Source organism: Paenibacillus sp. D9, from assembly GCF_001188365.1.
GTDB classification, from domain to species: Bacteria; Bacillota; Bacilli; order Paenibacillales; family Paenibacillaceae; genus Paenibacillus_O; species Paenibacillus_O humicus.
In genome coordinates this window covers 439,686-496,549 of sequence record NZ_JZEJ01000001.1, presented here as the reverse complement: position 1 = coordinate 496,549, position 56,864 = coordinate 439,686, and the positions used below count along the sequence as shown (strand labels likewise).

Annotated in this window: 62 protein-coding genes (2 of these 62 cut by a window edge); 19 read left to right on the top strand and 43 right to left on the bottom strand. The window is 59.0% G+C overall.

Annotation, left to right across the window (positions count from 1 at the left end; all coding sequences use genetic code 11):
• Positions 1-1,234 carry the 5' portion of a dihydrolipoyl dehydrogenase gene (gene lpdA, locus VE23_RS02250; protein ID WP_049867195.1) on the bottom strand. The gene continues 194 nt to the left of window position 1, outside the view, so 1,234 of the gene's 1,428 nt are visible here — the first part of the coding sequence; it begins with the start codon at positions 1,232-1,234; its stop codon lies beyond the left edge, outside the window.
• Positions 1,235-1,405: 171 nt separating this feature from the next.
• Between lpdA and VE23_RS02245 the strand changes: the two genes are divergently transcribed.
• Both VE23_RS02245 and VE23_RS26910 read left to right on the top strand, forming a co-directional pair.
• A complete protein-coding gene (locus tag VE23_RS02245) occupies positions 1,406-1,690 on the top strand; it encodes a DUF2627 domain-containing protein (RefSeq protein ID WP_021880398.1) in 285 nt (94 codons plus the stop codon).
• Between the two features lie 79 nt (positions 1,691-1,769).
• Positions 1,770-2,072, top strand: a complete 303-nt coding sequence (locus VE23_RS26910) for a hypothetical protein (RefSeq protein ID WP_021880399.1) — start codon at positions 1,770-1,772, stop codon at positions 2,070-2,072.
• Positions 2,073-2,501: 429 nt separating this feature from the next.
• Here VE23_RS26910 and spo0A read toward each other — a convergent pair whose 3' ends face one another.
• The 31 genes from spo0A to VE23_RS02085 form a co-directional block, all read right to left on the bottom strand.
• Entirely contained in the window at positions 2,502-3,317 is an 816-nt protein-coding gene (spo0A, locus tag VE23_RS02235) for a sporulation transcription factor Spo0A (protein ID WP_048746286.1), read from the bottom strand.
• Positions 3,318-3,515: 198 nt separating this feature from the next.
• The gene (spoIVB, locus tag VE23_RS02230; protein ID WP_048746284.1) at positions 3,516-4,844 is read right to left on the bottom strand and encodes a SpoIVB peptidase; all 1,329 of its coding nucleotides are present in this window, start codon (positions 4,842-4,844) and stop codon (positions 3,516-3,518) included.
• Between the two features lie 120 nt (positions 4,845-4,964).
• On the bottom strand, positions 4,965-6,665 hold the full coding sequence (recN, locus tag VE23_RS02225) for a DNA repair protein RecN (protein ID WP_049867194.1): 1,701 nt from the start codon (positions 6,663-6,665) through the stop codon (positions 4,965-4,967).
• A gap of 33 nt (positions 6,666-6,698) precedes the next feature.
• Positions 6,699-7,148: a transcriptional regulator AhrC/ArgR gene (ahrC, locus tag VE23_RS02220; RefSeq protein ID WP_021882313.1), complete on the bottom strand. Its 450-nt coding sequence runs from the start codon at positions 7,146-7,148 to the stop codon at positions 6,699-6,701.
• A 3-nt stretch (positions 7,149-7,151) separates the two neighbouring features.
• The gene (locus tag VE23_RS02215; protein ID WP_232312998.1) at positions 7,152-7,625 is read right to left on the bottom strand and encodes a hypothetical protein; all 474 of its coding nucleotides are present in this window, start codon (positions 7,623-7,625) and stop codon (positions 7,152-7,154) included.
• A gap of 154 nt (positions 7,626-7,779) precedes the next feature.
• A complete protein-coding gene (locus VE23_RS02210) occupies positions 7,780-8,619 on the bottom strand; it encodes a TlyA family RNA methyltransferase (RefSeq protein WP_049867193.1) in 840 nt (279 codons plus the stop codon).
• A 95-nt stretch (positions 8,620-8,714) separates the two neighbouring features.
• Positions 8,715-10,610, bottom strand: coding sequence for a 1-deoxy-D-xylulose-5-phosphate synthase (gene dxs, locus VE23_RS02205; RefSeq protein ID WP_049867192.1), 1,896 nt, complete (start codon positions 10,608-10,610; stop codon positions 8,715-8,717).
• Between the two features lie 99 nt (positions 10,611-10,709).
• On the bottom strand, positions 10,710-11,621 hold the full coding sequence (locus tag VE23_RS02200) for a polyprenyl synthetase family protein (RefSeq protein WP_049867191.1): 912 nt from the start codon (positions 11,619-11,621) through the stop codon (positions 10,710-10,712).
• Complete coding sequence (xseB, locus tag VE23_RS02195) at positions 11,618-11,881, bottom strand: exodeoxyribonuclease VII small subunit (protein WP_048746890.1); 264 nt, start codon at positions 11,879-11,881, stop codon at positions 11,618-11,620. The genes VE23_RS02200 and xseB overlap by 4 nt, the downstream gene beginning before the upstream one ends.
• Before the next feature lie 5 nt (positions 11,882-11,886).
• Positions 11,887-13,236, bottom strand: a complete 1,350-nt coding sequence (gene xseA / locus VE23_RS02190) for an exodeoxyribonuclease VII large subunit (RefSeq protein WP_048746889.1) — start codon at positions 13,234-13,236, stop codon at positions 11,887-11,889.
• 7 nt (positions 13,237-13,243) lie between these two features.
• A complete protein-coding gene (gene folD, locus VE23_RS02185) occupies positions 13,244-14,098 on the bottom strand; it encodes a bifunctional methylenetetrahydrofolate dehydrogenase/methenyltetrahydrofolate cyclohydrolase FolD (RefSeq protein ID WP_048746886.1) in 855 nt (284 codons plus the stop codon).
• 75 nt (positions 14,099-14,173) lie between these two features.
• On the bottom strand, positions 14,174-14,620 hold the full coding sequence (gene nusB / locus VE23_RS02180) for a transcription antitermination factor NusB (protein WP_048746884.1): 447 nt from the start codon (positions 14,618-14,620) through the stop codon (positions 14,174-14,176).
• 126 nt (positions 14,621-14,746) lie between these two features.
• Positions 14,747-14,977, bottom strand: a complete 231-nt coding sequence (locus VE23_RS02175) for a DUF2273 domain-containing protein (protein WP_021880410.1) — start codon at positions 14,975-14,977, stop codon at positions 14,747-14,749.
• 13 nt (positions 14,978-14,990) lie between these two features.
• Positions 14,991-15,551, bottom strand: a complete 561-nt coding sequence (amaP, locus tag VE23_RS02170) for an alkaline shock response membrane anchor protein AmaP (RefSeq protein WP_048746882.1) — start codon at positions 15,549-15,551, stop codon at positions 14,991-14,993.
• A gap of 82 nt (positions 15,552-15,633) precedes the next feature.
• Positions 15,634-16,041 carry an Asp23/Gls24 family envelope stress response protein gene (locus tag VE23_RS02165; protein WP_021880408.1) on the bottom strand — a complete coding sequence of 136 codons (408 nt, stop codon included), beginning with the start codon at positions 16,039-16,041 and terminating at the stop codon, positions 15,634-15,636.
• A gap of 113 nt (positions 16,042-16,154) precedes the next feature.
• Positions 16,155-17,531, bottom strand: coding sequence for an acetyl-CoA carboxylase biotin carboxylase subunit (gene accC / locus VE23_RS02160; protein ID WP_048746879.1), 1,377 nt, complete (start codon positions 17,529-17,531; stop codon positions 16,155-16,157).
• Between the two features lie 31 nt (positions 17,532-17,562).
• Complete coding sequence (gene accB / locus VE23_RS02155; RefSeq protein WP_048746877.1) at positions 17,563-18,051, bottom strand: acetyl-CoA carboxylase biotin carboxyl carrier protein; 489 nt, start codon at positions 18,049-18,051, stop codon at positions 17,563-17,565.
• Between the two features lie 224 nt (positions 18,052-18,275).
• Positions 18,276-19,046: a SpoIIIAH-like family protein gene (locus tag VE23_RS02150; protein WP_049867190.1), complete on the bottom strand. Its 771-nt coding sequence runs from the start codon at positions 19,044-19,046 to the stop codon at positions 18,276-18,278.
• Between the two features lie 145 nt (positions 19,047-19,191).
• The gene (spoIIIAG, locus tag VE23_RS02145; protein ID WP_307721785.1) at positions 19,192-19,848 is read right to left on the bottom strand and encodes a stage III sporulation protein AG; all 657 of its coding nucleotides are present in this window, start codon (positions 19,846-19,848) and stop codon (positions 19,192-19,194) included.
• A 34-nt stretch (positions 19,849-19,882) separates the two neighbouring features.
• Positions 19,883-20,668, bottom strand: a complete 786-nt coding sequence (spoIIIAF, locus tag VE23_RS02140; RefSeq protein WP_049867189.1) for a stage III sporulation protein AF — start codon at positions 20,666-20,668, stop codon at positions 19,883-19,885.
• Positions 20,669-20,701: 33 nt separating this feature from the next.
• The gene (gene spoIIIAE, locus VE23_RS02135) at positions 20,702-21,949 is read right to left on the bottom strand and encodes a stage III sporulation protein AE (RefSeq protein WP_049867188.1); all 1,248 of its coding nucleotides are present in this window, start codon (positions 21,947-21,949) and stop codon (positions 20,702-20,704) included.
• A gap of 7 nt (positions 21,950-21,956) precedes the next feature.
• Positions 21,957-22,352, bottom strand: coding sequence for a stage III sporulation protein AD (gene spoIIIAD, locus VE23_RS02130; RefSeq protein ID WP_049867187.1), 396 nt, complete (start codon positions 22,350-22,352; stop codon positions 21,957-21,959).
• A gap of 32 nt (positions 22,353-22,384) precedes the next feature.
• Complete coding sequence (gene spoIIIAC, locus VE23_RS02125) at positions 22,385-22,588, bottom strand: stage III sporulation protein AC (RefSeq protein ID WP_048748439.1); 204 nt, start codon at positions 22,586-22,588, stop codon at positions 22,385-22,387.
• 13 nt (positions 22,589-22,601) lie between these two features.
• Positions 22,602-23,120, bottom strand: coding sequence for a stage III sporulation protein SpoIIIAB (spoIIIAB, locus tag VE23_RS02120; protein ID WP_048748440.1), 519 nt, complete (start codon positions 23,118-23,120; stop codon positions 22,602-22,604).
• Positions 23,117-24,124: a stage III sporulation protein AA gene (gene spoIIIAA / locus VE23_RS02115; RefSeq protein ID WP_049867186.1), complete on the bottom strand. Its 1,008-nt coding sequence runs from the start codon at positions 24,122-24,124 to the stop codon at positions 23,117-23,119. Before spoIIIAA ends, spoIIIAB begins: the two co-directional genes overlap by 4 nt.
• Before the next feature lie 99 nt (positions 24,125-24,223).
• On the bottom strand, positions 24,224-24,490 hold the full coding sequence (locus VE23_RS02110) for a YqhV family protein (protein WP_021878237.1): 267 nt from the start codon (positions 24,488-24,490) through the stop codon (positions 24,224-24,226).
• A gap of 559 nt (positions 24,491-25,049) precedes the next feature.
• Positions 25,050-26,303 carry an aspartate kinase gene (locus VE23_RS02105; RefSeq protein WP_049867185.1) on the bottom strand — a complete coding sequence of 418 codons (1,254 nt, stop codon included), beginning with the start codon at positions 26,301-26,303 and terminating at the stop codon, positions 25,050-25,052.
• Positions 26,304-26,427: 124 nt separating this feature from the next.
• A complete protein-coding gene (gene efp, locus VE23_RS02100) occupies positions 26,428-26,985 on the bottom strand; it encodes an elongation factor P (RefSeq protein WP_048748441.1) in 558 nt (185 codons plus the stop codon).
• A gap of 109 nt (positions 26,986-27,094) precedes the next feature.
• Positions 27,095-28,168 (bottom strand): M24 family metallopeptidase, encoded by a 1,074-nt coding sequence (locus VE23_RS02095; protein ID WP_049867184.1) that lies wholly within the window; start codon positions 28,166-28,168, stop codon positions 27,095-27,097.
• 34 nt (positions 28,169-28,202) lie between these two features.
• Entirely contained in the window at positions 28,203-28,658 is a 456-nt protein-coding gene (gene aroQ, locus VE23_RS02090; RefSeq protein WP_048748443.1) for a type II 3-dehydroquinate dehydratase, read from the bottom strand.
• Between the two features lie 74 nt (positions 28,659-28,732).
• Positions 28,733-29,272 carry a YqhR family membrane protein gene (locus VE23_RS02085; protein ID WP_048748444.1) on the bottom strand — a complete coding sequence of 180 codons (540 nt, stop codon included), beginning with the start codon at positions 29,270-29,272 and terminating at the stop codon, positions 28,733-28,735.
• Positions 29,273-29,489: 217 nt separating this feature from the next.
• Here VE23_RS02085 and VE23_RS02080 point away from each other — a divergent pair, with 217 nt between their 5' ends.
• Together VE23_RS02080 and VE23_RS02075 are read left to right on the top strand one after the other, a co-directional pair.
• Positions 29,490-30,443, top strand: coding sequence for a DUF1385 domain-containing protein (locus VE23_RS02080; RefSeq protein ID WP_021878231.1), 954 nt, complete (start codon positions 29,490-29,492; stop codon positions 30,441-30,443).
• A gap of 54 nt (positions 30,444-30,497) precedes the next feature.
• A complete protein-coding gene (locus VE23_RS02075; RefSeq protein WP_021878230.1) occupies positions 30,498-30,815 on the top strand; it encodes a hypothetical protein in 318 nt (105 codons plus the stop codon).
• A gap of 78 nt (positions 30,816-30,893) precedes the next feature.
• Here VE23_RS02075 and mntR read toward each other — a convergent pair whose 3' ends face one another.
• Entirely contained in the window at positions 30,894-31,316 is a 423-nt protein-coding gene (mntR, locus tag VE23_RS02070) for a transcriptional regulator MntR (RefSeq protein ID WP_048748466.1), read from the bottom strand.
• A 180-nt stretch (positions 31,317-31,496) separates the two neighbouring features.
• Between mntR and splB the strand changes: the two genes are divergently transcribed.
• Positions 31,497-32,555, top strand: a complete 1,059-nt coding sequence (gene splB, locus VE23_RS02065; protein ID WP_021878228.1) for a spore photoproduct lyase — start codon at positions 31,497-31,499, stop codon at positions 32,553-32,555.
• Positions 32,556-32,562: 7 nt separating this feature from the next.
• On the opposite strand, the gene VE23_RS02060 is transcribed toward splB, so the two are convergent.
• From VE23_RS02060 to yidD, 3 genes are all read right to left on the bottom strand, one after another.
• A complete protein-coding gene (locus VE23_RS02060; RefSeq protein WP_049867183.1) occupies positions 32,563-33,273 on the bottom strand; it encodes a cytochrome c biogenesis CcdA family protein in 711 nt (236 codons plus the stop codon).
• Between the two features lie 71 nt (positions 33,274-33,344).
• Positions 33,345-35,345 carry a methionine--tRNA ligase gene (gene metG / locus VE23_RS02055; protein WP_049867182.1) on the bottom strand — a complete coding sequence of 667 codons (2,001 nt, stop codon included), beginning with the start codon at positions 35,343-35,345 and terminating at the stop codon, positions 33,345-33,347.
• 382 nt (positions 35,346-35,727) lie between these two features.
• Complete coding sequence (gene yidD / locus VE23_RS02050) at positions 35,728-35,937, bottom strand: membrane protein insertion efficiency factor YidD (RefSeq protein ID WP_048748473.1); 210 nt, start codon at positions 35,935-35,937, stop codon at positions 35,728-35,730.
• A gap of 242 nt (positions 35,938-36,179) precedes the next feature.
• Between yidD and VE23_RS02045 the strand changes: the two genes are divergently transcribed.
• From VE23_RS02045 to VE23_RS02000, 10 genes are all read left to right on the top strand, one after another.
• Positions 36,180-37,172, top strand: a complete 993-nt coding sequence (locus VE23_RS02045) for a Gfo/Idh/MocA family protein (protein ID WP_048748464.1) — start codon at positions 36,180-36,182, stop codon at positions 37,170-37,172.
• A complete protein-coding gene (locus VE23_RS02040) occupies positions 37,169-38,116 on the top strand; it encodes a helix-turn-helix transcriptional regulator (protein WP_021878223.1) in 948 nt (315 codons plus the stop codon). Before VE23_RS02045 ends, VE23_RS02040 begins: the two co-directional genes overlap by 4 nt.
• A 57-nt stretch (positions 38,117-38,173) precedes the next feature.
• Positions 38,174-39,301 (top strand): Gfo/Idh/MocA family protein, encoded by a 1,128-nt coding sequence (locus VE23_RS02035; protein WP_048748463.1) that lies wholly within the window; start codon positions 38,174-38,176, stop codon positions 39,299-39,301.
• A 166-nt stretch (positions 39,302-39,467) separates the two neighbouring features.
• Entirely contained in the window at positions 39,468-40,307 is an 840-nt protein-coding gene (locus VE23_RS02030) for a helix-turn-helix domain-containing protein (protein ID WP_049867181.1), read from the top strand.
• A gap of 526 nt (positions 40,308-40,833) precedes the next feature.
• The gene (locus VE23_RS02025) at positions 40,834-42,798 is read left to right on the top strand and encodes an ABC transporter substrate-binding protein (RefSeq protein ID WP_021878219.1); all 1,965 of its coding nucleotides are present in this window, start codon (positions 40,834-40,836) and stop codon (positions 42,796-42,798) included.
• A 24-nt stretch (positions 42,799-42,822) separates the two neighbouring features.
• On the top strand, positions 42,823-43,824 hold the full coding sequence (locus tag VE23_RS02020) for an ABC transporter permease (protein ID WP_048748461.1): 1,002 nt from the start codon (positions 42,823-42,825) through the stop codon (positions 43,822-43,824).
• A gap of 3 nt (positions 43,825-43,827) precedes the next feature.
• Positions 43,828-44,685 (top strand): ABC transporter permease, encoded by an 858-nt coding sequence (locus tag VE23_RS02015; RefSeq protein WP_048748460.1) that lies wholly within the window; start codon positions 43,828-43,830, stop codon positions 44,683-44,685.
• 25 nt (positions 44,686-44,710) lie between these two features.
• The gene (locus tag VE23_RS02010) at positions 44,711-45,712 is read left to right on the top strand and encodes an ABC transporter ATP-binding protein (protein ID WP_049867180.1); all 1,002 of its coding nucleotides are present in this window, start codon (positions 44,711-44,713) and stop codon (positions 45,710-45,712) included.
• A complete protein-coding gene (locus tag VE23_RS02005) occupies positions 45,709-46,821 on the top strand; it encodes an ABC transporter ATP-binding protein (RefSeq protein ID WP_084781227.1) in 1,113 nt (370 codons plus the stop codon). The genes VE23_RS02010 and VE23_RS02005 overlap by 4 nt, the downstream gene beginning before the upstream one ends.
• Positions 46,821-47,048: a hypothetical protein gene (locus VE23_RS02000; RefSeq protein ID WP_049867179.1), complete on the top strand. Its 228-nt coding sequence runs from the start codon at positions 46,821-46,823 to the stop codon at positions 47,046-47,048. Before VE23_RS02005 ends, VE23_RS02000 begins: the two co-directional genes overlap by 1 nt.
• Positions 47,049-47,259: 211 nt before the next feature.
• Here the strand turns inward: VE23_RS02000 and fosB are convergent, their stop codons facing one another.
• The 7 genes from fosB to VE23_RS01965 form a co-directional block, all read right to left on the bottom strand.
• Entirely contained in the window at positions 47,260-47,685 is a 426-nt protein-coding gene (gene fosB / locus VE23_RS01995) for a metallothiol transferase FosB (protein WP_069202543.1), read from the bottom strand.
• 149 nt (positions 47,686-47,834) lie between these two features.
• On the bottom strand, positions 47,835-48,251 hold the full coding sequence (locus tag VE23_RS01990) for a GNAT family N-acetyltransferase (protein WP_048748458.1): 417 nt from the start codon (positions 48,249-48,251) through the stop codon (positions 47,835-47,837).
• A 115-nt stretch (positions 48,252-48,366) separates the two neighbouring features.
• Positions 48,367-50,316: a stalk domain-containing protein gene (locus VE23_RS01985; protein ID WP_049867177.1), complete on the bottom strand. Its 1,950-nt coding sequence runs from the start codon at positions 50,314-50,316 to the stop codon at positions 48,367-48,369.
• A 144-nt stretch (positions 50,317-50,460) separates the two neighbouring features.
• On the bottom strand, positions 50,461-50,688 hold the full coding sequence (locus VE23_RS01980; RefSeq protein WP_076356618.1) for a hypothetical protein: 228 nt from the start codon (positions 50,686-50,688) through the stop codon (positions 50,461-50,463).
• 211 nt (positions 50,689-50,899) lie between these two features.
• Positions 50,900-52,720, bottom strand: coding sequence for a ribosomal protection-like ABC-F family protein (abc-f, locus tag VE23_RS01975; RefSeq protein WP_049867176.1), 1,821 nt, complete (start codon positions 52,718-52,720; stop codon positions 50,900-50,902).
• A 394-nt stretch (positions 52,721-53,114) separates the two neighbouring features.
• A complete protein-coding gene (locus VE23_RS01970; protein WP_021878207.1) occupies positions 53,115-53,315 on the bottom strand; it encodes a hypothetical protein in 201 nt (66 codons plus the stop codon).
• An 85-nt stretch (positions 53,316-53,400) separates the two neighbouring features.
• Positions 53,401-53,892, bottom strand: coding sequence for an Hsp20/alpha crystallin family protein (locus VE23_RS01965; RefSeq protein ID WP_021878206.1), 492 nt, complete (start codon positions 53,890-53,892; stop codon positions 53,401-53,403).
• A 181-nt stretch (positions 53,893-54,073) separates the two neighbouring features.
• Between VE23_RS01965 and VE23_RS01960 the strand changes: the two genes are divergently transcribed.
• The 4 genes in view from VE23_RS01960 to VE23_RS27720 are tightly spaced (at most 21 nt apart) and all read left to right on the top strand, a layout consistent with a single transcriptional unit that may run on beyond the window.
• Positions 54,074-54,313, top strand: a complete 240-nt coding sequence (locus VE23_RS01960) for a spore germination protein (RefSeq protein ID WP_021878205.1) — start codon at positions 54,074-54,076, stop codon at positions 54,311-54,313.
• Positions 54,310-54,522 (top strand): spore germination protein GerPB, encoded by a 213-nt coding sequence (locus tag VE23_RS01955; RefSeq protein WP_048748455.1) that lies wholly within the window; start codon positions 54,310-54,312, stop codon positions 54,520-54,522. Before VE23_RS01960 ends, VE23_RS01955 begins: the two co-directional genes overlap by 4 nt.
• A 21-nt stretch (positions 54,523-54,543) precedes the next feature.
• Positions 54,544-56,550, top strand: a complete 2,007-nt coding sequence (gerPC, locus tag VE23_RS01950; protein ID WP_049867175.1) for a spore germination protein GerPC — start codon at positions 54,544-54,546, stop codon at positions 56,548-56,550.
• Positions 56,551-56,555: 5 nt separating this feature from the next.
• Positions 56,556-56,864, top strand: partial view of a hypothetical protein gene (locus VE23_RS27720; protein ID WP_069202423.1) — the 5' portion only. It continues 45 nt past the right edge of the window; 309 of the gene's 354 nt are visible here — the first part of the coding sequence; it begins with the start codon at positions 56,556-56,558; its stop codon lies beyond the right edge, outside the window.

Here is a 56,864-nt window from a genome sequence, read left to right as displayed (position 1 = left end):
AATCCGCGACGACCTTGACAAAGCCCTGCGTATCTCCCTGCACGATCGCTTTGGCGACCGCTGCGAATGGAAGGCGGGCGGTCTTGGGCTCATGCCCCAATGCTCGAGCCTGCTCCTCCGTATATCCGATCGAGGCTGTTTCCGGATGGCTGTATACGCAGCGAGGAATCCGATGCGCAGCCGGCGGAGCCGTCTTTTCGCCGAGAATATGCTCCACAGCAGCGATTCCTTCGTGAGCGGCGGCATGAGCCAGCTGCACCCCTCCGGTTACGTCTCCTATGGCGTAAATATGAGGCTCCGATGTTTGCAGGCTGCCGTTCACTTTGACCCAGCCGCCGCTGACCTGGATATCGGTATTCTCAAGGCCGATGCCCTCGACGTTGGCTACTCGGCCGACCGACACCAGAAGCTTCTCGGCTTCGAGCTTGACGGTCGCGGAGCCGATCCGCGCATCGACGGCAATTCCCGCCGAATGCCGATCCAGCGTCTCAGGCATGACGACGGCGTCGGTATGGATGACGGCGCCTCTAGACTTTAACGCTTTGGCTAAAGCTCCCGAGACGTCGGCATCTTCTCCGGGCAAAATGCGGGAGGCTGTCTCGACTAGCGTCACCTTGACGCCGAAATCAGTCAGCATCGAAGCCCATTCCACCCCGATCACGCCTCCTCCGACAATAATCATCGAGGCTGGCAGCGACTCCAGACGAAGCGCATCGTCGCTGTTCAAGACATTCCCGCCGTCCGGCTCCAGACCCGGCAATACCCGCGGACGCGAGCCCGTCGCGATGATCAGCTGTTTGGACACGACGGATTCCGTCTCCCCGTCCGCCAATTCGACGGCCAACGTGCCGCTTTTGGGCGAGAAGATGGACGGGCCGACAATACGCCCGCTGCCATGTACGATCTGGATGCCGTGTTTCTTCATCAGCTGCTGGAGTCCGCGGTACAACTGGTCCACGGCGGCTTCCTTGCGGCTCTTAACGGCTCCGAAATCTAAGCTTATGCCGCTCTTGTCCACCTTGACTCCATATGTATCCGCATGCAGGAGCGACTGGTACACCTCCGCGCTTCGAAGCAGGGCTTTGCTTGGAATGCAGCCTCGATGCAAGCATGTGCCGCCGACTCGGTCCCTCTCCACGATCGCTACGGATTTCCCTTCCTGCGCCGCTCGAATTGCAGCCGTGTATCCGCCTGGTCCCCCGCCAAGCACGGCAATATCTACTTGAATCGTCATCGTATCGTTCCCCTTCAATCAAAGTGCAATGACTCCATTGTACCTTTTTTAAAACGCGAATAACACTGCATGGACAAGCATGCGGTTTAACGGTATCATTAAAAAAGGCTTATTTTAGGCAACTTTGTCAGGAATATAGCCGAGTTTGGGCCTGATTAAGGAGAGAACACCATGAGAATGGTCATATCCAGGTTTATTGCTATTCTTATTCTTGTCATTCCCGGAATCATAGCCTGTTACGGTTTTCTGAAGATGAAAAGCTCCACGTTCGAATATTTTGCCGATCTCGGCAATGATTCCATCATTCCGCATTTCAAATGGCTGCCCTTCATCGGCGGGTTCATCATGTTTGCTCTCGGAATCGGTTTCATCGGGGGCTGGATCTTCTTCCGCGACCGCAAGCATAATTATGTCGCTCCGAGATTCAAGAAGAAGCGGCCAAGACCCAACGTTTGACCCGCAAGGCGATGGCACAAGCAATTCCTTTTCCTGACTCGTACTATACAAGTATCCAGCCAGGAAAGGAGTTGCAAGCATGTCCTGTCATCCGAATCGTCCATATTGCCCTGAAGAGACCGTTGTCGATCCTACTCAAACGGTATACCGCGATGTCTATCATCCGCAGCTCGTCAGAGTCGTCCACAACATCGATATCGTTACTCGTCATCACTGCGTGCCCGTCCGTTGCGACGTCTACCGCTACAATTGCCGCGATGAACATGTAGGCTCTGCCAACAACGAGAATCATGAACATCACGAGAATTGCGGCTGCAATCGATCCAGCATCTCCCGGGCCAAAGTCAAGAAATCCTCCAAGCCCCGTTCCAAAAAGAAATAGTTCCCGCCGAAAATGACTGCACGCGGAACCGCGTCTTCATTCGTGCCGGTAAAAGAAGACCGTTGCGGCTTAATGCCCAACGGCCTTCTTTGTTTTATCAAGGTATGATGAGCTCTGGTGCTGCATGATGAGCTTTGAGCTTTAATCTTACCAATGAATGATGAGCTTTGGTTTTTTTAAGGGATGAAGAGCTTTGGGTTTTCAAGAGATGAAGAGCTTTTAGGTGTTGCCAAGAGTATGATGAACTTTTATTTCAAGAAAATTACGGAAACCTTTGATGCACGAGCCAAAAGATTTCATGAAAAGCCATTCCATTCTTCCCTGCGCTCGCTTGCTGAACAACTTCTTTTAAAGCTCAGCTGTCCATGCACAAGCTGCCTAGCAGCAAGGAGAGTTTATGCCATCCGGTCTCATCCTGCAGCGGATGGCTTAGCTGACCTTATGCTCGATCCGCAGCTTGTCCGCCACCATCGCGATGAACTCGGAGTTCGTCGGCTTCGACTTGCTGATGTTGATTGTGTAGCCGAACAAGTGGCTGATGCTGTCGATGTTGCCGCGTGTCCAGGCGACTTCGATCGCATGGCGAATAGCGCGCTCGACGCGGGAAGGAGTCGTTTTGAACTTTTCCGCAATGGCAGGATACAGCGTTTTGGTGATGGCGCCGAGAATTTCGATGTTGTTGTACACCATCGTGATGGCCTCGCGCAAATACTGATATCCTTTAATATGTGCAGGAACGCCGATTTCATGAATGATGCTGGTGATATTGGCGTCCAGATTTTTCCCTTTTGCAATCGGCACTACGTTGGACTTGATGACCGAAGATGCGGAGAACGAAGAGCCGGATGATGCCATGACCGCCGAATTGCCTACAAGCTGACGAACGCGGTTGGCCAGCATCTCCATGTCAAACGGTTTGAGGATATAATAGGATGCTCCCAGCTGTACGGCCTTTTGCGTGATGTTCTCTTGGCCGAAAGCTGTCAGCATGATAATTTTAGGCATCGGTTGAATTCCGGCCTCGCGCAGACGTTCCAATACGCCGAGACCATCAAGATGAGGCATGATGATGTCGAGAATAAGCACATCCGGAATACGTTCCATTTCGCTGAGCAAACGCAATACTTCTTCGCCATTGTAAGCGATGCCGGACACTTCCATATCATCCTGCTCCGATATGTACTCCGAAAGCAGGTTCGTAAATTCCCTATTGTCATCCGCTAACAAAACTTCAATTTTAGCCAAGATTGGTCCTCCTCCAAATTGAACTGAGATGGTCGGCTGCTCATTTTGCTCTTATAACGTTTCGACAGTTTCGATAGAATTCCTTCTGTCGAATATTATTTTTCTTTATTTTTCCTAACGATAAATGTATAATAATTATTTTACTACATTTAGCGACCCCGTTCCTTATCATTCGACAAAAACAGAGACCTCAAGGCATCAAGCTGCCTTAAGGTCTCTGTTCGAGGTTTGAAGAAGAACACCTGCGTCTTGAAGCATCCACTCGATAAAACATCCGTATCCGGAAGAAGGATCATTTACGAATACATGCGTCACCGCTCCGATCAGCTTGCCGTTCTGCATGATCGGACTTCCCGACATGCCTTGAACGATGCCGCCCGTCAAATCCAGTAGCCTTTTGTCTGTAACCTTGATGACCATGCCCTTAGTCGCCGGACTTTTCTGCCTGCTCACATGCGAAATCTCGACCTTGAACCGCTCGACCTTCTGTCCGCTCAGCACGGTCAGAATTTCGGCCGGCCCTTCGGCCACTTCTTCCGAAAAAGCGACTGGAACCGCTTCGGATTGATAGCTATGGCCCGGCATTTCTTTCATCTTGCCGAAGATGCCGAAAGGTGTATTGCGCTCAATGTTGCCAAGAATCTGGCTTTCGTTCACGAAATGGGCTCTTTTCTCCCCCGGTTCGCCGCTCAAGCTTTTGTTGATGGAAGTCACATTGGACTGTAGGATCTGGCCGTCCCCGACTTCAATGGCCGTGCCGGTATCCAGATCGGTAATGACATGTCCCAGAGCGCCATATACGCCTTGATCCGGCGCGTAGAACGTCAGCGTCCCTACGCCTGCAGCGGAATCGCGGATATAAAGCCCGATTCGCCAGGAGCGGTCATCCGCGTCGTAAGCCGGCTTAAGCTCGATGTCCATCATTTTTCCAGCCCTTTTGACTTTCAGTTTCATCGGTTCCTTGCTGACTCCGGCTGTCTCGGTAAATTCCGCGACCTGCTTGACTTCACGTACGCGCTTGCCGTTGATTTCCATGATCAAATCGCCCAAACGAATGCCTGCAAGCTCTCCAGGAGAAACTTTGGATTGCGGACTTTCCTTAACGAGATGATGGCCGACAACAAGAATGCCTGAGGATTTTACTTTGACCCCGATCGTCTGTCCTCCTGGAATGACCTTCAGATCGGGAACGACATCGACATGAACCGTCTTGAAGGGAATAGCGCCGAACAGCTTCAACGACATCGTGGCTTTGCCGGTTTCTTTGGAAGCGGCAATGGATATAGGCCGATTCAAATCAAGCGATTGCCTTCCTTCGGACTTTCCGTTCACATGAATGAGGTTGGAGTCCACGGTCATGTCCGCACGAACGGGCATGTTGTAATCCAGTCGTTTCATCTGCCCGGAGAATAATCGCAGCTCATTCGGGAATGAGGCATAATTCAGGAACGGACTGGAGATGCCGATCATGCAAACGAAGAATACAAGAACTAACCCGAACCACCGCTTCCGCTGGTTGGCGCTCAATGATCTCACGCTCCCTGTAGTTCCATCGCTTGACGAGAAAGGTAATCGCCAATTGCGTACCTATAAGGTACCCCGCCCCCCCTGATTTATGTCCGATAAAACATTCCCTGAATACCTTGATCAGGCCCCTTTTTGACGATCTGCCAGCACCAGCATTTCCTGTGCATGATGACGGGTTTTGTCCGTCACCTCTACGCCTCCGAGCATGCGGGCGAGCTCTTCGATTCGCTCGCGGTCGCTCAGCTCCTTGACGGATGTGACCGTCCGATCGCGCACGACATCCTTGCTGATCTCATAATGGTAATCCGCCATGCAGGCGACTTGCGGCAGATGGGTGATCGAGAACACCTGGCATTTGCCGGATAATTGCGACATCTTTTCCGCTATTGCTTGCGCTGCCCTGCCGCTTACGCCGGTATCCACCTCATCGAAGATAAGTACGGGCACTTGATCGATCTCCGCGAAGATGCTTTTGAGCGCCAGCATGATTCTGGACATCTCGCCTCCGGAAGCGATTTTGCTGAGCGGCTTGAGCGGCTCTCCCGGGTTGGGAGCCAACAGGAAATCGGCTTCGTCGATGCCGTTGAGGCCGAGACGGTAGCCGTCGCCCTGCGGCTGTCTTTGCAGGGAAGCGCGGAAAACGGTTCGGCTCATGCCGAGATCCTTCAATTGAAGCTCGACCGATGCCGACAGCAGTTCAGCGGCGGCCAAGCGCTGCTGCGAGAGGCTTTCTCCAAGCGCCGACGCTTCCGCATGCGCGCTTTGGAGCGACGCCTCAAGCTGCCGGATATGCTCATCCCTGTTCTCGATCAGATCCGCTTCATGTTTAATTTTCTTGTAATAAGCCAGAATATCGGCAACGGTGTCGCCGTACTTGCGCCGTAGGCCGCCGATGACCGTAAGCCTGTCCTCGATGACGTCAAGCCGCTCCGGATCGCTCTGGACGGAATCGCGATAGCCTCGAAGCTGATGCGCAGCGTCTTCGGCTTGGTAGAACGCTCCCTTCAGCTGTTCCAGCAGCGGCTCCAGCACAGCCGAATCGTAAGCCTTGATGTCTTCAAGCTTGGCGATCGCCGAGCTGATGCCCTCAAGCGACCCGCCATCGAACAGCAGTCCGTATGCAGCCGATGCATGGGACATCAGCTTTTCCGAGTGCGAAAGCTTCTCCTTCTCTTCCTGCAGCTGATCCCATTCATCCTTCTTGAGCCCGGCGGAACGGATCTCCTGGAGCTGGAACTTGTAGAGGTCGAGCATCTGCATGTTGTGGCGGCTTGTATCCTGGGCGTTCTTGAGCGCCTGCCGGACTTCGCCGTAGCGGGAGAAGGCGGCCTGGTACTCGCGCTTCAAGCCGGCCACCTTCTCGCCTGCGAACAGGTCGAGCCATTCGAGATGATGCTCGCTCTTCAAAAGGGATTGATGCTCATGCTGGCCATGAACGTTGACCAGGCACTCTCCGACCTCGCGCAGCATCGTCAGATTCGCTATGCTGCCGTTGATCCGGCAAGAGCTCTTTCCTTGAGCGGAGAGCTCTCTGCGGATGATGAGCAGGTCCTCCGAGCTGCCCTGGAGCCCAAGCCGCTCGATCGCCCTCCATACCGGATGGCCGGCCGGAAGATCGAATGTCGCCTCCATCTCCGCCTTGTCGCATCCGTAACGGACCATATCCGACGATCCTCTGCCGCCGATCAAAAGAATGAGCGCATCGATCAAAATGGACTTCCCGGCCCCCGTCTCGCCGGTCAATACATGGAAACCATCATGGAAACCGACCGTGACTTCTTCAATAACGGCTAAATTGCGGATGGACAATTCGCGAAGCATAAAGACACACTCCTCGTTCCGTAAATGTTGGTATTAGTTCATCATGCCGAGCAGCAGATCGACGATCTTGCTGCCGCCTTCTTTCTTGCGGCATATGATCAAAATCGTATCGTCGCCGGAAATCGTTCCCATGATCTCCGGCCATTCCATGCCGTCCAGCAGGGAAGCGATTCCGTTGGCTGTTCCGGGCAAGCACTTCATGACGACCAGATTGTCAGCCTGATCCACCCCGAGGAAGTTGTCCAGCATGGAACGCTTGAGCTTGTTGACGGGTACGAAGCGCTGCTCCTGCGGCAATGAATACTTGTACCTGCCGTCCTCGGCAGGCACCTTGATGAGCTGCAGCTCCTTGATATCCCTCGACACGGTTGCCTGGGTCACCTGCAGCCCGGTCGCACGCAGGGCTTCCACCAGCTCGTCCTGGGTTTCGATGACGCTCCTGCCGATGATCTCCCTGATCTTGACATGACGAAGACCTTTCATCCCTTATGCCTCCCTTGTTCTTGGCCTCTTGGTATCTTCTAAATCGAACTTGACCGTTCTTATCGAGCGCTCCGCCGGATCCACGACCAGAATGCCTTCCAGCTCCGGCATCAGCAGGCTGAAAACCAGCAGCCGATCGCGCAGGCCGCTGCCCGTCCAATCCATAGGCTGGCGCTCGCGGCTGATCTTAACCGCGTACATAAGTCCATCACATTCCGCCACATAATCGATGTAGAGGCGGCTGTACAATTCCTGACCGTCCAATTCCACGGCGATAGGAACCTTGTGCTTGCCGGACAACACTTCATATCCCCGTGATTCCAGAAAGAGCACATGGGCATCGTCAGGTTCAAGCAGTTCTCCTCTTCCCAGCACAAGCCGCTTCATTCCTCGCGGCTGATGGAGCCAATTGTAGAAGGCGCGGTACCCCCAATAGACGATTAGCAGAGCTGCCGCAACCATGACGAACAGATCCACGATCTTCCCTCCTCCCGCAAGCGGCGGTGAGGGATGAATTCGATTTTTCTGCTGCATTTCCTTCATGGAGAGTGAGAATTATCCCCGAACATTTGTTTGTTGTTTCCAGAATACCAGAACATGCGTTTGTCTGTAAAGTGGGGCTGGAAGAAATTTATTTGCCCGTGCCGAATCTCTCCCCGGCTTCCCGGACGACTTGGCCGATCTGCTCGCCCGACCATCCGGCCGCTCCTGCAGCGTTTTTTTCCTCTCCGCCTAGCCGCTTCCAGCGCGCCAGAAACTCAATGTTGCCCTCGCCGCCGGTTATCGGCGAATACGTCAGGCCGACGAGAGCGAAGCCGGATGCGTCCGCAGCCTCAAGCACCGAATGCAGCACTTCCCTGTGCACGGCAGGCTCCCGGACGATGCCGGCTTTGCCGACCTTCTCGCGGCCGGCTTCGAACTGAGGCTTTATCAGCGCCACGACATCCGCTCCGGCAGCCAGCAGCTGCGACAGGGGAGGCAGGATGAGCTTAAGCGAAATGAAGGATACATCGATGGAAGCGAAATCCGGCCTGGCTCCCTGGATGTCCTCGGGAGTCATGAAACGGAAATTGACCCTTTCCATCACGGTCACTCTCGAGTCCTGGCGAAGCGACCAATCGAGCTGATTGTACCCGACGTCGATCGCATAGACGTGCCCGGCTCCATGCTGAAGCGCGCAGTCCGTGAACCCTCCTGTCGAAGCCCCGATATCGAGCATCGTGCGGCCGGCGAGATCAAGCCCGAATTCACGGATCGCCTTCTCCAGCTTCAGACCTCCGCGGCTGACGTAAGGATGGACGCTTCCCTTGACTTTGATATCGGATTCGCGGTCCACCTTCATCCCGCTCTTGTCCACGGGTTCGTTGTCCACCAGCACAAGGCCGGCCATCAGAGCCGCCTTCGCCTTTTCCCTGCTCGGGAAAAATCCCAGCTCCACGAGCAGCACATCGATTCGTTCTTTGGAAGACATCGCTTTCTCCTCTGCTTGTTATGATTATGGGCTCGCATTCGTTTCCCTGACCAAAAAAATGGCCTGCAGCGTGAGAACGCCGCAGGCCATTGCCGTCATAGCTGGTTCGTCGCCCGCTTGCGCTTCGGCTGCAGTCCCAAGACCTCGGCCGCCAGACGCTCCGGCGTCAACCCTACTTCCGCGCGCTGCTCCTCAATGGAAGCATGCTCAATGAATTCATCCGGTATGCCGATCAGCCGGACCTGGACGCCCGTGCGCCCGCTCAAGGCATAATGCTCCAGCACGGCGCTTCCAAGCCCTCCCTGGAGCGAGCCTTCCTCCATGACGAGAAGCGGAATGCCCTCATCCGCCAAGGAATCAAGCATGGCGTGATCCAGAGGCTTGATGAAGCGGGCATTGACCACGCGAAGGGAAAGACCTTCCCGCTTCAGAAGCTCGGCGGCTTTTTCCGCTGCCTGGACCATCGGTCCGACCGCGATGACCGCCGCCGACTCGCCTGCGCGGACCGTCTCCCAGGTGCCGATCGGAATCGGCGTCATGAAGGGATCCATCTCGACTCCCGTTCCGTTCACCCTCGGATAGCGGATCGCGATCGGGCCTTCGTTGTAATCGACGGCCGTTTTCATCATGTTGCGAAGCTCGTTCTCATCCTTGGGCATCATCAGCACCATGTTCGGAATATGGCGCAGGTAGGCGATATCGTACACGCCGTGATGCGTCTCGCCGTCTGGACCGACAAAGCCCGCCCTGTCGATGGCGAAAATGACATTCGCGTTCTGCCTGCAAATATCATGGACGACTTGGTCGTAGGCGCGCTGCAGGAAGGTGGAGTACACGGCATACACCGGCTTCATCCCTTCCATGGCCATCGCCGCCGACATCGTCGCCGCATGCTGCTCCGCAATGCCGACGTCGATCATCCTGCCGGGGAAGCGCGTCGCGAACTTCATCAGCCCGGATCCTGCCGGCATCGCCGGAGTGACCGCCACGATGCGCTCGTCGCGCTCGGCCAGCTCGATGAGCGCATCGCCGAACACCTCGGTATACATCGGCGGTCCGACCGCCTTGAGCATTTGGCCGGATTCGATCTTGTACGGAGAAGCCCCGTGCCATTTGAACGAATCGTTCTCGGCCGGCGTATAGCCTTTGCCCTTGACGGTAACGACATGCACGAGAACCGGTCCCTGCACGTTGCCCGCCTGCTGCAGCACATCCAGCAGCTGGCCCATGTCGTGGCCGTCGACCGGACCGAGATAATGGAATCCGAACTGCTCGAACAGGATGCCGCTCATCAGCAAATATTTGACGCTGTCCTTGAACCGCTCCGCCGTCTTCGCCAGCTTGCCGCCGATCGCGGGGACTTTCTGGAGAAGGGATTGCAGCTCTTCCTTCGCCTTCTGGTAATGCCGGTCCGTGCGGATCCGGCCGAGATACTGATGCATCGCTCCGACATTCGGGGCGATCGACATCTCGTTGTCATTCAGGATGACGATCAGGTTTTTCTTTTCGTGGCCGATATGGTTCATCGCTTCGAGCGCCATGCCGCCGGTAAGGGCGCCGTCGCCGATGACCGCGACGACCTTGTTGCTGCCGCCTTGCAGATCCCGCGCCAGCGCCATGCCCATTGCGGCCGAGAGGGAGGTGCTGCTGTGGCCTGCCTCCCATACGTCATGCTCGCTTTCGCTGCGCTTGATGAAGCCGCACAGCCCGCCCTGCTGGCGCAGGCTGTCGAAGCGGTCCATGCGGCCGGTCAGGATCTTGTGGACGTAAGACTGGTGTCCGACGTCGAACAGGAACTTGTCTTCCGGACTGTTGAACAAATAGTGGAGCGCAAGAGTCAATTCGACGACGCCAAGGTTGGGGGCCAGATGCCCGCCGGTCGCCGACAGCTTGCGGATAAGGAATTCGCGGATTTCGGCCGCGAGCTGATCCAGCTCCGGCAAGGCCAGCTTCTTGAGATCTTGAGGTCCGTTGAGGTTGTCGAGCAGCACGATAAGGTTCCTCGCTTTCCTGAGCGGGTATCGATCGCCGCTCCGTCAATACACATTATTCACCATTATATCATACAAAACGACACGAACCCAGCAAGGTCAGCGGTCCCGCTTCAACAGGTAGTCCGCCATTTCCAGCAGCCTTGCCGGCTTCGCCAGCCCGGCGCGGCCAAGAGCCTCCTTGGCGTCGCTTGTCAGCTGCTCCATCAAGCGGCGGCTTTCATCCATGCCGATCAGGAAAGGATACGTGACCTTGCCTGCGGCCGTGTCGCTGTTTGTTTTCTTACCCATTTTTTGCTCGTCGCCGATCAGGTCGAGAATATCGTCCTGGATCTGGAACGCGAGCCCGATGTTTCGACCGAACAGGCCCAGATGCTTCAAAGCCTCTTCGCCGGCGCCCCCGAGGCGCGCTCCGGCGAGAATGGAAAATACGATCAAATCGCTGGTTTTGTGCTCATGGATATATTCAAGCTCCTTAAGCGTCGTTACCCCTTGCTCGCCCTTCATATCGGCCGCCTGCCCGCCAACCATTCCTGCTGCGCCGGAGAGCCGCGCCAGATCGGCGGTTATGTCCAGCAGTACGCCCGGATCCGCTCCCTTGCTTCTGGCCTCTGCCGTCAAATAGAAAGCATGCGTGAGGAGGGCGTCGCCGGCCAGAATCGCCATGGCTTCGCCGTAGACCCGATGGTTGGTCGGCTTGCCGCGCCGAAAGTCGTCGTTGTCCATGGCCGGAAGATCGTCATGGATGAGCGAATACGTATGGATAAGCTCTACCGCGCATGCTACGGACAGCGCAGCCTCCTGGTCGCGCGCATCTCCGCGGGCCGCCTCCGAGGCAGCCAGCACGAGCACGGGACGAATCCGCTTGCCTCCGGCAGAGAGGGAGTAAGACATGGATTCGCGAAGCGTGCCCGGCACATCCCATGAAGGAGGCAGGCTGGCCGCAAGCGCTTCTTCCACCCGCAAGGCCGATGCCGACAAATACTCCTTGAACGTCGTCGTATCGATCACAGGACATCCTCCCGATCGTTCTGGGCAGCCGAGAAAGGCTGGGTCTGGAATTCGGACCCCGACTCCAGCAGCGTTTCAATCCGTTTCTCCACTTGCTCCAGCTTGCCTCCGCACAATTGGGACAGCTTCATCCCTTCCTGGAACAGGTCGATCGCCGTTTCCAGCGGAACGTCCCCGCCTTCTAGACGATCGACGATCGATTCCAGCTTCTCCATCGCTTCCTCGAAGCTCATGGCCGGTTCCTGATTTTCAGCCTTCATGCGGCTCACTCCTCCTCTATCGCCCATACATGGCACTGTGCTTTTCCGTCCTGAAGCTTCACCCGGACCATATCGCCCGGCGACAGCTCCTTGACGGAACGGATGATGCGGTTCTCGCTCTCGTCGAACACAAGGCCGTAACCCCGGGCCATGACCTTGAGCGGGCTGAGCGAGTCGAGCTGCCTGACGGCAGCTGCGGCCTGGCCGCGCTTGTCCTTGACGGCCATGCGCACCGCCTTCTCCAGCCTCGCCTTCGTCCGGCCCAGCTGCTTGGCGGCAGCGGCCGCCCTTCCGCTGGGATCATGCGCCTGCAGAACTTTGCGCAGCCGGAGCAGCCTGTCCCCGGCTTTGTCGGGCTGGCGGCGGATCTTCTCCTCCAGACGCTCCCTCAGCCGGTCGAGCCGCTGCGCCTGGTCGAGCAGATATCGGCGCGGATGGACGAAGTAGGGCGATCTCCTTGCCCGAAGCAGCCGCTCCTTGCGGCTGCCGACCGCGCTTCGGGCCGCTGCGGCGAGGCGCTGGTTCAGCCTTCCCAAATACTCCCCAATCTCCGCCATATTGGGCGCAGCCAGCTCTGCGGCGGCCGTCGGCGTAGCTGCGCGCTTGTCGGCTACGAAATCCGCAATGGTGAAATCGGTCTCATGTCCGACCGCTGAAATGACCGGGATGGCGGAGGCCGAAATCGCACGGGCTACGGACTCCTCGTTGAACGCCCATAATTCCTCGAGCGAGCCGCCGCCGCGGCCGACGATGAGGACATCCGCCTGTCCATGGCGATTGAAGGCCTCGATGCCCTTCACGATGGACGGGGCAGCGGCTTTCCCCTGCACAAGCGCCGGATAGACAAGAATCGCCGCGGCAGGATATCTGCGCCGCAGCGTAATGATCACGTCCCGGATCGCCGCTCCTGTAGGAGAAGTAACGACTCCGACGACAGCCGGATACCGGGGAAGCGCCCGCTTCCGTTCTTCGCGGAACAGGCCCTCCTCCTCCAGCCTTGCCTTCAGCTGCTCGAAGGCCAAGTACAGGCTTCCAAGTCCGTCCGGCTGCATGGAGGTTGCATAGAATTGATAATTGCCGTCTCGTTCGTACACGGAAATGTTGCCGCGGGCGATGACTTTGGCTCCCTCTTTGGGAATGAAGGGGAGCCGCTGGTTATGGCTGGCGAACATGATGCATTTGAGCCGGCTGTCCTTGTCCTTGAGCGTAAAATACATATGCCCGCTGGAGTGGTGGGTGAAGTTGGAAATTTCGCCGCGCAGCCAAACATCGCCAAGCAGCCTGTCGCCTTCCAGCTTCATCCGGATATACCGGTTCAGTTCTTTGATGGAATAAATCCGCGGTGTATCGGCCATCGGCTGGTCACACTCCCGCCGCTCGCCGAGCAGCCTTCAGCGTGTTGTGCATCAGCATGGCGATCGTCATCGGTCCTACGCCGCCAGGCACGGGAGTGACCGCCCCGGCCGCCGGAAGGCAAGCCTCGTAATCGACATCGCCAGCAAGCTTGCCGTTGTCGAGCCGGTTGACGCCGACGTCGATGACGACGGCTCCAGGCTTGATGCAGCCGGGCCCGATCGCCTTGGGCTTGCCGATGGCCACGACGAGAATATCCGCGGTGGACGCGATCGCCTCCAGATTCTCCGTTCGGGAATGGCAGACGGTCACGGTCGCATTCTCGCGGAGCAGCAGCATGGCGACCGGCTTGCCGACGATATTGCTGCGTCCGATTACGACGGCATGCTTGCCTGCGATCTCATGGCCGCTGCGCTTGATCAGCTCGATGATGCCTGCAGGCGTGCAGGGCAGCAGGCTTTCGTCGCCGATGACGAGATTGCCCGTGCTTTGCGGGCTGAAGCCGTCCACATCCTTCTCGACGCTGATCGCGTCGATGACCGCTTTCTCCGCTATATGCGGAGGAAGCGGCAGCTGGACCAGAATGCCATGGATCAACTCGTTCCGGTTGAGCTGGCCGACCAGCTCCAGAAGCTCTTCCTGGGTCGTCTGCCCAGGCAAGCGATGGACCTCGGAGTGGAAGCCCATTTCCGCGCAAGTCTTTTCCTTGCTGCCCACATACACGGCCGAAGCAGGATCGTCTCCGACGAGAATTACCGCCAGTCCCGGCACGATGCCGGAAGCCCTCAGCTTCTCCGCCTCCAGCTTCACTTCCGAACGAACTTCTCCCGCTATGCGCTTTCCGTCAATGACTTTTGCACTCACGCGCCGATCTCTCCCCTCGGTTGTTTGGCTCGTCAAGCCGTCATGCCTAGGCGGCCCGACCGTTCGCAAGCTTCCTTACTCGGTCTTCAGCTTGTCCAGCTCCGCAATCAGCCGTCCCAGCACGCCGTTGACGAACTTGCCGGACTCGTCCGTCCCGAAATGCTTGGACAGCTCGATCGCTTCGTTGACCGCCGCCTTGGGCGGAACGTCCGTCCGGAAAACGAGCTCGTAGCAGGCAAGCCTGAGCACCTGAAGATCGACGCGGGAAAGCCTCTCCACCTGCCAGCCGGTCAAATACTGCTGAAGCATGCCGTCGATGGCCGCCTTGCGCTCGATGACGCCTTGGATGAGCTCCTTCGCAAAACCGCCGGTCTCGCCTTCCTCCATCTTGTCCGCGCCGATTTCGTTTTCCTGGCGTGCCTCTTCAAGAAGCATGACGACGGCTTCCTCCGCCGTCACTTCGTTCATTTCCATCTGGTACAACCCTTGTACCGCTATTTGACGCGCTAACCTTCGTTTCATAATGCCTCCTGAGCAAGAAATGACTTTGTATGGAATCCCCCAAAAATACCTATGATCTCCTCCCTGCTCCGAAAAGCCCCGCTTGGAAGAGGCTTGCTGTCCGGAGTACGGAGGAGACCACAGTAATCAGCGATATCGCTGGAAACGTTCTCCCAGCCATTCGGCCAGGCGTCTCCACGGAAACAGCGGTTCCCCGCCGGTATCCTTGCGGTAGCCGGCTGTATATCCGGCCCACAGCAGCAGGGCGACGAACAGCATGTCCCAAAAACCGGATATCAAAAAGATAATGCCCAGGAACAGCGACGCGGCGACGCCGACAGCCCGTCCTCCGTATCGTTCCCACCATTCTCTCCACATGGTTGCCTGCCTCCTATTCTACGCGGCTCTTGAAAGAAGGAGACGAGATGACATTGGCGACGAAAACGGAGACGGCCGCAACCGGAATGCCCGTGATTTCCTCCACATGATCCTTGACCGCCCGCTGAATCTCCTCCGTCAGATGAGGTATCGACGTCTCGCCGTCCACGACCGCGCGCACCGCGATATCCAGGCCGGATTCCGCCGTCGTGATTCGGGCTTTGAGATCCTTGACGCCGCGCTGCCTTCCGGCTGCCTTGAGCACGAGATTCTCTACGGTCTCGATCGAGATCCGGATGTCGCCGAAGTCGTTGCGTTGATCGATGGACGAAGAGCTGCTTCCCTTGACGCGGATGGAGACGAAGAACAGCCGGAGGCCGATGAGCAGCAGGACGACGGATACGATGATGACAGCGATGTTCACGGACGTCCCGATCTTCATCCAATCGGCCAGAAAGCTCGAGGCGGAGTCCTTGCCGACTCCTCCAGTGCCGGTTGCGATCGCGAGCACGCACAAAATCAAGACGGCCAGGGAAAATAAAAACAGAAGAAGACGATCAACAATTCGGCTCAACCAGATGCTCCTCCTCATAAAGCGGAATAAACCCCCTTGCGCCGAGCGGCAGCCCAATCACAAGGGGGTGACGGTTCCTTATTTATTTGACTCTTAGGGCAGAGTCCTCTTCAACAGGGCTTTCGCCGGATTTGAAGTAGACGTCATGAATATGTACGTTTACTTCAACGACGATAAGTCCCGTCATCATCTCGATCGACTTTTTGACATTGCGCTGGATTTCGGCTGCGATCTCGGGAATCGGATTGCCGTATTCCACGATGATGGACACGTCGACAGCCGCTTCCTTGTGCCCGACCTCGACCTTGACGCCCTTGGACAAGTTCTTGCGTCCGAGCAGTTCGGCGATGCCGCCCGCAAGTCCGCCGCTCATGCCGGCCACGCCTTCGACCTCGATCGTCGCAAGGCCTGCGATGACCTCAATGACTTCCGGCGCGATCTGGATCGTGCCGATGTCCGTTTTCTCGTAATCCGCTGCCATGATGCTCATGTGCCTTGACGCACCTCCCGCTTGATGATAGGTGTCCTCCGGTCCGCAACCGGAGGCTCATCCGATTCATATTCCTATACTATAGCATTCCACGGGTTTTATGACAAACGGATTCAGGCATCCGCAGCTTCGTCGCCGTAGGGCTTGTTCACGTCGTAATCCTCGAGGAACTTGATGTCGAAGCTGCCGCCAAGGAAAATCGGATGCTCGAGAAGCTTCAGATGGAACGGAATCGTCGTTTTGATGCCTTCGATCGCGAATTCGGACAGCGCGCGCTTCATCCGGCTGACCGCTTCCTGGCGGGTCGGCGCCCAGACAATCAGCTTGGCGATCATGGAATCGTAATGCGGCGAGATCGTGTAGCCGGGATAGGCGGAGCTGTCGACGCGGACGCCGATGCCGCCAGGCGGCAGGTAAAAGCCGATCTTGCCGGGCGAAGGCATGAAGCCGCGCTCGGAATCCTCGGCGTTGATCCGGCATTCGATCGCCCAGCCGTCGATGCGGAGATCCTCTTGGCGGATCGACAGCGGATTGCCTTCCGACACGGAGATCATTTCCTTGATCAGGTCGACGCCCGTGATCATCTCGGTTACAGGATGCTCGACCTGAATCCTCGTGTTCATCTCCATGAAGTAGAACTGTCCGTCGGGACCGAGCAGGAATTCAAGCGTGCCGGCGCCGCAATACTCGACGGCGAGAGCCGCGCGCACGGCCGCCTGTCCCATCCGTTCCCGGAGCTCCGGGCTTAGAACCGGACAAGGCGCTTCCTCGACGAGCTTCTGGCGGCGGCGCTGCACGGAGCAGTCCCGCTCGAACAGATGGACGGCATTGCCGTGACGGTCGGCCATGATCTGGATTTCCACATGCTTCATGCCGGTGAGGTACTTCTCCAGGTAGACACCTGCGTTGCCGAAAGCCTTCTGGGCTTCCTGCTGGGCGGTCGTGATCTGCTGGATCAGCGTGTCCTCGTCCTCGGCGATCCGGATGCCCTTGCCTCCGCCCCCTGCCGTCGCCTTGATGATGACGGGGTATCCGATTCCTCTGGCGACGCGGATGGCGTCGTCCAGATCCTCGATCAGGCCGTCCGAACCGGGAATGATCGGCACGCGGGCATCCTTCATCGTCTGCTTCGCCATCGCCTTGTCGCCCATTCTCGTAATGGCGGAAGGCGAAGGGCCGATGAACGTGATGTTGCAGGATTCGCAGATCTCCGCGAAGTCCGCGTTCTCGGCAAGGAAGCCGTAGCCCGGATGGATGGCGTCGCACTCGGTCAGGGTCGCCACGCTCATGATGTTGGTCAGATTCAAGTAGCTGTCCTTGGACAGCGTCGGCCCGATGCAGTACGCTTCGTCGGCCAGGCGGACATGCAGCGATTCGCGGTCCGCCTCGGAATATACAGCCACGGTGGCGATGCCGAGTTCCCGGCACGCCCTGATGATCCGCACGGCGATCTCGCCGCGGTTGGCAATGAGGATCTTCTGGAATTTCAAAGCGATCTGTCTCCTTCCTCGGAACCTGTCATTACTCCGGACGGACGCGGAACAGCGGCTGGCCGTATTCCACCAGCTGGCCGTTCTCGACGAGAACCTCGACGATTTCGCCGCGCACTTCGGCTTCCAGCTCGTTCATCAGCTTCATCGCCTCCAGAATGCAGACGACGCTCTTGTCGCTGACCTTGCTGCCGACGGTCACATATGGAGGGTTGTCCGGGGAAGAGGAGGTGTAGAAAGTGCCTACCATCGGAGACACGATATTGTGGAGCTTCTCTCCTTCATTCGCAGAGCCCGCGGATGCGTCCGGCGCAGCCTGAACGGCTGCGGCAGCAGGCTGCGGCGTCATTTGCGGCTGGGTATATGTAGGAATTTGGGGCGCGCTTTGATAAACGACCGTTTCCGCTTTGCCGGGCTTGCGGATCAGCAGGCGGGTTCCTTCGTTCTCGATTTCAAGTTCCTGCACGGAAGTTTGGTCGATCAGTTTGATCAGTTCTTTGATTTCGCTAAGCTTGAACATGTAATTCACTCCTTAGGGCGGGTACGGGGATCGGAATAACCCCTGGCTCTAATTGCTTGCCGGACGGAACTGCGGGGCTGAGCCCTCCATGCGGCCATGACGTACTGTATTATAGCACAAGCCCTATTCGAACACGAGAGGTCAATCGCCGGGCATCGATGCTTCCCTGCCGCAAACAAAAAGAAGGCTTCCCGGAACGATCCGGAAAGCCTTCTTTCGCTCCGTCATGGGAGATACTTCACAAGCACGCTGCCCGCGCTGACATTCAGCGAAGTGCTAACTTTCGCAATGATGGAAGCAGCCTCGCTTCTTTGCAGCTTTTCGCTTTGGACTACGACCGTCACCGCTCCGTCGTTCTCGTCGATGACGACGTTTTTGAAGCTCGCTCCGAGATCCTTGCGAAGGCTCTCGATCTTGTCCTGGCGGCTCTCGAACTTGTCGAGCTCGGCCAGCGCCTTGGCGGAGCCGTCTGCCGTCTGGTTCGGATCGTTTACTTTTTTCATGATGCCGTCATACAGCTTGCTCACTTTATCCTGGCTTTTTTCGCTCAGCTCGGTGAACTGGCCGGCAGCCGATCCCGCTTCGAACTGCTGGAGCACCGCCTGGTCCTCGGGGCTGATGCCCGTTGCCGCAGAGGTTTCCTTCGCTCCGTCCTTCGCATCGGAGGCTTTCGTTTGTCCATCCGTTTTTTGACCTGCCGCATCCGTGCCTGCCTTGCTGCCGGAATCCTTGACGCCGTCCGCAGCCGCGCCTGCATCCGTTTTACCCGCAGGATCGGCGGCCTGAGCTTCATCTCCGGGAGTGACGACCATATCCTGCACTTCAACGCCTGCGGCGCCGGATACTTCCGTCGCGCCGGAAGACGCGCCTTGCGTTTGCGCCGTGTCCTTGAGCGCGCTCTGTCCCGAATTGTCGGTAAACAGATAGTAAGCGGAGAGAATGACCATCAGGCTGAGCATGGATACGAGCCATACCGTTTGACGTTTCGAATTCATTGTCTTTGACCTCCTTAAAATGGTTGACCATTGGGGCTGGATTCGGCTTCGGTTTCGGATTCTTTTGCTACGGCTTCTTTTGGCTTCGGCTTCGGCTCTACTCTTATTCCTTGCTTTGATTTTTGCGCCCGCCGTCCAGGATGGATCAGCCCGTCTTGCGCGGAACGATTGAAATTGCCGAGAGGGGAACATCCATCCCCTTCTCCACCGCCTCGGTCATGATCCGCCTCACGGCAGCATTTTCCGCCCCGTTGGCGACGACCAGCACTCCGCGGATTTTCGGCTTGATGATTTTGGTCACGACCGGCTTCTGCTCCCCGGACACTTCATACATGACGATCTTGCCGCTGCTCGTCACCTGAGTCATGTGGCGCTTGCCGCCGTTCTTGTCGCTCTCATCCGTCACCGACTGGGAGTTGTTCGGATCTACGCCCCACACCATCTCTTCCGTCGAATCGATCGTGACGAGCACTTTCACGGTTCCGACGCCGACAATCTGCTCCAAGATCTCCTTCAGCCTGTTCTCCAGAGGCTGCTCGATGCTCGAGAAGTCTGTTCCGTCAGGCGACGTCTTGCCGATGAAGGCGCTCTGATCGCCGCCGGAGCCGGGAGCGGGCGGATCGGCTCCCTGATGGGTGCCGGTCGTGCCGACTTGGCGGAAATCCAGCAGACTGCCGGCAATCATAAGCGCCGCTCCTATGCATCCCAGAAGCAGAAGCCATCTCAGCGCCTTGACGCGGCCCGGCCCTGCGGGACCGCCGCCGGCGAGCTGCTCCAGCTTTTCCAGCCATTTGCCCACCATTGCCCCTCCTCTCCGCCATGCACGGTTCCTCTCTTCATTCCTTCTCCAGCCATACTTGGATCTGGCGGTCTTGCAGCCCCCAACCGGCCGCGACCAGTCTCCTGACCTCGGCAGCGGCCTGCGCCGGAGCCGCGGACGGGCTGTCGTTTCCAGCCTCTGTTCCTTCCCCGGAATGCATCGTACTGCCATCTTCAGCGCCCGGCTCTTCTACAGGAGCCATCGCCGCTTCCGAGGAGGCGCCGCCGGAGGCGGCATCCCCCGCCTGAACGCGGAGGGGGTCCATCCTGATGTCCACCGGAGAGACTTCTCCCGCTCCAGCGGCCATGCCGCTATCCGCCGAAGACGGGGCTGAACTCCCGCCCGCCGCTGCCAGCGTGACGACAACGCCGGATACCGTTCCGTTGCCGCTGCCATCCCACGATACCGAAGCAGCCACCGAAGCTACGCCGAACCCGGTCTGCCGCTCGACAGCCGCCTTCACCTCGGATTCGAGCTTCGTCCGCGCCAGCTCGGCTGCCTGCTGTCTGGAACGGCCCGAAGTCTCCTCGGCCTTCCGCAGAATATCGTCCAGCGAAGGCATCTTGACATTCGAGTCCCGCACTTCGCGGTCCCAGTCCTTGATGGTCTCGCTGAGCTTCCCCTGGATGTCTCCCTGAGCCAGCTTCAGCAGAGGCGTCAGAATGACGAGCAGGACGATCAGGCCGGTTACAAGCCTCGCGTAACGCTGCATGGACTTGTTCGGAAGCAGCAGGTCCACGATGGCGGCGAGCAGAATGACGGAAATGACATCCTTGAGCCAGGAGCTGAACCAGCCCAGCATCGGCTTCGACTCCTTTCATCCGCGCTGCCTGCCTCAACGCATCATGATCATCGCATTGCCTGCCGTGAGAATGATGGTGACAGCCAGGAAGAACATCAGGCTTACCGCCGCAAGAGCTCCGAACACGAACAGCATCGTCTTGCCGATGGTCAGCAGGCAGGTCGTAATCGGGCTGGAGCCGAGCGGCTGCAGGACAGCCCCGCTGACATTGTAGATGGCGGCCAGCGCCAGAATCTTGATCGCCGGGAAAGCGCAGAGGAAGAGGAGGATGATGACTCCCGCGAGACCGACCGCATTTTTGGCCATCATGGATGCCGAAATGACGGTATCGGCCGCATCCGAAAACGTCCTTCCTACGACCGGGACGAAGCTGCCGCTGATGAATTTGGCCGTCCGCAGCGTCATTCCGTCCGTCACGCTTCCTGCCGCCCCCTGGACCGAGATGACTCCCAGAAAGATGGTCAGCATGACCCCGAGTATTCCCGCGCCCGTCGTCCTCAGCAGATTGGCGAGCTGCGTCACTTTGAAGCGGTCGCTCAAAGAGCTGGCGATATGGAGGACAGCCGAGAAGAAGAAGAGCGGGAAAACGATCGTGTAGATCAGCGTTCCGACCGTGTTGACCATGAAAATGATGACCGGATGAAGAAGAGTGACGGTCGCGACGCTTCCCGTACTGGCAATCAGCGTCAGCAGCAGCGGAATCATCGCCATCATGAACTGGATCATGGACTCGATCGCGTCCCGGGCATATCCGATCGCGACGTGGAAGCTGTTCACCGCAAGCACGATCAGCACCATATAGGCGACCGAGTAGGCGACCTGGCTGACCATGTTCCGCTCGAACGCCGATTGAAGCGTCTGCAGGATGCTGCTGAATATCGCCAGCAGCACAATGGAGACGAGCAGCTTGCCGTTGTAGAGCACCTCATGCAGCAGCATCTTCATCAAGCCGCTCAGCACGGTGCCGAGCTTGAGGCCTTCGCCGCCGGGCGTGATCATCTCGACGAAGCTCGGCATCGATCCGTCCGGAAAATAACCGCCGTACTCCGTGACCAGCTTGTTCCAGTACGCTTCAACCGTATCCGTCCCGTAAGCTTGCGCCTGCTCCTTGGCCAGCTTGTCGTTGAGGTCCGCGGCCGCTTGCGAGCCGTCGTCCTGGCGGGCTGCCTGCAAGGACGGCTCCGCCGGACCGCTTGCCGCCCAAGCCCCCGTTCCCGGCATGGCCAGCCAGATGACGAGACTGATTCCGATTGCCTGAAGCCAGCGCATCAGCAGCCGCATCGCCCCTTCACCCCCCCGCCGGCAGCAGGCCGACCACGGTCTCCACAATGACGTTGATGATCGGGACGGCCATGACGAGAATCAGCACCTTGCCGGCGAACTCCACCTTCGAGGCCACGCTCTCGGCTCCGGCATCCCGGATGATCTGAGAGGCGAATTCGGCGATATACGCGATTCCGATCATTTTGAGGATCGTCTTCAAGTACACCGAAGGGATGCCGGAGCGTTCGGCCAGCTGCTGCATCGTGCCGATGACGGCATCGATCTTGCCCAGCATCATGAGGAAGATGAATACCCCTGTGAACATGGCGAGCAAAAAAGCGAACAGCGGCCTCTGCTCTTTGAGCACCAGCATGAGAATCGCGGCGAGCAGCCCGATTCCCGCGATTTGCACAATCTCCATAATCCATTCTCCTGACCCGCGGAATGCCGCCGCTACTGGAACAGGAAGATCGTCTTGATTTCCTGGAACAGCTCGTTGAGCATCCGGACGACCATAAACAGTACGACGACGAATCCGATCAATGTCACCCAGTGCGCCATGTCTTCCTTCCCCATCTGCTTAAGCACCGTGTGGATCATGGCCACGATGATGCCGATGCCGGCGATCTGGAAGATGGCGCTGATATCCATGGTCATGTACTCGGCACCCCTAAACCATCAAAATGACGACCAGTGCGGCAATGAGAATGCCTAGCGAGCGGGACAGCTTCTCGTAACGCGCCTGGTCATCCCGGGCACCGTCTTCTTCCGCCTGCATCTGCTGCTGCGCGAGCCGGAGATGCTTCAGCTGATCTTCGCGGTCGCTCATTCCCAGCGTGGAGCCGAGCCGCCTCAGCGTCGCCAGCTCCGTCTTCCGCATCGCGGTGCCCGGCCAGCAGCCGGCCAGCGTTTCTTCCCAGCAGGCTTCGAAAGCGGGGGCATCCGGACTTTCCAGCCTGTCCGAAGTCAGGCGGAAGATGGAAGCGGCCGGTTCCGCCATATGGGCGCCTGTGCGGCGCATCGCTTCCGGAAGCGGCGTGTAGCCGTAGCCGATCTCGGTCTCGAGGCGCTGCAGGCCGTGGATGAGCTCGCGCAGCTGCCTCGGACGCTTGGCGAAGCGGGCCGCCTGCAGAAATCCGATCATCGTGCCGGCAAGCAGGATAAGCACGGCACCGGCTGCCTTGATCATGTTCCCGCCTCCCCCGCAGCACGCGCCGCTGTCGGCTCTCTCGCCGTCGGCGCAGCGTGCTGGAGCGCGACGACCCGAGCTTCGAAGCCGCTCCTGCTCCTCCCGAGAATGACGCAGCGGCTGAACGCCCCGTCATGCAGCAGCTCCCTCAGAATGGGCCTGCCCCTCGCTTCTTCGAGGCTGGAGGCATGGGCGGTCGCCACGATCGCGACTCCGGAATGGGCCGCCTCCCGGACGGCTGCCGCATCCTCCGGCCTGCCGATCTCGTCGGCCATGATGACTTCGGGAGACATGGAGCGGAGCATCATCATCATCCCTTCCGCTTTCGGACAAGCATCCATCACGTCTGTCCTCGGACCGACATCGAAGGAAGGCACCCCTTTGACGGAAGCGGCGATTTCCGACCGCTCGTCCACGATGGCCACCCTTCTCCCCGGCCATCCGGCCATGGCGGTATCGGGCCAGGCGCCCGAGCTGACGATGCGGGCGAGATCCCTCAGCATCGTCGTCTTGCCCATTCTCGGCGGACCGATCAGCAGCGTGGAATGGATGCTCCGTCTCGCCGCATCCGCCAGCTGCTGCGCCAGCTTGTCTGCCGCGCCGACCGCTTCGCGGGCGATCCGAATGTTGAAGCCGCCGATATCCCGGATCGCCTTGACGTCGCCCCGCTCCAGGACGGTCCGGCCGGCCAATCCTACCCGGTGGCCTCCGGTCACGGTGATGTAGCCCTTCCTGAGCTCTTCCTCCATCGCGTACAGCGAATGCCCGGTCAGCCTGCCGAGCAGCTTGCGGCATAGCTCGCCGGAAGGCCTGAACGCCTGCTGCGGGTTGCTGCTCCATCCGCCGTCCTCCGTCAAAAATCCCGATTTGTCGAGGCTGACGATTTCCAGCGGCCGTTCCTCACGGATTCGAATCTCTTCCAGACCCGCATGCACGGAATCAGGCAGCCGGCGAAGCCGCTCATACAGCTCCGGCGGCAATAGATGCGCAATCAGCTTCAACATTGGCGTTCACTCCTTCCTCCGCATGTCCTATACCCTATTTGTATGCTTGTCAGGACGCATTATGCCGCTTGCTATCAAGAAGGTTCATAGACTTGCAGACTATTTCTTGAAGATCCCGATCAGCAGGCAGCCGATTCCGACCGCGATCCAGGCCAGCTTGGCAGGCGATAGCCTGTCCGACAGTCCGATCAATCCGACCGCCGTCGTCGTCAGCAGAACGACCGGCCCGACGAATGCAAGCGAGGAATTGATGACGAGCGCTTTATCGATCTGATTGAGGCGCAGCATAAGAAGAGCCGCCATAATCTCGATGGAACCCGACAGCAGGCGCAGCGAAGCCATCGTCGCGACAACTTTATTCATCATTCCGACCCCTTCTTTCCATCATCGTATAACCAAGCCTATGCCGGCTTGTCTTCAAATATGGCAAGCCCTATGCTTTGTTGAACATATAGCAGCGCTCGGAGGAGAAAGAAGGCGGCAGCCGTTTCGGAGCCAGCGATTGGAGAGGCTGTATGCGCAGGGAGAATACGGCAAGGGCTGCTTGGAGGCGATTGCGGCGTAGAGCGGAGGACGGATTCTATCCATGATTCCGCGATAGGAAAGAAAGGCGCGGTCTGCGAGGAAGATCTCGAAGCGATAGGGAAGGAAAGAACGGAATCGTTTGGGGAGGGAAAAAGGGGGCATTCAAAGCGTTTGGGAAGGGAAAATTCTAAGCGTTTAGCAAGGAAATTTCCTATTCTATCGATCGGGTTTTCAACAGGGCGGTTCAAGGAAACGGCCATCCGATAGAATCGCAGAGCCGGCAGGCCGCTCCGATCGGGAGACGGATCGGGGCTTGCGCTTCGAATGCCCGATAAATCCAAAGGTTGAACGCAAAAAACTCCCTCAAGCGGCCGCTTGAGGGAGTTCGGGTTGGCGATGGCTATCGGCGCTCGGAAGGGCCGCCGACAAAAACCTGATCGGCCGTATCGAGGCCGTAAGCCGTATGAAGAGCTCGGACAACATCCTGCAGCGGACCCGACTCGATGACGCAGGACGTTTTGATCTCGGAGGTGCTGACCATCTTGATGCTGACGCCGAGCTCGGCCATCACGCGGAACATCTTGGCCGCAACGCCCGGATTGCTGACCATGCCCGCGCCTACGATGGAAACCTTCACGAGCTCGTCCTCGGAAGTCGTCTCGCGGTAAGGAACGGCGGAACGGTTGCCCTCGATGATGGCAAGAGCCTTGTCGCGGTCGCCGCTGCCGATCGTGAAGCTGAAGTCGGCTTTGCCGCCCATGACTCCGCTCTGCACGATGATATCGACATTGATGCCGCCGTCGGCAAGCGCTCCGAACACGCCTGCAAGCACGCCCGGCACATCCTCGACGCCAAGAATGCTGATGCGGACGACATCCTTGTCGAATGCGATGCCGCTCACTACGATTCCTTGTTCCATGACCGCTTCCTCCTTGACCGTCGTTCCTTCATTGTGGTTGAAGCTGGATCTGACGACCAGCTTCACGTTGTACTGCTTCGCATACTCGACTGCCCTCGGATGCAGCACCGCAGCTCCGAGGTTCGCAAGCTCAAGCATCTCGTCGTAGGAAATCTCGTCCAGCTTGCGCGCGTTCTTGACGACGCGAGGGTCGGTCGAGTAGATGCCGTCCACATCCGTGAAAATCTCGCATACATCGGCCTGCACCGCGGCCGCCAGCGCGACAGCCGTCGTGTCGGAGCCGCCGCGGCCGAGCGTCGTGATCTCCCCGTCCTCCGTCATGCCCTGGAAGCCGGCGACGATGACGATCTGCCCGTCATGGAGCGCCTCGTGGATCTTATCCGGCCGGATATCCGTAATCCGCGCCTTGGCATGGACGCTTTCCGTGCGGATTCCCGCCTGCCATCCCGTCATGGAGACAGCCTGCCGGCCAAGCCCGTGTATCGTCATCGACAGCAGGGCGACCGATATCTGTTCCCCCGTCGTGAGCAGCATATCCATCTCGCGAGCTGGCGGGTTCGGATTCAGCTCCCTGGATTTGTCGATCAAATCATCCGTCGTATCCCCCATCGCGGATACGACGACGACGACCTTATGCCCCGCATCCCTGTTCTCCACAATCCGCCGCGCGACTCTCTGCATCCTTTCCGTCGTGCCGACCGAACTGCCGCCGAACTTCATCACGATCAACGACACCGCTGTTCACTCCCAACCATTAGCTGATTATACAAGTACCGATTATATCACATTCACGCTTTAAAGAGATAGAAGATAAACAAAAAAAAGGCCGCCCGCCGGCGGCCTTGACAGTGGAATGGAACTACGCGCGGGAAATGTAGCGGCCCTCGCGGGTATCGATCAGCAGCTGGTCGCCTTCGTTGATGAAGAGCGGTACCTGAACCGTGAAGCCGGTTTCGAGCGTTGCGTTCTTCGTAGCGCCTTGAGCCGTGTTGCCTTTCACGCCCGGCTCGGTTTCGGTTACCTTCAGATCCACGCTGTTCGGGATCGAGATGCCGATGATTTCGCCTTTGTAGCTGGAAATGTTGACGTTCATGTTTTCTTTCAGGAAGTTGATTTCCCATTCCAGCTGCTTTTTGTCGAGATTGAACTGGTCGAACGACTCGTTGTCCATGAACGTGTACTCCGTGCCGGAGTTGTACAGGTATTGGACTTCGCGGTTCTCGACATGTGCGCGGCCAAGCGACTCGCCTGCACGGAAGGTTTTCTCCACGATGTTGCCGTTGCGGAGGTTCTTCAGCTTGGAGCGGACGAACGCAGCGCCCTTGCCCGGCTTGACATGCTGGAACTCGATGACGCTGAAAATGTCGGTATCCACTTCGATGGTAAGGCCTGTCTTGAAATCGTTCACTGAAATCACGGGTGATTCCTCCTGTAAATGGGTGATGCGGAAACGACGTTTCCGCTTGGACGCTGCGATGAGGAGACTTAGTGTCCAAAAGCCGAAGCATGACGCTTCGGCTGTCGGGCTAGCTAAGGATAATAAGTTCCTTCGGCGAAGCTGTCAATATTTGAATCCCGTTCTCGGTGATGACGATGTCGTCCTCGATGCGGACGCCTCCAAACCCGGGAATGTAGATGCCGGGTTCCACCGTTACCACCATGCCGGGGGTCAAAACGTTGTCGCTGCGCTTGGACAGGTTCGGCTTCTCATGCACTTCCATGCCGAGGCCATGTCCAAGGCTGTGGCCGAACTGGTCGCCGTAGCCATGCTTGGCGATGACGTCGCGGGCCAGCGCGTCGGCCTCGATGCCGGTCATTCCCGGGCGGATGTTCGCCAGGGCGTGCAGCTGGGCTTCCAGCACGATCTCGTAAATTTCGCGGTGCTTGGCCGAAGGCTCGCCTACGGCGACCGTGCGGGTCAGGTCCGAGCAGTAGCCGTTGTACAAGGCGCCGAAGTCGAGCTTCACGAATTCGTTGCTGCCGATGACGCGTCCGCTCGCGACTCCGTGCGGGAGCGCCGAGCGCTCGCCGGAGGCGACGATCGTGTCGAAGCTGGACGATGTCGCGCCGCGGCTTCTCATGAAGACTTCCATTTCAAGCGCGACATCGGATTCCTTCATGCCGGGCTTGATCAGCCCTTTGATATAATCGAAGGTCGCATCGGCCAGATCCGCCGCTTCCTGCATGATCGCCAGCTCCGAGGCGTCCTTGACGGCCCTCAGGCTTTCGATGATGCCGGCTGCGGGCACGAGCTCGATAGAGCCGAGAACCTGTCCCCAGCGGACATAGTTGGAGTAGACCGTATGCTCCTGCTCGAAGCCCAGACGCGTTATGCCCTCCGCAGCGAGCAGCTCGCGGACGGACTCCATATAATCGGCTGCATGCTCGACGATCTCGAACCCTTGCACCTGCTCCGCCGCCTGCTCCGTGTAGCGGAAGTCGGTCAGAAACCAGCTCTTCGAAGACGTGAGCAGCACCCAGCCCGAAGATCCTGTAAACCCGCTTATGTATCGCCGATTGTACGGGCTGCCGACAAGCAGCGCTTCCAATCCCTGTTCTTCCAGCTTGCCCCGCAGCTTCTCCACTCGTTGCTTCGTCATCGCGGCTACCTCCTCTAATCCAATCAAACTGCCTTTAGCTGCCTTGGCCGGACGGCTTGTCCAAATGATTCAGCAAGGCATGCAGCCCAAGCACGTAGCTGTAGGCGCCGAAGCCGGCGATCTGCCCGACGGCGGATGCCGCCGTCACCGACTGGTGCCGGAAGGCTTCCCTCTTGTGGATATTGGACAAATGCAGCTCGATCGACGGCACCGGCACCGAGCCCAGCGCGTCGCGGATCGCATAGCTGTAATGGGTGAAGGCTCCAGGGTTGATCAGAATGCCGTCCACGCTGCCGTAAGCCTCATGGATCCGGTCAATCAATCCGCCCTCATGGTTGGACTGGAAGAAATCCAGCTCCGCGCCGAGCCGGGAAGCCTCCTCGACCATCATATCCTTGATTCCATCCAGCGTCGTCGTTCCGTATACGCCCGGTTCCCGGATTCCCAGCATGTTGAGGTTAGGACCGTTAAGTACGAGAATCTTGCGCATGACCGCACCTCCAAAAGCCAAAAGGCTACTTGCCATTCTACCATAAATGACATGCCCTTGGAAGTGCGTGTCCGTCAGCTTCCTCCCTTCGGCTTGCGCTTCGGCTCGCGCGAGGCTTCGTCCGTGAATTCGAACGCGATCGTGTACCCGATGAACAGCCCCCACACCGCATACAGGCTGAGCTCCGTGAAAATGCTGTTCCAGCCGAGAACCGTGACCGGCTTCACCATTCCGAGAAGCGGACCGAAGGCCAGGAACAGCAGCGTCCACCACAGCAGCCCGTACACAAAGCCCGCCCATGGACCCGGAAAGCGTCCGAGCAGAAGCTTGTACAAATAGGCGGCAAGAATGGAAAAAACGATGAAATGCCCGATGCCGACGGCATGCCCCCAGCCCGTGACGAGGAAGGAGTGCTTGAAAAACGGCTCCGCCAGCATGCCGGGCAGAACCTTGGTGAACCGGAACGTATAGAGAAGCCAATGGGCGAAGCCCCATATCAGCCCGGCCCAAAACCCGAGCTGCAGGCAGTACGTCCATGTATGGGTCGTATGTTTGCCATACTCGCTTTTGTCCATCCCTTTTCCCCGGTTCGATGCTGCCGCTGTCGCGCTCATTTCGATCGCCTCCTTGAAATGTCCGCCTTTAGTATGCGCCAAATTCCATGCCGGCTAACCGTCTTCCAGCTCCGCGTTGGTTCGCGGTTGCCGTGAGAGGCGGTCTGGCATTCCCCATTGCCATCAAGTACAATGGAAACAGGATTCCAGTTCCCCCGCAGGCTGCGACCGAGCCTGAAGCGAGAGGAAGTATGAACAAAGGGAAGGTGAATGTCCGTTGCCAGAAGCGAGCACATCCATTTACGGCGGACAAGCTGTCATTGAAGGCGTCATGTTCGGCGGCCGCAACGTCAATGTCACGGCGGTACGCCGCAAGAACGAAGAAATTACTTTTTACGAAGTTCCGAGCGCAGGCAAGAAGCCCTGGTACCAGCCGCTCAAGAAAATTCCGTTTGTACGCGGAGTTATCGGCATTCTCGAGTCCAGCGCCAAAGGCTCGCAGCATCTGAACTACGCCCTGGAAGCCTATGCCGAGGACCAGCCGGAGGAAGCCGGAGCGGCGAAGGACGAAGTCCCTAAAAAGGAAGGCTGGAGCCTGTCCATGATCGTCGGCGTCGCCGTCGCGGGAGTAATCAGCTTCGCCGCCGGCAAGCTTATCTTCACCCTCGTGCCTGCTGTTTTGGAAAGCTGGCTGTTCAGCCACATGTTCACCGGCGTGTTCCTGCACAACCTGATCGAAGGCGGAATCAAGATCATTCTGCTTCTGGCTTACCTGTACCTGATTTCCCTGACTCCGCTCGTCAAGCGCCTGTTCCAGTACCATGGCGCCGAGCACAAGGTCATCAGCGCCTACGAGGACGGAGCGGAGCTGACGGTCCGCAACGTCCAGAAGTATACCCGCCTGCATTACCGCTGCGGCAGCAGCTTCATCATTTTCTCCGTTATCGTCGGCGTCATCGTCTATTCCTTCTTCAGTTGGGATAACTTATGGGAGAGGATCTACATTCGCATCCTTCTCCTTCCCGTCGTGCTCGGCGCATCCTATGAGGTGCTGCGCTGGACAAACGCCCTGCGCGACGTTCCGGTGCTGCGCTATCTCGGCTATCCCGGGCTGTGGCTGCAGCTGCTGACGACGAAGGAGCCGACGGACGACCAGGTCGAAGTATCCATCGCCTCCTTCAACCGGATGCGCGAGCTCGAGCGGGAAGTCAACGTACAACCGGCTGTCTGACCGTCTCGAGAGCATCCCGAAGGGGAGCATCGTCAATAGAAAGGGCGGATTTGCATGCGTCGCAACAAGGTCAACATAGGGACGGCGGTCGTTGCCGTGCTGGTTGTGATCGGACTGGGGAGCAGCCTTGCCCGCAATCCGTTCAGCCTCCTCCTTCCAGCCGTCATTCTCGGCGGCATCTTCGCCTTCTATTGGTTCAGTCCCGCCCGCAGGAAACGCGCCGTCAAGCCAAGCCCCCGCCATGCCGGTAAGGGCCGCGGAGAGCCTTCCCGCTTCAAATCCGCCTCCGCAAAGGCGCGCGGCCGCAAGCCCTCTCCTTTCCGGGTCATCGACGGCGGCAAGGACGAGGACGGCATGCCCAAGTATCATTGAACAAGGAGCAGGAACAAAAAATAACGGCAGGCGCGGAATGGTTCCATTCCCGCCTGCCGTTATTTGATTCCGGCGGCTCTATTCGGATTCCAGCTCGCTGCGGATGCTTCGGAGCGTCTCCAGCCTCGTCTCGTCACGGCGGAAGTACTCCACGAGCGTCTCGATGCACGTAATGGAATCCCAGCTGAGATGATGCTCGATTCCCTCGACATCCTGATAGATGTTGGCTTCCTGGACTCCGATGACTTCCAGGAACTGCTCCAGCAGATGATGGCGCTCCATCAGCCGCTTGCCCATCTTCTTGCCCTTGGCCGTCAAGATGAGGCCGCGATATTTCTCATAAATCAGATACTGGTCCTTGTCCAGCTTCTGAATCATTTTGGTCACCGAGGATGGATGGACCTCCAGCCCTTCCGCGATATCCGATACGCGGGCATATCCTTTTTCCTCAATCAGCTTGTAGATCCGTTCCAAATAATCTTCCATGCTCGGTGTAGGCATGAAAACCCTCCTAACCTGCTGGGCGCCTCCACTCTCTCGGCGCCACGCTACTTTAGTATCATACAACGCGCTCCGGCCTCCTGCAACTTGCGCAGCCGGGATTTCCCTTATTGAAAAGCTTGCTTCCATGCCAAACTAACCCCGAGCCATCATCCATCCTTCCCGAGGAGGTTTGCCGTTATGAGCACTGTCATGGAACGTCCACGCACCGGCCGGCCCGACGTTTTCGTGCCCGAGCTGGTCTATTTCGAGCCGGACTCGCTGAACTATCCCAAGGGGAAGCGGATCCATGAATGGGCGGTCAAACAGGGACTGCCTATCCGCATGACGACATCCCACAACCGCATCACCAATCTGCCCGGCGATTCCGAGCTGGAGCAATATAAAATCGCCAAGCGGACGCTCGTCGTCGGCATCCGCAAAACGCTCAAGTTCGACCAGTCCAAGCCTTCCGCCGAATACGCCATCCCGATCGCGACGGGCTGCATGGCCCATTGCCACTACTGCTATCTGCAGACGACTCTCGGCGCGAAGCCTTATATCCGCGTCTATGTGAACACCGACGAAATCATGGAGGCGGCGAAAGGATACATCGATGAGCGCGTGCCTCAAATCACCCGTTTTGAAGCCGCGTGCACGAGCGATCCCGTCGGCCTCGAGCCGATAACCGGCTCCCTGCGCGAGCTGATCGAGTTCATGGCGGACCAGGAGTACGGCAGACTGCGGTTCGTCACCAAATTCCACCATGTCGATTCCTTGCTCGATGCGCGCCACAACGGCCATACCCGCATCCGCTTCAGCGTCAACGCCAGGTATGTCATCAAAAACTTCGAGCCCGCGACATCCCGCTTCGAGCAGCGGATTGAAGCGGCCGGCAAAGTCGCGGCTGCCGGATATCCCGTCGGGTTCATCATCGCGCCGATCATCTGGCACGAAGGCTGGCAGGAAGGGTATGCCGAGCTGCTGGAAAACCTGGCCAAGACGCTGCCTGCCGGAATTCCCGATCTGACTTTCGAGCTCATCCAGCATCGCTTCACCAAGACCGCCAAGGCGACGATCGAGAAACGCTATCCGAAAACGAAGCTAGAGATGGATATCGAAAAGCGCAAGTACAAATGGGGCCGCTGGGGCCAAGGCAAATACGTCTACCCCGATGAACAGGCAAATGCGCTGCGGATGTTTATATCCGAGCGCATCTTCGAGCATTTCCCTGAGGCGACGATCGATTATTTCACTTGATCAAGGATCAGAACCGCAGCCATTCCGGCGTGATTCCATTCAGATAGATCGTGATGACGGACATCTTGTTCGTGAACAGCAGCACGCCCATCACCAGCATCAAGGCGCCGCCGATCTTCATCAGGACAGACGAGTAGCGGACGATCCACCTCGTCGAGCCGATAAAAAAAGCGAGCACGAAAAACGGAATCGCGAAGCCGAGCGCATAAGCGGTCGTAAGCCCGAACCATGTTCCCGGATCGGATGCCGCAAGAGCCAGAATCGCCGCCAGGATCGGACCGACGCACGGCGACCAGCCGGCGGAGAAGCCGATTCCGAAGATGAACGATCCGAGATAGCCCGACCGCAGCTTCACCGGCATTTTGAAGTCCCTCATCAATGCCTTCGGCTGGAACAGCCCGATCAGGAACAGTCCCATGAGCATGATGAGGATGGCGGACAGCTGCCGGATCAGGTCCTGGTAATCGGCGAACACCTCGGCGAAGCGGTTCGTTCCGTAACCGAGCGTGTAGTAGACAAGCGAAAACCCGAGAATGAAGAACAGCGTATGGCTCATGGTCCGGCGCCTCACCTCGCGGCCGGGATTGTCGCTTTTGAGCTCGGTGACCGATATGCCCGTTATGTACGATAAATACGAAGGGTAGAGCGGCAGGCAGCATGGCGACACGAAGGACGCGATGCCTGCGGCGAATGCCAAGCCGATGTTCACGCTGGACATGGTTTGGACCAGCCTCCCTTAATAGGTGCAGGATGCGGGGCTGTCGCCCGCATCCTGCTTTTTGGTTCGGATCATTTGACGATGGCGCCGTTCGGCATGGAATCCGGCACCGTCGCCAGCGTCAGCTCGTCGCCGACGGATGCGGCGAGGATCATTCCCTGGGACAGCTCGCCGCGCAGCTTGACCGGCTTCAGGTTCGTCACGCAGATGACTTTGCGGCCGACCAGCTCCTCCGGCTTGTAGAACTTGGCGATGCCGGAGACGACCTGCCGCTGCTCATAGCCGAGATCCAGCTTCAGCTTGAGCAGCTTGTCGGCCTTCGGCACCGGCTCGGCTGCAATCACCTGCCCGACGCGCAGCTCGACCTTGGCGAAATCGTCGATGCCGATCTCTTCCTTCGGCTCCGGAGCCGTCACGGCAGCGGCAGGCGCGGAAGAAGCGGATTCCGGCTTGGCTTCGGCTGCCGGCTCCTCTTTCTTGTCTCCTCCGCCGAGAATGGCGGAAGCGATATAAGCGATTTCCTCCGGCGCATCCAGACGAGGGAACAGGGCGCTGCCCTTCGAGACGCGGGTTCCGGCCGGCAGGCTGCCGAACGAGCGGACCGATTCCCATGCGGCAAGAGCGTCGTTCTCCGCGCCGAGCTGGCGGCGGATCTCCTGCGGAGCGCGGGTCATGAACGGCGTCAGCAGGATGGAGACGATGCGCAGCGATTCCGCCAGATGGTACATGACGGAGGCGAGCTCGCCGCGGCGGGCTTCATCCTTGGCGAGCACCCATGGCTGGGTTTCGTCGATGTACTTGTTCGTGCGGCTGATCAGCTGCCAGAGGGAAGACAGCGCGACCGAGAACTCCATGCGATCCATGGAAGCCTCTACCGACGAGACGACCTCGGCCGCGAGCGCCTGCAGCGGGCCGTCGAATTCGGTCACGGCGCCGGCATAGGCCGGAACTTCCCCTCCGAAGTATTTGTCGATCATCGCCACCGTGCGGCTCAGCAGGTTGCCGAGGTCGTTGGCGAGATCGAAGTTCAGCCTTTCCACGAAAGCCTCGGGAGTGAACGTTCCGTCCGACCCGAACGGCACCTCGCGAAGCAGGAAATACCGGAGAGCGTCAAGTCCATAACGCTCCAGAAGGACGACGGGATCGATGACGTTGCCCTTGGACTTGGACATCTTGCCTTCCTTGACGAGCCACCAGCCATGGCCGAACACCTTCTTGGGCAGCGGCAGGTCGAGAGCCATCAGCATGATCGGCCAGTAGATCGTATGGAAGCGGACGATCTCCTTGCCGACCAGATGAACGTCGGCCGGCCAGAAATGGCGGTACTGGGAATCGTCTTCCGAGTCGTAGCCAAGCGCGGTGATATAGTTGGAGAGCGCGTCGATCCATACATAAATGACATGCTCGGGATCTCCGGGAACCTTGATGCCCCAGTCGAACGTCGTCCGCGACACGGCCAGGTCCTCGAGGCCGGGCTTGATGAAGTTGTTGATCATCTCGTTCTTGCGGGATTCCGGCTGGATGAAATCCGGATTGTCCTCATAATATTGCAGCAGCCGGTCGGCATACTTGCTCATCCCGAGGAAATAGCTCTCCTCCTTGACCAGCTCCACGGGACGTCCGCAATCGGGGCATTTGCCGTCCACAAGCTGGCGCTCCGTGAAGAAAGACTCGCAAGGCGTGCAATACCAGCCCTCGTACGTTCCTTTATAAATGTCGCCTTGGTCGAGCAGCTGCTTGAAGATCTTCTCAACCGATTTCTTATGGCGCTCCTCGGTCGTGCGGATGAAGTCGTCGTGGCTGATCTCGAGCTTCTTCCACAGCTTCTGAATCTCGCCGACCGTTCCGTCCAGGAACTCGATCGGCGTCATGCCGAGCTCCTTGGCCGTGCGCTCGATCTTCTGGCCGTGCTCGTCGGTTCCCGTCAGGAACTTGACGTCGTAGCCCTGCGCCCTCTTGTAGCGCGCCATCGCGTCGGCAGCGAGCGTGCAGTAGGCATGCCCGATATGGAGCTTGCCGCTCGGGTAATAGATCGGTGTCGTAATGTAATAGCTGTTGTTGTTCTCTGGCATGGGAATCCCTCCGGATCGATATGGACATGCAAAAAAGCTCCCGTCCGCTATGGGACGAGAGCGAGAGCGCTTCGTGGTACCACCCAAATTCCTTCCCTGCCTCTGGCTCGAGGCGGACGGGAAGCTCTAGTGAAGCCGTTCCTGGAAGAACGGCAAGCCGCTAACGCCGGCTGCGCGCGTCCGTACCTTGCGGCTTCAGCGCCAGGCTGCTGCCGTTCGGAGCGGAATCCTCCGGGACCATCTTCGTTTCCCGCCCCCGGCCGGCTTGCACCGTCTTGCCCGGCTCTCTGATGCGGCAGCTGCGGAAACTACTCTTCCCTTCATCGGGTAAGCTGTATTTGTCGTAATCATACCGAAACGACCCTGTGCATGTCAAGGAAGCTCATGGCACGGGATCGTAGCCTCCCGGGTGGAACGGATGGCAGCGCAGGATGCGTCTTGCCGCCAGATAGGAGCCCTTGGCCGCGCCATGCTTCTCCACCGCCTCCAGCGCATAGGCGGAGCAGGTCGGATAGAAGCGGCAGGTCGGCGGCTTCAGCGGCGATATGAACTTGCGGTAGAGATGGATGGGAGCCTGCACGGCTCTTCTCATCCTCATGCTTCCGCCCCCTTCCCCAGATGCCAGCATGTCCCGGACCCCATTTCCAGGCCGAGAATTTCGCCTTCCTTCTATTTTGAGGCCTAACAACTCCGAAATCAAACCGGAACCAATGTCGCCATTTTACATATCGGATGTCATATTTGTACACTGTTCGTAGTCATTGTCCTATGTTACCTTAAAGCCATGTCGCATTCTTACAGTCTGCTTCCATTATGAAAGGGGACCTTTCCGCTATGATTCGAATCGCAAAACTCAGCTTCTGGCATGTCCATGCTTGGGAATACACGGGCTACGCAAACGAGCATCCCGGCACGCAAATTACGGTTGTATGGGATGAAGTGCCTTCACGCGGCCAGGAAGCCGCCGACAAGCTCGGCGTTCCGTTCGTAAGCAGCCTGGACGAAGTTCTCGCGCGCGAGGATGTGGATGCCGTCATCGTGGACGCGCCGACGACGATGCATGCCGAAGTGATGGTCAAGGCGGCCAAAGCCGGCAAGCATATCTTCACGGAGAAGGTCATCGCGCCTACGGCAGCCGAGCTGGATGAGATTTTGAAAGCGGTTCAAGAAGCCGGAGTTAAGCTGACGGTATCTCTCCCCCGCCTCAATGACGGCTATACGACGGCCATCCGCGAAGTGCTGGAGCAGGGACTGCTCGGCAAGCTCACGCTTGTCCGCGTCCGCCTTGCGCACGACGGCGCCTTGGCCAATTGGCTGCCGGAGCATTTCTACTCGGCGGAGCAGACGGCAGGCGGAGCGCTCATCGATCTCGGCTGCCATCCGATGTATTTGACCCGCCTGTTCCTTGGCGGCATGCCGGAAAGCCTGACCGCAACGTACGGACATGTGACCGGACGCGAAGTCGAAGACAATGCCGTTGCCGTCCTCTCTTACGCGGATGGAGCGATCGGCGTCGTCGAGGCCGGCTTCGCCAGCAAGCATTCTCCTTTCCAGATCGAGCTTTTCGGCACGGAAGGTACGCTGCTGTACGGCAATCCGGACGACGTCATCAGCGTGCGCAGCACGAAGCTCGAGGAGCAATGGAAGGAGATTCCGCTCGGGACCAAGCTGCCGAATGCGTTCAGCCAATGGGTTGGACATATCGAGAACGGCACCGAGGGCGAGGAGAACATCGCTCTCGCTTCCGATCTGACGAGGCTGATGGAAGCGGCGAACCGCTCCGCAGCCGAAGGCAAGCGGATCGACCTGGCCGGCGCAGCGCAATGAGAACGCCGGGTTCCAAGCCGTTTCCCTATGCCCCGATGATGGAGAAGCGGGATGCCATGGACCGGCTGGAGCTCCGGTTCCGCTGGGGAGCATACCGGCTTCGGGTGCTGCATTTTCATCTCGCCTCCTTCCCGGAGGATCGCCTCATTCGCTACCACAAGCATTCGGAATATGAATTCCACTTCATCGCCCGCGGCTCCGGCACTCTGTCCCTCGAGGACAGCGATCATGAATTCCGCGAAGGCATGTTCTATCTGACCGGCCCCGGCGTGCTCCACCAGCAGCTGGCGGGCCGTCCGGACGGTACGGAGGAGCTCAGCCTGCATATCGACATCGTTCCGATCGAGGATGAGCCGGCCGCCTCCGGGGAGGACGAATGGGAACGCCAGGAGGCGGAGAACTGCATCGCAGCCCTGGATGCGCTCGGACCGCATCCTATCCCGGACCGCTGCCAGGCGATGCCCTGGTTCCTGACGGCTTACAAAGCCGTCCAGGAGGCCGAGCCCGGCTGGGGTACGACGGTGAAGCAGGCGGTCATTCAAATTCTGCTCCGTGCCGCCCGCGCCCCTTTGCAGCCGCTGCCGCAGGTCGCCCATCCCGAGCGGGACATGTCGCTCTACCGCTACCAGCTCATCACCCGCTTCATCCGGGACAACTATTCCAGTCCCCTGTCGCTCCAGGATGCGGCCGACCGCATCCATGTCAGCAGCCGCCAGCTGCAGCGGATCATGAAGGAGCAAGGCGGCGTCTCGTTCAGCGATTATCTGGAACGCTGCCGCCTCGAACAGGTATGCGAAGCGCTCGCCCGCAATCAAGGCTCCATCGAGCAGATCGCGGCCGAAACCGGCTTCCAGAGCGGCAGCTACCTTCATTACGTTTTCCGCAAGAAATTCGGCCTTACCCCGAGCCGCTACCGGGAACAAATGCGCAGCCAGCCCGTATAAAGCCGGCTGTCCGCGCTGCCCTGCTTAGCGGCGCGCCACTCGGAAGGAGAGAAACCTTTGTCCACATCGACCATACGAATCGGCATCATCGGCAGCGGCGGCATCGCCGGCTCCCATGCCGCCGCCTACAAAACCATCCCGGGAGTGGAAATCGCAGCCGTCGCCGACGCCATCCCCGGCAAGGCACTGGAGTTCATCCGCAAGCATGACCTCATCGGCACCGCTCCTTTCGACGACTATCGGGAAATGCTCGCGATGGATCTCGACGGCATCAGCGTCTGCACGCCTAACTCCGCCCATCGCCAGCCGACCGTCGACTCCCTGAACGCGGGCAAGCATGTGCTGCTGGAGAAGCCGATGTCCGTCACGCTGGAAGAGGGACTGGACATGGTGAAGGCTTCGCGCAGCAGCGGACGCATGCTCACGATCGGCTTCCAGCCGCGCTACGACCCCAATATGAAGCTGATCCAGGAGATCGTGCGCTCCGGCAAGCTCGGCAAGGTCTATTACGTCGAGACCGGCGGCGGCCGCAGGCGCGGCATGCCGGGAGGCACGTTCATCCGCAAGGAGCTGGCAGGCGCAGGCGCCATGGCCGACATCGGCTGCTATTCCCTGGATATGGCGCTCAACGCGCTTGACTATCCGAAGCCGCTCACCGTCTCCGCCAGCACCTTCAACCATTTCGGCCGCAATCCTCTCTATCACGCCGAGGCCGACAAATTCGACGTTGAGGACTTCGGAGCGGCGATGATCCGCTTCGAAGGCGATCTGACGCTCCACTTCAAGATCAGCTGGGCGATGCATCTCGACTCTCTCGGCACGACCAACTTCCTCGGCACCGACGCCGGACTCAAGATCACCCCGTTCGGCTCGGGCAACTGGTCCGGCGTCTGGGACGGACGAGTCGGCAACATCGAGATGTTCCACGATTTCATGGGCGGCCAGACGAGCACGAGAATTCCGCTCGTCGACCATCAGCTCGACCTGTTCCGGGAGAAGGTGCGGGACTTTGTCGATGCGATCCGCGAAGGCCGCGGGGCTCCGATTCCGGGCGAGCAGATTCTGATCCAGCAGGCGATCATCGACGGCGTCATCCGTTCCGCCGAGCTGCGTTCGGAAGTGAGCGTTGAAGTTCCGGACTATGCCGGGGGAGCTCCCGAGGACCAGCAGGCGGAGCCTGTCTGAGAGTTTCCTTCCAAGAGCAGAGCTGAGACCGGATGAAGACGGCGCAAAGCTGCCGCCGCCCTTTCGCTTGCGGCGGCGAGGAAGCCATTCGTCTCCCTATCCTTGCAGATGCGCAGTCAGCGGACGATAGCGCCTCCATTTTCAAAGAAAAGGCATGGGATTTCTTATGGGAACCGGATTTATCGATCATGTCACATCCTTCAGCTCCCGTTCGCCGAATCAAGAGGATCGGATAGGCCAGTTCAAGACCCATAGGCATCCGGAGGCAGAAATCACGCTTCTGATCAAGGGCGAAGGGTACTATGCCTCCGGCGAGCAGAATGCAAGGGTGTCCGCCGGGAATATGATCCTCATCCCCTCGGCAGCCCCGCACAGCTACGTATGCATCAAGCATTGGGAAGGCTATTCGCTGCATCTGCATGAGCTGGAGATGCCGGCTTACCCGCAGTACCTGTTCCAGCAAGCCTTCTCCCAGCGCACCGGCCCCATCCTCAAAGCCAGGCTGACCGGTGTCCACCTCGAGCGGGCAGCCGGCGCGATGAAGCAGCTCGCGCAGGAATGCCGCGAGCCGAGTTCAGAGGAATTTTTGCCGGATCTGCTGCGCAATTCCCTGGAGACGCTGCTGTTGGCCTTCCACGTCTGCGCGGTTGACAGCGCCGCGGCGGAGCCGTCCGGCGATACCGGCGAGGAGCAGCTCATCAAGGATGCGATCAAGCAGATCCATCAGCAATACCACACGTCGCTCAAGGTTTCGGATCTGGCGGCGAGCCATTATCTGTCCGAGAGCATATTCCGCAAGAAATTCTCGGAGCGGACCGGCCTCTCGCCCAAGCAGTACATGATCTCGCTGCGGCTGCAGGAAGCCAAGCGGCTGCTCCGCCTGTCCGCGAAGCCGGTGGAGTTCATCGCCTCGGAGGTAGGCTTCAGCAGCTCCAGCCGCTTCCACGACCTGTTCGTCAAGAACGTCGGCATGACTCCTCTGGAATGGCGCAAGGAAGGCCAGTAAGGCTTGAATTCATCCCGCATCTTTTCCGCATTTGGCTTCCAGACTCCGTTTTGATAGTTTCGATATTCCAGGCAGGCTGTCCGGTCCTTTTGGCCGGGCGGCCTGTTTGCCGTCTGTTCCGCTCCACTTGCAACTCCGGCGGCATCCCTTCCCATCCTGCCAAGCCACGAATGATAGAAACCCGTTCTCCAGACTCCCTTTTCTTTGCATCCCCCATTTCCCCAATTCTCCCTTTTGTTCTCCCGCTCTCTTTGGTTGTCCGTCTTCCTGTTTCTCCACTCTCCCAACTTCAACGTCTCAATTTCTGTCCACTCTCCCTCTTTTCATCCTCCCTTTCCGCCAACTCACCTTCTATTCCCCTTTTTGCCGCAACCGTTTCCGACCGTTCCTTTCAAGCAATTTCCGCCCTATTCCGGCAGAATAATGAAAGCGTTTTTATCAACACGCCAGCCTCGGCCAAGAATACAATGAAAGCACTTCCAACGGGCAGCCGGAGGAAAGTGGATCCAGATGGGAGGAGAATCAGGTGAACCTTTTGAGAAGCGGCAAAACATGGGCCACGCTTGCTTTGGCCGTTTCCGTGGCGGCGATGTCAGGCTGCGGTGCCTCCTCGCCAGGGCTAGCCGCGCGCATCGAAGCCGGCGAGCTGCAGGGGGCGCAGAAGCCCGTGCCGGACGACCAGCTGAAATTCAACAAGGAGAAAATATTCCGGGTGCTGGGCGGCTGGCCGAAGCCTCCGCTGTACCAGGGCAATCCGTTCGGGTCGGGCGGAATCGGCGACACGAACAACCGCTACATGTTCGAAGGCCTGTACGTCTTCATCCGATCGACGAACGACGTCTACAACGTGCTCGCCGAATCGACCGAGGACGGACCGGGCACGACGACCGTGCATCTCCATAAAGGGGTGAAATGGCATGACGGCGCTCCGTTCACGAGCAAGGACGTGTGGGCCTACTACCGGCTCAACAACGGAGCGGACGTAACGAAGTACCTGTCCTCCATTGAAACTCCGGACGACTATACGGTCGTATTCCGCTGGCTTGATCCCGCTCCGTATCCGGAGCTCAAGAAGCTGCTGCTCGCCCAAGACCTGCAGGGACAGATTCCTTACCATCTGTATCAAAAATACGTCGACAAGGCCGACGGGCTGCTGAAGCAGGCCAAGCCGCTGCCGGACCGCTCCAAGGACGGCCCCTTCCATCTGGATATTCCCGACGAGCTCAACAAGCAGATCGCGCTCAACTGGAATGAATTCACCCGTTCGGGACCGGCTGTTCCGGTCGGAACCGGCCCTTTCAAGTTCGAAAAGGTGACGACCACCGACATGCTGCTGAGCCGCAATCCGGATTACTGGCAGCCGGACGCGGTCAACTACGACAAGATCTGGATCAAGAACGTTCCCGAGCTGAGCGCCCAATATGCCCTGGTCAAATCCGGCAAGCTGGACTGGTACGACGGCACGCCTCCCAAGGACATTCTGGAGTCGCTGCTCAAGCTGAATCCGGACCTGCTCCATTACCGCATGTACGATCCCGCCAGCGTCGGCCTCATGTACAACATCCGCCGCAAGCCGTTCGAGCAGGTGAAGTTCAGGCAGGCGCTCACCTATGTGTTTGAAAAGAGCAAGCTGAGGGAGATCGGCAACTACTACGGCAAGGAATATCCGAAAATCTCGATGACCGGCATCATGCCCTCCTCTCTGGAGAGCGAGCTCAGCGCCGAGGCGCTGGGCAAAATGACCGACTACACCCACAATCCGGAGAAGGCGGCTTCCCTGCTGCAGGAAATCGGCTGGAGCAAAGGCCCGGACGGCCTCTGGAGGGATCCGGGCGGCCATGTGCCGTCGTTCATCATCGGCGCGCCGAACAACTGGGTGCCGGGAGTCAACTCCGCGCAGATCGCCGCCGAGCAGCTCACCAGGTTCGGCATCCCGACCAAGCTTAAGGCCGTCGACAGCACGATTTATTTCGCCAACGCAGATAAGGGCCTCTACGACATGTCCATGGACTGGGTAGACGTCTCCTGGGGCTTCCAAAATCCTTGGAGCTCGCTCAAGGTCGTCTACTGGGACGGCACCAAGAAGAAGGTCGGCTTCCCGAACGTCAAGAAAACAGGTGCGGACGGCTCCGAAATCGATACGGGACGCCTCGACCTCAAGGTGGCGGGCATCGACGGAAAGACGGTGGACGTCGACAAGGAGATGCGGCGCTTCCCCTACGTCCAGGAGGAGAGCGAGCGCAAGGCGATCATCGACAACCTCGCCTGGATCGCCAACGAGAACTGCTGGGGGGTCAACTTCTTCCAGAACGTGACCGGCGCCTGGATCAACACGCGCACGATGGCCGGCAATTATCCGATGATGGACCAGATCGTCCAGAGCGGACGGGATATGCCGCTGCCGGAAACCGACGCGGACCGGCTGGCCGTCACCCATTTGAACCACGGCTTCAACTCTACCTTCATGCCAAGAGAATACTGGCCCCGCTGACGACTAACGACGGAGGTGCAAGTCATGAGCCCCAGAGGAATTGCCAAACGAATCGGAATGTCGGCCGTCACCGTCCTGCTCGCGATGCTGCTCACCTTTGTGCTGCTGCGCATGACTCCAGGCAGCGCCATCGACTCGTGGGCGCGCGATTACGCGACCCAGCGCGGGATGAGCCTGGAAGAGGCGTACCGCCAGATCACCGCCATGATCAACTACAATCCGAACGAACCGCTGCTGACTCAGCTCGGCCGATATCTCGGCGGACTGCTGCACGGCAACCTCGGCATGTCGATGATCTACCAGAACGTATCGGTCAATGAGATCATAGCGAACGCGCTGCCCTGGACGCTGTTCGTGCTCAGCATCTCGCTCGTCATCAGCTTTCTGATCGGCATCAATCTCGGCGCGATGATGGCGTTCCGCAGGAAGAGCCTGCTGGATCCGATCGTCTCCATCTACGCCATCATCACTTCGTCCGTCCCGAACTTCATCGTCGCGATTCTGCTGCTCGTCGTGTTCTCCTTCCAGTTCGGCTGGTTCCCCGTGAACGGAGCTTACGATCCCGTCGTGGAGCCCGGCTTCAATCTGCCTTTCCTGTCGAACGTGCTCTATCACGGGGCGCTCCCGATTCTGACCTATGTCATCACGACGCTCGGAACATGGGCGCTGACGATGAAGGGCAGCGCCGTCAACGTGCTCGGCGAGGACTACATCGTCGCCGCCGGCATCCGCGGCGTATCCGAGCGCACGCTCATGAGCCAGTACGTGAAGCGCAACGCGATGCTGCCGCTCATTACGACGCTGGCGGTCAACTTCGGCTTCATGCTGGGCGGCTCGCCGCTGATCGAGAACGTGTTCAGCTATCCCGGCATGGGCTATTATATCGGCCAGGCGACCCAGCAGCGGGATTATACGCTCATGCAGGGACTGCTGCTCGTGACGAGCGTCGCGGTCATCGTCGCCAATCTCGCCTCGGACCTGATCTATGCCAGGCTGGATCCGCGCGTCAAGCTGGAGGAGGGATAAATCATGAGCCAAGGATTCGCGGATTTCTGGAGAACGATCTATCGCAACAAGAAGTCGTTCAGCGGCGTCATCATCCTCGCCGTCTTCATCTTCATGGCGATTTTCGGGCCGATGCTGGCCAGCCTGGACATGACGGTCAAGTTCGACAACCGGTACGCAAGCCCTTCCTGGTCCCATTGGCTGGGCACGGACTACGGCGGCAGGGACACCCTCCTGCAGCTCGTCTACGGGTCGCGCGACGTGCTGACGATCGGGCTGTTCGCCGCTCTGTTCACGCTCGTCATCGGCTTCGTCGTGGGAGCGGTATCCGGCTTCGCCGGAGGCCGTACGGACACGGCGCTCATGTTCGTCACGAACCTGTTCCTCACCATTCCGAGCTTTCCCGTCCTGATGATCGTGGCCGCGCTCGTGCAGATCAAAAATCCCGTCGCCTTCTCCTTCATTCTCGCGGTCTGGTCCTGGGCTCCGCTCGCCCGGGCGGTCCGCTCCCAGCTGCTGTCGCTGAAAAACCGGGAATTCATCGTCGCCTGCCGGATCATGGGACTGCGCATGCCTTACATCCTGTCCCGCGAAATCCTGCCGAACCTGACTCCCTACCTCGCGATCAACTTCATCATGGCGGCGCAGGGGGCGATCGTAGCCAGCGTCGGCCTCATGATGCTCGGCCTCGCCCCCTACTCGCCGACGAACTGGGGCATGATGATCCAGCTCGCCGTGCAGAACACGGGCGGCATCTTCAACCCCAAAGGATACATCTATCTGATCTCGCCGATTCTCTGCCTCGGACTGTTCCAGATGTCCTGCATCTTCTTCAGCAACGGTCTGGAGGAAGCGCTGAATCCGCGGCTGAGATCGAACTGAACACCCTGAGAAAGGAGGAGCAGCTATGGACAATCTGGTCGAAATAAAAGGATTGACGATCGAGTTTCCGATGCGCGCCGGTACGCTGAAGGCTGTCAACCAAGCCGACTTTTCCATTCCGCGCGGCCAGATCACGGCTCTCGTCGGCGAGAGCGGCAGCGGCAAGTCGACGCTCGCGTCCGCCGTCATGCGAGCGGTAACCAGCCCCGGCCGCATCGCCGCCGGAACGATCCGCTTCGACGGCGAGGACATACTGGCGCTGAGCCGCAAGCATCTCCAGGAGTACAAGTGGGAGAAAGCATCCATGGTGTTCCAGGCCGCGCAGAACGCGCTGAACCCGGTCGTGCGGATCAAGGATCAGATCATCGAGACGTACCGGGCTCATCGAAGCGGCGCTTCGGAGAAGCAAATTGTCGACAAGGCCCGCGACTTGATGGATTATGTGCGGCTGGAGCCGGACCGCGTGCTGCAGGCGTTCCCCCACGAGCTGTCGGGAGGCATGAAGCAGCGGGTCATGATCGCCTTCAGCCTGCTGCTCGATCCGCAGCTCGTCATTCTCGACGAGCCGACGACCGCGCTCGACGTCATTACGCAGGCGTATATCTTCGACATTCTGGTCAAGATCCACAAGGAAATGGACATCACGATGCTGCTGCTCACCCATGATATCGGCGTCGTCGCCAAAGCCGCCGACCGGGTCGGGGTCATGTATGCCGGCAATATCGTGGAGGCGGGCAGCGTCTACGACATGTTCAAGCGCCCCAAGCATCCTTATACGGCCAAGCTGATGAAAGCGGTTCCCAGCCTGTACGACGACCTGTCGGAGCGCAAGGCGATTCCGGGCTCGCCGCCGGATCTGCTGCGCATGCCCCCGGGCTGCCCGTTCGCTCCCCGCTGCGAGCATGCCTTCGACGCGTGCAGGAAAGCTTCGCCATCCCGCGTCGTCTGGCCAGGAGGCCATGAGGCCTCCTGCCATCTGCATCCGGATTCCCAGACTGTATCGATCGCGGAGGTGCGTACATCATGAGCGTCAGAGAACTGGAGCTGGAGCGAGAGCCGCTTCGGCGCAGCCGGGAGTTGGCCCGCGCCGACGGGCAGCAGGCGCTGATGAGCCTGGAGGGCGTGAGCCTGTATTACGAGAGGCGCCGCGGTATGATGGCTCCGGCCGAGCAGGTCGGCGCCGTCGTCGACGTCGATCTCGACATTTATCCGGGCGAGATCATCGCCCTCGTCGGCGAGAGCGGCTGCGGCAAGACTTCGCTCGGCAGCGTCCTGACGGGGCTGGCGAAGCCGACCTCGGGACGGGTGCTGTTCCAGGGGGCGGACATTGCCGGGCTCAAGGGCGAGCGTTACCAGGATTTCCGCGGCGGCGTGCAGATGGTGCAGCAGGATTCCTATGCGGCGCTCAATCCGATGCGGACGATCTATCAGTCGCTCTCCGCTCCGATTCTGCAGCGCAAAATCGTCAAAGGGCGCAAGGCTGCCAGAGCCCGCGTCATCGAGCTGCTGGAGACGGTCGGACTGACGCCGCCGGACCGCTTTCTCGACAAGTATCCGCATCAGCTGTCGGGCGGACAGCGCCAGCGGATCCTCATGGCCAGAGCCATCTCGCTGAATCCGAAGGTCATCGTCGCCGACGAGCCCGTCTCCATGATCGACGTCAGCCTGCGCATCTCGATCCTCAACCTGATGGCGGAGCTGAACCGCAAGCTGGACATCGCCATCGTCTATATCACCCATGACCTCGCGACAGCCCGCTACATCGCCGAACGAGGGCGCATGGCGGTCATGTACCTCGGCCGCGTCATGGAGCTCGGCGGCGTGGACGATGTGCTGAGCCAGCCGAGGCATCCCTACCTGCAGGCGCTGCTGTCCGCGGTGCCGACGCCGGATCCCGACATCGCCAAGGCGATGCTGGAGCTGCCTCTGCGGAGCCTCGAAATGCCGAATGCGGCCCGGCCGCCTGCCGGCTGCCGCTTCCATCCCCGCTGCCCGCATGCCATCGATCTCTGCTCGCAGGAGGAGCCGCAGCTGCGCCCCGTCGGCGCCAGCGAGGCGGCCTGCCATCTGGCCGAGCAGACGCTGGCCGGCTGGCAGGAGAGGATGGCGGCGATCCGCGCCTCCAGAGACAGCTGATGGACGATCTGCGCCTGCTCGGCCGCATCGTCCTGTCCATGTCCTTTGTCCTGCTGCTGCTCTGCCTGCTCAGCTTGACGGCCGTGCAGCCCGGCTCCGCCTCGTACGCCGTCGTCATGATGGCGCTGTGGATCAATGTGATTCTGTCGGGGTCCATCATCCTGCTCTCTCTATGGGATCGCCGTCGGCGCCGCCGCAGGGATGAGCTTCATCCGGAATCCGACTGAGGCCAAAGAGGGGCTGTTCCAAAAGCCTATGGCTTTTGGAACAGCCCCTGGTGCCTTTGCGGCATCGCCAAGGGAGCGCAAGGCTCGAAACGGGCCCCGCAGCCGCTAAAGCGCGGCTGCGGGGCTTTTGAGGCTGAGCGCCTATCTGCGGAGCTCGACGAGGTGTAGCCGATGAAACAGAACCGATCGGCTACAATGAAAAATAGGCCTTTCACTCCGCCGGATAGTCCAGCTCGCCGAAGACCATATGGGGCTTCGTCTCCCGGTAATAATCCAGTCTGTCCTGCAGCGTCCCGCTGTGGAACTCGAACAGATGGCCGTCCGGGTCGCGGAAGTAGACCGACCTGCGGTCCCGTTCATCCCTTTCCCTGCCGGGCAGCACTTCGGCACCGATCGCCTCCAGGCGCCGGACCGCATGGTCCAGCTCGACAGCCTGCATCGAAAAGGCAAGATGCGTATAGGACAGCCGGATTTCGTCCCGGGGAATCTCCTTCTCTTCATTGAGAGCGATCCACAGCCCGCCCAGATCGAAATAAGCGAGGCTCCGTCCCTTCACCAGAAGCTTCGCCCCGAATGCCTCGGCGTAAAACGATATCGATCTGTCCAGATCGGACACGGAAAAGCAGATGTGGTTCATGCCGTCAAGCTTCAAGTTGATTCACTCCGTCCACTTCATGATGTGAATGCCCGCTTCCCCGAGCCGATCCGGGATACCCGTATTGTGGATTCCCTGGCCATGGCGATGAACAACACTTCCATCGGCTTCGTCATCGTCATTCTCCTTCCTTATCCTTTCGTTCCAGGCCTTCTCATGAACATCGGCCCGGACCGTTCGAATCCGTATTTCTCGTACAGGGAGTGCGCGTCTTTCGTCGCCAGGCTTCCGTTCAGCTTGCGGAGCCTGTCGGAGGACGTGATCAGCTCGACCAGCCTTCGGCCGAGTCCATGGCCGCGATGTCCGGAATCGATATAAACGTCGCACAGCCAGTACATCGTCGCGTCATCCGTCACTACGCGGGCAAATCCGACTTGAGCGCCTTCCCGGTAAATGCCGTAACAGAGGGAATTCTCAATCGACTTCGCGATCGCGGCCCTGTCTCTCCCGTTGGCCCAATAGCTCTCGCCTAAAAAGCGTTCAATGCACGCCGGATCAAGCCGATCCTTGCTGTCGCTGAACACGTACCCCTTTTCCGTCGTTTCCATTCCTGTCCCTCCTCCTGTTCCATGGCTCCATTGTACATCCGCCCGCTGGAAATTTCCGCAAAAAAACCGCATCTCGAGTCGAGATGCGGCAAAGAGTCCATTTCCGGTTTCTTGCCTAATTCTTGATCGCCGGCAGCGGCTGGAAGATCATCGTGATCGGCAGGTTGCTGCCGGATGCGATCAGATAGACGAGACTGATCGTCTCCGTGCTGTCTCCGGAACGGTACAGCACCATCGCTTCGCCTTGATCCTTGAGCACTCCGGATGCCGGCACGGGAATCAGCTGCCCGTTGACGACGAACGCTCCCGTGTACAAGCCTCCGCGAGGGTTCAAGGCGACTAGCGTCCGCGGCGACAGCTTGATGTTCATCTTGTACAGAACGCCGAAGTTGCCGATGTTGAGCTGGAGGGAGCCGGTCGTATTGTCGTACCCGTCCAGATACGGATCCAGCTTGTTGTCTCCCAGCACGATGCGCTGCGGAGTGTAGCCGAGCACGCCGGGAACGTCGATCGCGCGCGTCGCGTTGTTGAAGGAGCCCCGGGTATGCTTGCCGTCCGCATCCATGAGCGGCAGTCTCTCGAGCACCTTGAGCGGGTCCGTCTTCTCCGCGACAACGACGACACGGAACCGCAGCGTCTGATCGGAGGTCACGTCGGCGTAGGCCGAGTAGATCAGATTCGACTTGATGGCGGAAGCCGAGATTTCCTTCAGCACCTGCACGGACTGTCCCGGCTTGATGCTCGTATACGTAATCGGGCTCGGCGAGATGACGGAGTTCAAATACCGGACCGTAGACATTTTGCCGGTATTGACCTCGTACTGGTCCGGCCCGCCGGCTCCGAAATTCTTCACGCCGAACTTCGCGGTGTAGTTGCCTTCATTCGTCGCGATCAGATACATCTTGACGGGATATCCGATATTGTTCACGTTGTGGAACAGCAGGCGGATGTCGCCGGAGAACTGATCGTCGTAAGCGATGCCTTCGCTCGTCCAGCGCTCCGGGCTGTTGCTGCGGATCAAGCGGGAAGGCTCCGAGTGGAAGTCATACGATACGGTCGGAATATCGAGCACCGACTTGGCATCGACCCCGAATACGCCGCCTACCGGCTTGAACAGCTTGTCGTACTGGTCCTTCGTATACAGGACCTCCGTCGATACCGTGATCGTCTTGCTGATCGTGGAGGACAAGCCCTGGTCATCGATGACTTCCAAGGTGATCGTCTTGTCTCCCGCCTCGAAGAAGACATCCGCTTGGCCGATCCAGTTGCGTTTGGCGATCGCGTTGTTGTCGTCCGTGCTGAGATCGTTATAACGGACGTTCTCGCCGATCCGGTATACCGTCTTGTCCGTGGTGAAGTCCGCGACGGGAGGCTGGTTCGGGGCAAGCACCTTGATCGTCACCGTGTAGGGATCGCTCCATTGCCCGGCGGCATCCTGAACGATGCGGGAAATGGTGTACGTGCCTGGCTCGGCGAATACTTCCTCGCGTCCCGTCCATTCCTCGTTGATGATCGGCTGGCCGGAAGGAGAGCTGTAGCGGTCCAAATAGGTGACATAGTCGCCCGCATAGATCTTGGCCGGAGATACGGCGAACGCAGCGCTCGGCTTCGTATCCCATTGCAGGGTAACCTGAGCGCCAGAAGCGCTCACGCGGCTTCCCGTCGCCAGACCCCAGGTGCGGATCGGAATCATGAGCGACCCGTTCTCGGAGTACGTATTCGCCTGGCCTGTCATTTTGGTTCCGTAGGCGGTTACTTCCTTGGTATTCATCTTGAAGCGGATCTCTCCCGCGGCGCTGCGGGCGATCGATTGCTTGGCCGCGGCATCATAGGATACCTGGAAGCCGTAACGCGCCGCCAGCGAGCTGAACGGCGCGTAGGATACTCCGTTTTTCATGACGAACGGCTGAGCCGCAGTAAAGGCGGTTCCGTTCAAAAACATCGTTTTGCTGTTTTTTGTCATCACGAGCGTCTGCGATGCTCCTTGAGCCGTCGCGCGCCCCATTCCTCCCAGCAGAGGCATGGTGAAGAGGGTCAAAACCAAAAGCCATTTGAGCGATTTCATTGCTAGTCTCCTTTAACTGTCCAACTGCTGTCTGTCCAACTGCTTCCGCTCACGGGGCAAAGCCCCTGTACAGTAGACATTTGACGGCCATTTCGGGAGAAAGTTGCGCTCAAGGCCGGAATTGCCATGAATTGGACACATGCCTCAGCGCGTTCCGTTGACTCTCATGTTCGTAATGAAGGCTCCGGCCATGACGACGAACAGCACAAGCGCCGCTATTCCCGCCATCAGCCTGCGGCGCCGGTATTTGGCCGCCTGCGCCGTATCAGCCCCGCGATGCAAGGCATCCGCGTAAGCCCTCTGAAGAAACATATACCAGACCAGCATCGCCACGAACCCCATGTTGGAGACAAACCATATTTTCTGCCACACGACCATTACCCCTTTTCGGCTCCATCCACTTGGAACAAACTAGCTTCGACTTTACCTCAACCGGCCGCCGTTAGCAAGACTTGCCAGGCTGCTTCCGGTTTCCCGCATGCGTCTCGCTCATTCATGTCGTCGATGGATATTCCTCATCGCCCGGCTGGACGACGATCCATGCCCATGAGAACATCCGCTTGCAATTGCCCGGTCACAGCCGTCACAGCCCGGCTCGCCGGCGCAGCTCCATCAGCCGCCTGCGGAAAGCCTGGCGCTCCTCCTCTTCCTCAGGCTCCGGCGCGCTCATCAGGACGGCCAGTTCTAGGCCGGCAAGCCTTTGCCCGTCGCTCCTGCCGCCGTTGTCCCGCTGCCGCTCCGCCTTGCTCTCCAGATAGTCCTCGTAGCTTCCCGGATACTGAAGAGGGTTGCCCTTTCCCCCTTCCTCGAAAACCAGGAGCCGGTTCACGGAAGACTTCAGCAGCGCCCTGTCATGCGTCGCCAGCACCATCGCCCCGTCGTAGCTGCGCAGCGAAGCCTCCACGACTTCCCTGGACTCGATGTCGAGGTAATTCGTCGGCTCATCCAGCAGCAGCAGATTCGAGCCGCCCAGCATCAGCCGGAGAAAGGCGGCGCGGCATCGCTCTCCCATGCTGAGGTCCCCGATCCTCTTGTGCACGTCCTCGCGGGAAAATAGAAACGCGCCAAGCAGCGTCCTGGCTTCCGACTGGGTCATGTCCGGCAAGCCGAGCATCATGTCCAGCAAAGCAGCCTCGTTCGGAAGACGGTCGAGCTCCTGGGAGAAATAACCGATTTTCATCTTCGGATGGGATGATCTTCGGCCTTCGCATGGGTTCAGCTCTCCCGATAGCAGCTTCAGCAGCGTCGACTTCCCGCTGCCGCTCGGTCCCAGAATCGCGATGCGGTCGCCGCGGCTGATCGTGAGGCTGAACCGGCTTAATAGAGGCTTGGCGGATCCATAGGCGAAGCCGACCTCCTCCAGCCTCATGAACCGTGCCGCCTCGAATCCATCGTCCTCGAGCATCATCTTGAGGCGCGGCTTGTCGACGGGAGCATGCGCAGCTCCTTGCTCCAGCCGCTCGAGCGCAGATTCCTTGGCATGGAGCCGGGAGACGTTTTTCTTGGATTTGGATCTCAAAAAATCATTTTGCCCCGCAGCCTTATGGGCGGCATCGAACCACTGCTGATACCTGCGGATGGATTCCATCAGCTTTTGCCGCTCCTGCTTCTCTTTGCGGACTTTGGCCTCCATCGTCCTGCGCTCCGTTTCCTTGGCTTCCCGATAAGCGGTATAACCGCCCGGGTATACGCCCAGACCGTCCTCGCGCAGCTCCAGCACCTGCGTCGCCACATGATCGATGAAAGCACGGTCGTGAGAGACGAACAATACCGCGCCGGGAAACGCAGCCAGCCACTGCTCCAGAAAGACGAGCGATTCCTCGTCCAGATGATTCGTCGGCTCGTCAAGCATGAGCAGCTGCGGGCGGCCCGCCATCAGCCTCGCCAGCTTGGCCCGGGTTTTCTGCCCGCCGCTCAGGCTGCCGTATGTTTGCCCGCCCTCCAGACCGCCTAGCCCGAGCCGGCTCAACGCCTGATCCACCTCGAGCTCCCAGCCGTAACCGTCCATAGCTGCATACGCCTCGGCAGCCTCGGCGTAATCATCCAGGCCTGCCGCTCCGTCCGTAGCCGCCATGACGGCCGCTCCCTCCGTCATTCTCCTCCAGATCTCATACCGGGAAGGGTCGCCCATCCGGACGAAGTCGATCAAGGAAAGCTCGCCGACATCCTCCTCATCATGCTGCTCCATCAAGCCCCAGTCGGCGACCGGACAGCCTCGGTATACCGATCCGGAATCGAATTCGATCCCGCCGCGCAGGCCCGTCAGCAAAGTCGTCTTGCCGGAGCCGTTCCTGCCGAACAAGGCGGCGCGCTCCCCCGCGCGCAGCTCCAGATCGACGCCCTGGAATAACGTCTTGCCGTTCCATTCCTTGCTTATTCCTTTTGCTTGGATCCATAAGGTCATGCTCTCATCCCCATCCCCGAAAATAATAAAAAAACCGCAGCTGCGCAGCGGTCCGGATAGTGGTGCATATGGGGATAAGGATACAGGACCATGCCTCGAATCCCGATGATCGGAAGACGGCATATCCTGAAAGAAAGACCCTTAAACCGGCGCACGTATCCCGTCAACTGGCAGCATTCGCTCTGTTGGCTTCATGGGATCACGCGGGCTTACTTCATCGGTATAAGGTACCTCCGGTTTCTTCTCACTCATTCCACTATACCTGCGCCTTCCATTCCCTGTCAACCAGCCGGCTGTCGGGCGCTGCCGCCTGCCGGGACAGGCCTCGGGCCGCTAAGGAACTGAAGCCGGACGGAAACAAAAAAAAGGGCCTTCAAGGCCCGACTGCTTCCGGCTAGATATACCATAGATCCAACAGGATGTACATGACGACTGCGCTGACAGCGCCTCCTGCGAAATAGAACCAGCCGGCACGGAAGCGCTGCTGGAACATCCTCAATACGCCTAGGCTGAGAAGCGAAAAAATAAGCAGGATGAATACGGCTCCGAGCACGAACAAGCCTGGAGAAACATTGCTGACATCAACGGCGGTCACCGGCGACACTCCCTTATGTAAAATCCGTCCACTAGAATCATAAGGGAAGCGTTTGCCAAACGCAACAAGCCCAAGGTCCGGATCCTTAATCCGGACCTTCCTCGATGAAGACATCGATGTATTTCGACGGAGACTTCTTCTTCAGACGAACCCGGAGAACGCCTCCCTTGACGATTGCCCGCGTGGAACGGGGCTGGACGGGAGCAGGCAGCTGCAGGCTTTGCGGACGTCGTCCCGGCAAGCCCTCGATGCGCAGCCGCTCCTCCTTCACTCTGACCCGGAGCGTCTCGGCGTCGGCATCCCCCTGCAGAGGAAGCTTGAGCAGCAAGTAATCCTTGTTTTCCGACCACTCCGCCCCGAGCGAAGAAATGCCCGCTTTGAAATTCTCGCCCTTCTTGGCTTTATCCGCGGTATCCTGCATGCCCGACAAGCCGGCTGTCGGATTGCCGCTGAGCGCGCCTTCCATCATCTGCTTGACGATGCGCGCCACCCACTCCGGCTCCTTCATCGCTTCGAAGCCTTTGGGCAGCTGCTGGCGAGCGAGCCATTCCTGCATCTGATCCCATTTGCTGCCCACGGGCAGAACCTCCCTCCGCTATGCTCCAGCCTATGCAGGCCGGCTCGATCAAGTGACAGCTTTCGAGCCGAGGCCCGCGCATCCCGGAACATTTGGGCGAATGCCGCATATAGTGGGGTATGGACGGCAGCCCGGTTCTCCCGGCCCTGCCGCGATTCAAGCGAGAATGAGGTGATTGAGAATGCCTGCTGCCGTCGGTTTCGTCAACATCGTCAGCGTCGGTTCCAGCGCCGTTGTCCAGTTCGGAGATACCGTCCAAATATCGCCGTCCAGCTCCTCCAAAACCTATGCAGGTTCAGGATCGTTCCTGACCGGGGGCTTGACGAACGCCAACAACGGACTCAGCGCCACCAATACCCTGGACCCCGATCTTCAGGATAACTCCAATAACGAAATCGGATCCGGAACGAACATTATATGAATCTGACCGTCCATCAGTCCATTACGATCCATCAGCTTCGCGTAGACAGCGTCGCCAACAGCTCCGTTCTTCAGATCGGCAGCGCCGGCTCCATTCGTCCTATATCCCAGCTGTACAATTCAGGAGGATTCAGCCAGCCTGCCGAGCAATTGACATCCAACGAAGGGGCTGACGCGCTGAATTTCGTTCCTCTGCCCAAACCTAGCTGACGCGAGAGGAGGATTCAGACGATGGAAAACGGCGATCGTTCTTCCCAATCGCCAGCCAGCCTGCAGCAGCATCCGGAGAACCGGCCCTTTCCATTCGGCTCCTCCTACGGCGGCATGGGCTTGCTCCCTCAGATCGGCAAAGGATTAGGATGGCCAGGCGCTGGCGGCAGCTGGCCCGGACTCAAGCTTCCGGGCGCCATGCCGGGCTTCGCCGGCCTCGCCGCCCAAGGCATGGGCGGATCGCTGCCGGGCCTTGCAGGAGGCATACCGGGCATGACCGGCCTGATGCCCGGGCTCGGCGGGCCGATTCCTTCGCTCGGATCCGTACCTGCCCTGAAGGCGATGTCGAGCGGAAATTTCCCTTATGAAGCCTCCTCCGGTGCAAGCTTTCCGCTAGGAGGACAGCCTGGGGGAGCTTTTCAGGCGGGCATGCCTGCTCCCGGCAGCTTTCCGCCTGCCGGATATCCGTCCGGCGGCTTCACCTCGCCGTATCCGGTCGGACAGCTCCAGCCTCCGCCGCAATCCGGAGGCTGGCCCGGCCCTCAGGCGGCCCCATGGCCAATGTCCGCTTCCGGCGGAATGCCGGCTGCAGCAGGTGCAGCAGATGGAGGAGGAGCTTCTCCGAATGCAGCCGGTGCCGCAGCTGCTGCAGGACCGGGCGGGAATAGTCCCTTATCGCCTGAGGCCCTCGCCGGATTGCCCCCCGGATTCAATGAAGCCTCCCTGGTCGGGTACCTCCAATCGATTGATCCCAACTGGGTAAGCAAATGGCAAAACTATGAGGGGTGGCCTTTTACGTCGCCTCCCTTTCCCATCGTAGCGGACTCCGCAGCCGGAGCCGGCGGTCCTGGAGAAGGATGGACGGCAGGGATGGCTGCGGACCCTTTCGTCTCATGCGCAGGCGATCTGCAAAATCCAGTCTGCCTGCAGGCCTGCCTGGCATCGATACTGCTTCGCTCAAGAATCCAGCAGCAGCAAATTTCGCAAATGTTCCTATATATGAAAAGCATGGATGAACGACTTCAGCAGGCGGAGAGCAAGCCGGCCTACACGATCGAGAAGCTGGAATACAACTTCGATCAGCTGAAGGTCGAACAGCTGGACGGAACGCTGAATATCGGCATGACGACGCCTTCAGAGTCGCAAATGCAGGAGTTCGGGCAGCTGTCGGTTCCGCAAAAGGTCGTCAATGGCGGCGCCTCCGTCTACCCGCTTCCCATTCCGGAGTCATCCCTCAAAGGTACGAATGCGCCGGGACCTCCAAGTCCCGGTGCTGCTGCGATCGTCCCGGCCTCTGCCCCCACGCCCTCGCAGTCCTTCGCAGCCACTGTCGTCCAGCCTTCTGTTGGAGCCAATGGCAATAATACGGTTACGATGCAAGGCTCCACCGTCCTTCCGGAGGTCGGCGCCGTTCCCGGACATGGCCCGGTTCCTGTCTCTCCGCCGGGATTCCCAAGTGCGTCTATGCTTGGAGCGCCTTCGGGAGCGGCATTTCCTCCCGGTTTTTCAGGTCCGGGCTTCAATGGCCCTGCAGCCGCCATGCCGCCGGGTTTCGGTTCATTTGGCGGCGCCAATCCGTTCCCCGGCTCCCAAGTTCCCGGCTTCTCGGCAGTCCCGCCTGCAGCCGACGGGATTCCGCCTGTCCCTCCGGGACAAACCGCGCCTTCTCCGGTTGCGGTCCCTTCAGCCGCAACCGGCAGCCTGCCCGGCTTCGGCGATGTGAGGGCATCGGTGGATGCTTACTTGAATACGCTGGCGCAGGATGCGATGAGCCGGGAAGCCAAGGCCTTGAAGCTGCAAATGGATCCTTATCACCAAAAAATGGTCATCGAAGATGTGCGCCGGCAAATCCCGGAAAGAATCCGCCACTACATGGCCGACGAGCAATCCAAGCAGCAATCGCTCTCTCCAGCCGAAAGATTGGAAGTCCGCCAGCTTCTCCGCAAGGCTTCCGAGCGGACGATAAGGGATGCGGAGCTGGCCTTGACCGCTTACGTGCAAAACTTGGCTAAGCACCCGAAAGGATGATGGCAATGTCCATGAATGTGAACATTACGAATCATATGCTTTGCGTGGGAAGCTTGGAGCTTGTCGGGGTCGCCGCAGCTTCATTGCTTCAAATCGGCGATACCGACAGCATCACGCTCTATTCCATTTTCGACACCCCTCCGGAATCCGTCATCATCGGCCCCTTCGCCCCGCTTCCGGCTCCAGCCGAAGGCTCGACGCAAGCCGGCGCCATCCAGAACGAGGGAGGCCAGACCGTCGTTCCTCTGACAGGAACCGGAGGTTCGGGGCAGGCCGAATCCGCCTCGGGTTCAACGATTCCATTTGGGAACGGC

Bases quoted from the DNA above. Each gene is read 5' to 3' on its own strand.
- nusB (WP_048746884.1), bottom strand. From the start codon at position 14,620: ATGAAACGAAGGTTAGCGCGTCAAATAGCGGTACAAGGGTTGTACCAG.
- mntR (WP_048748466.1), bottom strand. From the start codon at position 31,316: ATGCCTACACCGAGCATGGAAGATTATTTGGAACGGATCTACAAGCTG.
- aroQ (WP_048748443.1), bottom strand. From the start codon at position 28,658: ATGCGCAAGATTCTCGTACTTAACGGTCCTAACCTCAACATGCTGGGA.
- VE23_RS02020 (WP_048748461.1), top strand. From the start codon at position 42,823: ATGAGCCCCAGAGGAATTGCCAAACGAATCGGAATGTCGGCCGTCACC.
- spoIIIAE (WP_049867188.1), bottom strand. From the start codon at position 21,949: ATGCGGCTGCTGATGCGCTGGCTTCAGGCAATCGGAATCAGTCTCGTC.
- ahrC (WP_021882313.1), bottom strand. From the start codon at position 7,148: ATGAAAGGTCTTCGTCATGTCAAGATCAGGGAGATCATCGGCAGGAGC.
- VE23_RS02110 (WP_021878237.1), bottom strand. From the start codon at position 24,490: ATGATGAATAAAGTTGTCGCGACGATGGCTTCGCTGCGCCTGCTGTCG.
- VE23_RS02015 (WP_048748460.1), top strand. From the start codon at position 43,828: ATGAGCCAAGGATTCGCGGATTTCTGGAGAACGATCTATCGCAACAAG.
- VE23_RS02150 (WP_049867190.1), bottom strand. From the start codon at position 19,046: ATGAATTCGAAACGTCAAACGGTATGGCTCGTATCCATGCTCAGCCTG.
- spoIIIAC (WP_048748439.1), bottom strand. From the start codon at position 22,588: ATGACCATGGATATCAGCGCCATCTTCCAGATCGCCGGCATCGGCATC.
- VE23_RS02000 (WP_049867179.1), top strand. From the start codon at position 46,821: ATGGACGATCTGCGCCTGCTCGGCCGCATCGTCCTGTCCATGTCCTTT.
- VE23_RS01955 (WP_048748455.1), top strand. From the start codon at position 54,310: ATGAATCTGACCGTCCATCAGTCCATTACGATCCATCAGCTTCGCGTA.
- accB (WP_048746877.1), bottom strand. From the start codon at position 18,051: ATGTTCAAGCTTAGCGAAATCAAAGAACTGATCAAACTGATCGACCAA.
- VE23_RS02005 (WP_084781227.1), top strand. From the start codon at position 45,709: ATGAGCGTCAGAGAACTGGAGCTGGAGCGAGAGCCGCTTCGGCGCAGC.
- spoIIIAD (WP_049867187.1), bottom strand. From the start codon at position 22,352: ATGGAGATTGTGCAAATCGCGGGAATCGGGCTGCTCGCCGCGATTCTC.
- VE23_RS02165 (WP_021880408.1), bottom strand. From the start codon at position 16,041: ATGAGCATCATGGCAGCGGATTACGAGAAAACGGACATCGGCACGATC.
- xseA (WP_048746889.1), bottom strand. From the start codon at position 13,236: ATGGCCGATACACCGCGGATTTATTCCATCAAAGAACTGAACCGGTAT.
- splB (WP_021878228.1), top strand. From the start codon at position 31,497: ATGAGCACTGTCATGGAACGTCCACGCACCGGCCGGCCCGACGTTTTC.
- yidD (WP_048748473.1), bottom strand. From the start codon at position 35,937: ATGAGAAGAGCCGTGCAGGCTCCCATCCATCTCTACCGCAAGTTCATA.
- gerPC (WP_049867175.1), top strand. From the start codon at position 54,544: ATGGAAAACGGCGATCGTTCTTCCCAATCGCCAGCCAGCCTGCAGCAG.
- VE23_RS02030 (WP_049867181.1), top strand. From the start codon at position 39,468: ATGGGAACCGGATTTATCGATCATGTCACATCCTTCAGCTCCCGTTCG.
- recN (WP_049867194.1), bottom strand. From the start codon at position 6,665: ATGCTTCGCGAATTGTCCATCCGCAATTTAGCCGTTATTGAAGAAGTC.
- VE23_RS02210 (WP_049867193.1), bottom strand. From the start codon at position 8,619: ATGTCTTCCAAAGAACGAATCGATGTGCTGCTCGTGGAGCTGGGATTT.
- VE23_RS01960 (WP_021878205.1), top strand. From the start codon at position 54,074: ATGCCTGCTGCCGTCGGTTTCGTCAACATCGTCAGCGTCGGTTCCAGC.
- VE23_RS01990 (WP_048748458.1), bottom strand. From the start codon at position 48,251: ATGGAAACGACGGAAAAGGGGTACGTGTTCAGCGACAGCAAGGATCGG.
- spoIIIAB (WP_048748440.1), bottom strand. From the start codon at position 23,120: ATGATCAAGGCAGCCGGTGCCGTGCTTATCCTGCTTGCCGGCACGATG.
- spoIIIAA (WP_049867186.1), bottom strand. From the start codon at position 24,124: ATGTTGAAGCTGATTGCGCATCTATTGCCGCCGGAGCTGTATGAGCGG.
- spoIIIAG (WP_307721785.1), bottom strand. From the start codon at position 19,848: ATGGTGGGCAAATGGCTGGAAAAGCTGGAGCAGCTCGCCGGCGGCGGT.
- VE23_RS02010 (WP_049867180.1), top strand. From the start codon at position 44,711: ATGGACAATCTGGTCGAAATAAAAGGATTGACGATCGAGTTTCCGATG.
- VE23_RS02060 (WP_049867183.1), bottom strand. From the start codon at position 33,273: ATGTCCAGCGTGAACATCGGCTTGGCATTCGCCGCAGGCATCGCGTCC.
- VE23_RS02075 (WP_021878230.1), top strand. From the start codon at position 30,498: ATGCGTCGCAACAAGGTCAACATAGGGACGGCGGTCGTTGCCGTGCTG.
- metG (WP_049867182.1), bottom strand. From the start codon at position 35,345: ATGCCAGAGAACAACAACAGCTATTACATTACGACACCGATCTATTAC.
- VE23_RS02040 (WP_021878223.1), top strand. From the start codon at position 37,169: ATGAGAACGCCGGGTTCCAAGCCGTTTCCCTATGCCCCGATGATGGAG.
- spoIIIAF (WP_049867189.1), bottom strand. From the start codon at position 20,668: ATGCTGGGCTGGTTCAGCTCCTGGCTCAAGGATGTCATTTCCGTCATT.
- VE23_RS02095 (WP_049867184.1), bottom strand. From the start codon at position 28,168: ATGACGAAGCAACGAGTGGAGAAGCTGCGGGGCAAGCTGGAAGAACAG.
- VE23_RS02245 (WP_021880398.1), top strand. From the start codon at position 1,406: ATGAGAATGGTCATATCCAGGTTTATTGCTATTCTTATTCTTGTCATT.
- abc-f (WP_049867176.1), bottom strand. From the start codon at position 52,720: ATGACCTTATGGATCCAAGCAAAAGGAATAAGCAAGGAATGGAACGGC.
- VE23_RS02085 (WP_048748444.1), bottom strand. From the start codon at position 29,272: ATGAGCGCGACAGCGGCAGCATCGAACCGGGGAAAAGGGATGGACAAA.
- VE23_RS02045 (WP_048748464.1), top strand. From the start codon at position 36,180: ATGATTCGAATCGCAAAACTCAGCTTCTGGCATGTCCATGCTTGGGAA.
- VE23_RS01985 (WP_049867177.1), bottom strand. From the start codon at position 50,316: ATGAAATCGCTCAAATGGCTTTTGGTTTTGACCCTCTTCACCATGCCT.
- VE23_RS02175 (WP_021880410.1), bottom strand. From the start codon at position 14,977: ATGTGGAGAGAATGGTGGGAACGATACGGAGGACGGGCTGTCGGCGTC.
- VE23_RS26910 (WP_021880399.1), top strand. From the start codon at position 1,770: ATGTCCTGTCATCCGAATCGTCCATATTGCCCTGAAGAGACCGTTGTC.
- fosB (WP_069202543.1), bottom strand. From the start codon at position 47,685: ATGAACCACATCTGCTTTTCCGTGTCCGATCTGGACAGATCGATATCG.
- xseB (WP_048746890.1), bottom strand. From the start codon at position 11,881: ATGAAGGCTGAAAATCAGGAACCGGCCATGAGCTTCGAGGAAGCGATG.